The sequence below is a fragment of the Spartinivicinus poritis genome (assembly GCF_028858535.1).
In the GTDB taxonomy this organism is placed as follows: domain Bacteria; phylum Pseudomonadota; class Gammaproteobacteria; order Pseudomonadales; family Zooshikellaceae; genus Spartinivicinus; species Spartinivicinus poritis.
The window spans coordinates 1-57,671 of sequence record NZ_JAPMOU010000014.1 but is presented as its reverse complement, the minus strand read 5'-3'; the positions used below and the strand labels follow the sequence as shown (position 1 = coordinate 57,671).

51 protein-coding genes and 1 other RNA gene (1 of these 52 running past the window's edge) are annotated in these 57,671 nt (G+C 41.0%); 12 read left to right on the top strand and 40 right to left on the bottom strand.

The window, feature by feature from the left end; genetic code table 11:
• The 19 genes from ORQ98_RS12520 to rsmI form a co-directional block, all read right to left on the bottom strand.
• A protein-coding gene (locus ORQ98_RS12520; protein ID WP_274689148.1) for a M23 family metallopeptidase crosses the window boundary here: on the bottom strand, positions 1-357 show its 5' portion. Its footprint begins 576 nt before the window's first position; only the first 357 of its 933 coding nucleotides appear in the window; the start codon lies at positions 355-357; the stop codon falls past the left edge of the window.
• Between the two features lie 748 nt (positions 358-1,105).
• Positions 1,106-2,020 carry a UDP-3-O-acyl-N-acetylglucosamine deacetylase gene (gene lpxC / locus ORQ98_RS12515; protein ID WP_274689147.1) on the bottom strand — a complete coding sequence of 305 codons (915 nt, stop codon included), beginning with the start codon at positions 2,018-2,020 and terminating at the stop codon, positions 1,106-1,108.
• A 106-nt stretch (positions 2,021-2,126) separates the two neighbouring features.
• On the bottom strand, positions 2,127-3,290 hold the full coding sequence (gene ftsZ, locus ORQ98_RS12510; protein ID WP_274689146.1) for a cell division protein FtsZ: 1,164 nt from the start codon (positions 3,288-3,290) through the stop codon (positions 2,127-2,129).
• Positions 3,291-3,358: 68 nt separating this feature from the next.
• Complete coding sequence (gene ftsA, locus ORQ98_RS12505) at positions 3,359-4,597, bottom strand: cell division protein FtsA (protein WP_274689145.1); 1,239 nt, start codon at positions 4,595-4,597, stop codon at positions 3,359-3,361.
• A gap of 178 nt (positions 4,598-4,775) precedes the next feature.
• Positions 4,776-5,588 carry a cell division protein FtsQ/DivIB gene (locus tag ORQ98_RS12500; protein ID WP_274689144.1) on the bottom strand — a complete coding sequence of 271 codons (813 nt, stop codon included), beginning with the start codon at positions 5,586-5,588 and terminating at the stop codon, positions 4,776-4,778.
• A gap of 14 nt (positions 5,589-5,602) precedes the next feature.
• Entirely contained in the window at positions 5,603-6,514 is a 912-nt protein-coding gene (locus tag ORQ98_RS12495; protein WP_274689143.1) for a D-alanine--D-alanine ligase, read from the bottom strand.
• Positions 6,511-7,974 carry a UDP-N-acetylmuramate--L-alanine ligase gene (gene murC / locus ORQ98_RS12490; RefSeq protein WP_274689142.1) on the bottom strand — a complete coding sequence of 488 codons (1,464 nt, stop codon included), beginning with the start codon at positions 7,972-7,974 and terminating at the stop codon, positions 6,511-6,513. Before murC ends, ORQ98_RS12495 begins: the two co-directional genes overlap by 4 nt.
• Positions 7,967-9,055 (bottom strand): undecaprenyldiphospho-muramoylpentapeptide beta-N-acetylglucosaminyltransferase, encoded by a 1,089-nt coding sequence (gene murG, locus ORQ98_RS12485; protein WP_274689141.1) that lies wholly within the window; start codon positions 9,053-9,055, stop codon positions 7,967-7,969. Before murG ends, murC begins: the two co-directional genes overlap by 8 nt.
• Positions 9,052-10,215, bottom strand: coding sequence for a putative lipid II flippase FtsW (gene ftsW / locus ORQ98_RS12480; RefSeq protein WP_274689140.1), 1,164 nt, complete (start codon positions 10,213-10,215; stop codon positions 9,052-9,054). Before ftsW ends, murG begins: the two co-directional genes overlap by 4 nt.
• Positions 10,205-11,557: a UDP-N-acetylmuramoyl-L-alanine--D-glutamate ligase gene (gene murD / locus ORQ98_RS12475; protein ID WP_274689139.1), complete on the bottom strand. Its 1,353-nt coding sequence runs from the start codon at positions 11,555-11,557 to the stop codon at positions 10,205-10,207. The genes ftsW and murD overlap by 11 nt, the downstream gene beginning before the upstream one ends.
• A 48-nt stretch (positions 11,558-11,605) precedes the next feature.
• On the bottom strand, positions 11,606-12,685 hold the full coding sequence (gene mraY, locus ORQ98_RS12470; protein WP_274689138.1) for a phospho-N-acetylmuramoyl-pentapeptide-transferase: 1,080 nt from the start codon (positions 12,683-12,685) through the stop codon (positions 11,606-11,608).
• Positions 12,685-14,070: a UDP-N-acetylmuramoyl-tripeptide--D-alanyl-D-alanine ligase gene (locus ORQ98_RS12465; protein ID WP_274689137.1), complete on the bottom strand. Its 1,386-nt coding sequence runs from the start codon at positions 14,068-14,070 to the stop codon at positions 12,685-12,687. The genes mraY and ORQ98_RS12465 overlap by 1 nt, the downstream gene beginning before the upstream one ends.
• Complete coding sequence (locus tag ORQ98_RS12460) at positions 14,063-15,610, bottom strand: UDP-N-acetylmuramoyl-L-alanyl-D-glutamate--2,6-diaminopimelate ligase (RefSeq protein WP_274689136.1); 1,548 nt, start codon at positions 15,608-15,610, stop codon at positions 14,063-14,065. The genes ORQ98_RS12465 and ORQ98_RS12460 overlap by 8 nt, the downstream gene beginning before the upstream one ends.
• Positions 15,607-17,316: a peptidoglycan D,D-transpeptidase FtsI family protein gene (locus ORQ98_RS12455; RefSeq protein WP_274689135.1), complete on the bottom strand. Its 1,710-nt coding sequence runs from the start codon at positions 17,314-17,316 to the stop codon at positions 15,607-15,609. Before ORQ98_RS12455 ends, ORQ98_RS12460 begins: the two co-directional genes overlap by 4 nt.
• The gene (ftsL, locus tag ORQ98_RS12450) at positions 17,313-17,594 is read right to left on the bottom strand and encodes a cell division protein FtsL (RefSeq protein WP_274689134.1); all 282 of its coding nucleotides are present in this window, start codon (positions 17,592-17,594) and stop codon (positions 17,313-17,315) included. The genes ORQ98_RS12455 and ftsL overlap by 4 nt, the downstream gene beginning before the upstream one ends.
• Positions 17,595-17,627: 33 nt before the next feature.
• Positions 17,628-18,563: a 16S rRNA (cytosine(1402)-N(4))-methyltransferase RsmH gene (gene rsmH / locus ORQ98_RS12445; RefSeq protein WP_274689133.1), complete on the bottom strand. Its 936-nt coding sequence runs from the start codon at positions 18,561-18,563 to the stop codon at positions 17,628-17,630.
• 2 nt (positions 18,564-18,565) lie between these two features.
• A complete protein-coding gene (mraZ, locus tag ORQ98_RS12440) occupies positions 18,566-19,021 on the bottom strand; it encodes a division/cell wall cluster transcriptional repressor MraZ (protein WP_274689132.1) in 456 nt (151 codons plus the stop codon).
• Between the two features lie 349 nt (positions 19,022-19,370).
• Positions 19,371-19,765, bottom strand: an RNA gene (gene rnpB / locus ORQ98_RS12435) — RNase P RNA component class A.
• Between the two features lie 11 nt (positions 19,766-19,776).
• A complete protein-coding gene (gene rsmI / locus ORQ98_RS12430) occupies positions 19,777-20,649 on the bottom strand; it encodes a 16S rRNA (cytidine(1402)-2'-O)-methyltransferase (protein ID WP_274689131.1) in 873 nt (290 codons plus the stop codon).
• A 205-nt stretch (positions 20,650-20,854) separates the two neighbouring features.
• Here rsmI and ORQ98_RS12425 point away from each other — a divergent pair, with 205 nt between their 5' ends.
• The 4 genes from ORQ98_RS12425 to ORQ98_RS12410 all read left to right on the top strand — a co-directional run bounded on the left by ORQ98_RS12425 (position 20,855) and on the right by ORQ98_RS12410 (position 24,444).
• Positions 20,855-22,747, top strand: a complete 1,893-nt coding sequence (locus ORQ98_RS12425; protein ID WP_274689130.1) for a penicillin-binding protein activator — start codon at positions 20,855-20,857, stop codon at positions 22,745-22,747.
• A complete protein-coding gene (locus ORQ98_RS12420) occupies positions 22,728-23,105 on the top strand; it encodes a YraN family protein (protein ID WP_274689129.1) in 378 nt (125 codons plus the stop codon). The genes ORQ98_RS12425 and ORQ98_RS12420 overlap by 20 nt, the downstream gene beginning before the upstream one ends.
• A 170-nt stretch (positions 23,106-23,275) precedes the next feature.
• Positions 23,276-23,869 carry a phosphoheptose isomerase gene (locus tag ORQ98_RS12415; protein ID WP_274689128.1) on the top strand — a complete coding sequence of 198 codons (594 nt, stop codon included), beginning with the start codon at positions 23,276-23,278 and terminating at the stop codon, positions 23,867-23,869.
• Positions 23,866-24,444: a BON domain-containing protein gene (locus ORQ98_RS12410; RefSeq protein WP_274689127.1), complete on the top strand. Its 579-nt coding sequence runs from the start codon at positions 23,866-23,868 to the stop codon at positions 24,442-24,444. The genes ORQ98_RS12415 and ORQ98_RS12410 overlap by 4 nt, the downstream gene beginning before the upstream one ends.
• A gap of 224 nt (positions 24,445-24,668) precedes the next feature.
• On the opposite strand, the gene ORQ98_RS12405 is transcribed toward ORQ98_RS12410, so the two are convergent.
• The 7 genes from ORQ98_RS12405 to rplM all read right to left on the bottom strand — a co-directional run bounded on the left by ORQ98_RS12405 (position 24,669) and on the right by rplM (position 29,728).
• The gene (locus ORQ98_RS12405; RefSeq protein ID WP_342455199.1) at positions 24,669-25,082 is read right to left on the bottom strand and encodes a ClpXP protease specificity-enhancing factor; all 414 of its coding nucleotides are present in this window, start codon (positions 25,080-25,082) and stop codon (positions 24,669-24,671) included.
• 126 nt (positions 25,083-25,208) lie between these two features.
• Complete coding sequence (locus ORQ98_RS12400) at positions 25,209-25,841, bottom strand: glutathione S-transferase N-terminal domain-containing protein (protein WP_274689126.1); 633 nt, start codon at positions 25,839-25,841, stop codon at positions 25,209-25,211.
• A gap of 109 nt (positions 25,842-25,950) precedes the next feature.
• The gene (locus ORQ98_RS12395; RefSeq protein ID WP_274689125.1) at positions 25,951-26,721 is read right to left on the bottom strand and encodes a cytochrome c1; all 771 of its coding nucleotides are present in this window, start codon (positions 26,719-26,721) and stop codon (positions 25,951-25,953) included.
• The gene (locus tag ORQ98_RS12390) at positions 26,721-27,932 is read right to left on the bottom strand and encodes a cytochrome b (protein WP_425347685.1); all 1,212 of its coding nucleotides are present in this window, start codon (positions 27,930-27,932) and stop codon (positions 26,721-26,723) included. The genes ORQ98_RS12395 and ORQ98_RS12390 overlap by 1 nt, the downstream gene beginning before the upstream one ends.
• Positions 27,932-28,528: a ubiquinol-cytochrome c reductase iron-sulfur subunit gene (gene petA / locus ORQ98_RS12385; RefSeq protein ID WP_274689124.1), complete on the bottom strand. Its 597-nt coding sequence runs from the start codon at positions 28,526-28,528 to the stop codon at positions 27,932-27,934. The genes ORQ98_RS12390 and petA overlap by 1 nt, the downstream gene beginning before the upstream one ends.
• A 363-nt stretch (positions 28,529-28,891) precedes the next feature.
• Positions 28,892-29,284: a 30S ribosomal protein S9 gene (gene rpsI, locus ORQ98_RS12380; RefSeq protein ID WP_274689123.1), complete on the bottom strand. Its 393-nt coding sequence runs from the start codon at positions 29,282-29,284 to the stop codon at positions 28,892-28,894.
• Positions 29,285-29,299: 15 nt separating this feature from the next.
• Positions 29,300-29,728 (bottom strand): 50S ribosomal protein L13, encoded by a 429-nt coding sequence (gene rplM, locus ORQ98_RS12375; protein ID WP_274689122.1) that lies wholly within the window; start codon positions 29,726-29,728, stop codon positions 29,300-29,302.
• A 315-nt stretch (positions 29,729-30,043) separates the two neighbouring features.
• Here rplM and ORQ98_RS12370 point away from each other — a divergent pair, with 315 nt between their 5' ends.
• Entirely contained in the window at positions 30,044-31,081 is a 1,038-nt protein-coding gene (locus tag ORQ98_RS12370) for an NADP(H)-dependent aldo-keto reductase (RefSeq protein ID WP_274689121.1), read from the top strand.
• A gap of 177 nt (positions 31,082-31,258) precedes the next feature.
• On the opposite strand, the gene zapE is transcribed toward ORQ98_RS12370, so the two are convergent.
• Positions 31,259-32,365, bottom strand: coding sequence for a cell division protein ZapE (gene zapE, locus ORQ98_RS12365; protein WP_274689120.1), 1,107 nt, complete (start codon positions 32,363-32,365; stop codon positions 31,259-31,261).
• A 448-nt stretch (positions 32,366-32,813) separates the two neighbouring features.
• On the opposite strand from zapE, the gene ORQ98_RS12360 reads away from it, so the two are divergent.
• Positions 32,814-33,275 carry a Z-ring associated ZapG family protein gene (locus ORQ98_RS12360; protein ID WP_274689119.1) on the top strand — a complete coding sequence of 154 codons (462 nt, stop codon included), beginning with the start codon at positions 32,814-32,816 and terminating at the stop codon, positions 33,273-33,275.
• 64 nt (positions 33,276-33,339) lie between these two features.
• Here the strand turns inward: ORQ98_RS12360 and trxB are convergent, their stop codons facing one another.
• Positions 33,340-34,299, bottom strand: a complete 960-nt coding sequence (gene trxB / locus ORQ98_RS12355; protein ID WP_274689118.1) for a thioredoxin-disulfide reductase — start codon at positions 34,297-34,299, stop codon at positions 33,340-33,342.
• 178 nt (positions 34,300-34,477) lie between these two features.
• On the opposite strand from trxB, the gene cysZ reads away from it, so the two are divergent.
• Complete coding sequence (gene cysZ / locus ORQ98_RS12350) at positions 34,478-35,200, top strand: sulfate transporter CysZ (RefSeq protein WP_274689117.1); 723 nt, start codon at positions 34,478-34,480, stop codon at positions 35,198-35,200.
• Between the two features lie 109 nt (positions 35,201-35,309).
• On the opposite strand, the gene ORQ98_RS12345 is transcribed toward cysZ, so the two are convergent.
• The 5 genes from ORQ98_RS12345 to ORQ98_RS12325 form a co-directional block, all read right to left on the bottom strand.
• Positions 35,310-35,486, bottom strand: a complete 177-nt coding sequence (locus ORQ98_RS12345; protein ID WP_274689116.1) for a hypothetical protein — start codon at positions 35,484-35,486, stop codon at positions 35,310-35,312.
• 106 nt (positions 35,487-35,592) lie between these two features.
• Positions 35,593-35,754 (bottom strand): hypothetical protein, encoded by a 162-nt coding sequence (locus ORQ98_RS12340; protein WP_274689115.1) that lies wholly within the window; start codon positions 35,752-35,754, stop codon positions 35,593-35,595.
• 298 nt (positions 35,755-36,052) lie between these two features.
• Positions 36,053-36,664 (bottom strand): Yip1 family protein, encoded by a 612-nt coding sequence (locus ORQ98_RS12335; RefSeq protein ID WP_274689114.1) that lies wholly within the window; start codon positions 36,662-36,664, stop codon positions 36,053-36,055.
• 483 nt (positions 36,665-37,147) lie between these two features.
• The gene (locus ORQ98_RS12330; protein ID WP_274689113.1) at positions 37,148-39,646 is read right to left on the bottom strand and encodes an ABC transporter permease; all 2,499 of its coding nucleotides are present in this window, start codon (positions 39,644-39,646) and stop codon (positions 37,148-37,150) included.
• Positions 39,639-40,352: an ABC transporter ATP-binding protein gene (locus ORQ98_RS12325; RefSeq protein ID WP_274689112.1), complete on the bottom strand. Its 714-nt coding sequence runs from the start codon at positions 40,350-40,352 to the stop codon at positions 39,639-39,641. Before ORQ98_RS12325 ends, ORQ98_RS12330 begins: the two co-directional genes overlap by 8 nt.
• On the opposite strand from ORQ98_RS12325, the gene ORQ98_RS12320 reads away from it, so the two are divergent.
• Positions 40,351-40,989 carry an arylesterase gene (locus ORQ98_RS12320; RefSeq protein ID WP_274689111.1) on the top strand — a complete coding sequence of 213 codons (639 nt, stop codon included), beginning with the start codon at positions 40,351-40,353 and terminating at the stop codon, positions 40,987-40,989. The two genes, ORQ98_RS12325 and ORQ98_RS12320, sit on opposite strands and share 2 nt — an antisense overlap.
• Positions 40,990-41,027: 38 nt before the next feature.
• On the opposite strand, the gene ORQ98_RS12315 is transcribed toward ORQ98_RS12320, so the two are convergent.
• From ORQ98_RS12315 to ORQ98_RS12290, 6 genes are all read right to left on the bottom strand, one after another.
• Positions 41,028-42,170, bottom strand: a complete 1,143-nt coding sequence (locus tag ORQ98_RS12315; RefSeq protein ID WP_274689110.1) for a PAS domain-containing sensor histidine kinase — start codon at positions 42,168-42,170, stop codon at positions 41,028-41,030.
• Positions 42,171-42,297: 127 nt separating this feature from the next.
• Positions 42,298-44,268 carry a hypothetical protein gene (locus tag ORQ98_RS12310; protein WP_274689109.1) on the bottom strand — a complete coding sequence of 657 codons (1,971 nt, stop codon included), beginning with the start codon at positions 44,266-44,268 and terminating at the stop codon, positions 42,298-42,300.
• 183 nt (positions 44,269-44,451) lie between these two features.
• Positions 44,452-44,901, bottom strand: a complete 450-nt coding sequence (locus tag ORQ98_RS12305) for a response regulator (protein WP_274689108.1) — start codon at positions 44,899-44,901, stop codon at positions 44,452-44,454.
• Positions 44,864-46,090 (bottom strand): sensor histidine kinase, encoded by a 1,227-nt coding sequence (locus ORQ98_RS12300; RefSeq protein WP_274689107.1) that lies wholly within the window; start codon positions 46,088-46,090, stop codon positions 44,864-44,866. Before ORQ98_RS12300 ends, ORQ98_RS12305 begins: the two co-directional genes overlap by 38 nt.
• 57 nt (positions 46,091-46,147) lie before the next feature.
• Complete coding sequence (locus ORQ98_RS12295; RefSeq protein WP_274689106.1) at positions 46,148-46,966, bottom strand: CheR family methyltransferase; 819 nt, start codon at positions 46,964-46,966, stop codon at positions 46,148-46,150.
• A gap of 142 nt (positions 46,967-47,108) precedes the next feature.
• Positions 47,109-50,978, bottom strand: a complete 3,870-nt coding sequence (locus tag ORQ98_RS12290) for a response regulator (protein WP_274689105.1) — start codon at positions 50,976-50,978, stop codon at positions 47,109-47,111.
• Between the two features lie 343 nt (positions 50,979-51,321).
• Here ORQ98_RS12290 and ORQ98_RS12285 point away from each other — a divergent pair, with 343 nt between their 5' ends.
• From ORQ98_RS12285 to ORQ98_RS12270, 4 genes are all read left to right on the top strand, one after another.
• Positions 51,322-52,944, top strand: a complete 1,623-nt coding sequence (locus ORQ98_RS12285; RefSeq protein WP_274689104.1) for a sensor histidine kinase — start codon at positions 51,322-51,324, stop codon at positions 52,942-52,944.
• Positions 52,945-52,953: 9 nt separating this feature from the next.
• Entirely contained in the window at positions 52,954-53,361 is a 408-nt protein-coding gene (locus ORQ98_RS12280) for a response regulator (RefSeq protein WP_274689103.1), read from the top strand.
• A 481-nt stretch (positions 53,362-53,842) separates the two neighbouring features.
• A complete protein-coding gene (locus ORQ98_RS12275; RefSeq protein WP_274689102.1) occupies positions 53,843-54,541 on the top strand; it encodes a sensor histidine kinase in 699 nt (232 codons plus the stop codon).
• Between the two features lie 23 nt (positions 54,542-54,564).
• Entirely contained in the window at positions 54,565-56,364 is a 1,800-nt protein-coding gene (locus tag ORQ98_RS12270) for a two-component system response regulator (RefSeq protein WP_274689101.1), read from the top strand.
• Between the two features lie 154 nt (positions 56,365-56,518).
• Here ORQ98_RS12270 and ORQ98_RS12265 read toward each other — a convergent pair whose 3' ends face one another.
• Positions 56,519-56,980 carry an FKBP-type peptidyl-prolyl cis-trans isomerase gene (locus ORQ98_RS12265; protein ID WP_274689100.1) on the bottom strand — a complete coding sequence of 154 codons (462 nt, stop codon included), beginning with the start codon at positions 56,978-56,980 and terminating at the stop codon, positions 56,519-56,521.
• Between the last annotated feature and the right edge of the window lie 691 nt (positions 56,981-57,671).

Sequence of the window (57,671 nt, the reverse complement as noted above, 5' to 3'; positions counted from 1 at the left end):
AAACTCACCATTATCTAAGTCAGCTATTTGGGTAAGACGCTCGCCCAAAGCATCTAGCCTAACTAGTCGACTTTGTAACTGAGACACTCGTAATGCTAACGCATCCAGCTCAGCGGTCGCCTGATCCTTAAGTGCACTAAGCTCACGTCGCTGACTGGCTATTTCTCCTTGCCAATGTTGAGTAGTTTGATTATTAAGGGATTGAGCTGAAAGAGGGGTCAGGTAGGTATAGGTGCCCCAAATAGAGAGGCTGATAAGAGCAACAAGTAGAGTAAGTACAAGAAATGTAAGCCCAAAAGGGCCAATATGAAATGTTCGCGATCTATCTAGCTTTCGTCGGACAATAATAATATTCATTCACTTGCACTTTTAATTCACGGGGATTGCGTACCTCTAGAAAAAGCCACCCTTGGACAATAATTCACTTAAGACATATAGACTACTTAAGTTCATACTGCCTGACTACAAGACAAGTACATCAATAAGTTGAGCGTCGCTACTAGCTTTCAAGTAATCATAGCTATTTAAAGCAGTGTCAACTGTTTATCACTTGCAGTCACTAACCCCCAAGTTACATCTGTATGTACATTAACCGTATTGCAAGTCTAATAGTTTTGGCTTTATTCACCTTAAATAGAACATAGCCTTGCACACGAACTGGCAATTATTTGCCGCTTTACTCACTCATGGTTATTTTAATTTTAACCACTAGTAATTTATCTTTTTAGCATTATTAAGTTTTAGGTAAGCTTTAAGCTGCTCCTAACACCACCTGTATACTTAAACTATGCTAAAAGCATGTTTTTTAACCTAGGTTTTCGTGAGCCTACGTAGCAAAATATTCACACGCTTACAATACAATAAGTATTTACCCTTATACAGCTTTTATAATACAATAATCCTGCCTACCTTAGCCAACAACATACAAATAGATTAGTACCTCCAATATATAAATTTATACAAAAGCAAGTGCTAATTTATATCAGTACAGTACATATCTACCTGTGTTGTCTACTACATATCAATGGGCTATCACCTGTTTAAAGCCTTCAGATACATTTTTTAATGCGTGAAAGCATAACCCACATGATTTATCTAATAAGATTTATACTGCAGCTACTGGCCGCATGTATGAGATAGGAGCTTCAGCAGGATCTTCAAACGTGACTACTTCCCATGCATCTTCTTGCGCCATCAAGGCACGTAATACCTTATTATTTAAAGCATGCCCAGATTTAACCGCACGATACTCACCAATTAAGCTATTACCTAGTAAGTACAAGTCACCAATGGCATCAAGCATTTTATGTCTGACAAACTCGTCATCATAACGTAAGCCATCTTCATTCAGTATTCGGTAGTCATCAACAACTATCGCATTGTCAACACTACCACCAAGAGCTAAGTTTTTAGATCGGAGATATTCAATATCTCGCATAAAACCAAAAGTTCTTGCGCGACTGACTTCTTTTACGAAAGAGGTGCTGGAAAAATCAACAGAAGCTGTTTGGATATTGCCTTTAAAGACAGGGTGATCGAAATCAATAGTAAAGGTCACTTTAAAGCCATCAAATGGTAAGAAGGTTGCTACTTTATCACCTTCTTTATAGGTAACCTCTTTTTTAATTCGAATAAACTTCTTTGCTGCGTTTTGCTCTTCAATCCCTGCGGATTGAATTAAGAAAACAAAAGGCCCTGCACTGCCATCCATGATAGGTACTTCATGGGAGCTTACTTCTACATAGGCATTGTCAATGCCGAGGCCTGCCATTGCTGAAAGCAAGTGCTCAACAGTGTCTACCCTAATGCCATCATTATTCATTAGTGATGTACACAAAGTAGTGTCACCAACAAAACTTGCTTTTGCGGGTATTTCTACAACCGGATCTAAGTCTGTCCGACAAAAAACGATTCCCGTATCTACAGGAGCTGGCTTCAATGTCAAGTAGACTTTTTCTCCCGAATGTAGACCTACTCCCGTAGCACGGATAATGTTTTTTAAAGTTCTTTGTCTAATCATATATGTACGCCGTCTTGATCAAATCCTGCCAGAAGGCAAACAATTGACCGGCGATTGTATCAAAAGCTGCACATTACACAAATGGTAAGTGAACTTTTTTAATACCCTAGTCAGCTTGCCTTCTTAAAAATGCAGGTATATCCAAGTAATCCATATTGTCTGTATTACGAGTCCGTTCCGGCTGGACAACTTGGTTGCCTGTTCCGGCGGCAGCTTGTTTTCTCATGACTGTAGGGCGATCTAATTTATTGTAGTCTAAAGTACCATCGCTTTTGGTATTATCGACTACTTTAACAGGTGCATCAGCTGCATCATTCGCCCCTAACCCTGTTGCTACCACGGTGACTCGTAACTCATCAGACATATCAGGGTCAATTACGGTGCCAACCACTACGGTAGCATTTTCTGAAGCAAACTGCTCTACAGTATTACCCACTTCTGAGAACTCGCCCAAAGAAAGATCTAATCCTGCTGTAATATTAACCAATATTCCACGAGCGCCGTGTAAGTTTACATCCTCTAAAAGTGGACTACGAATCGCAACTTCAGCTGCTTCTACTGCTCGATTAGAACCTGTCGCAGAACCTGTTCCCATCATTGCCATGCCCATTTCAGACATTACTGTGCGCACGTCTGCAAAGTCGACGTTAATCATTCCCGGACGAATAATTAGATCAGCAATACCTTGCACTGCACCAAGCAATACATCATTTGCCGCACTAAATGCTGATAATAAACTGGCATCTTTTCCTAATACAGGTAACAATTTTTCATTAGGAATTGTGATTAAAGAATCAACATTTTCTGCTAATTCTTTAATCCCTTCATCAGCCACAATCATCCGCTTACGCCCTTCAAAAGGGAAGGGTCTAGTGACTACAGCAACGGTTAAAATACCCATTTCTTTAGCAACTTGCGCAACAACTGGAGCTGCACCAGTACCTGTGCCACCACCCATACCGGCAGTGATAAATACCATATCAGCGCCATTTAACACTTCAGCAATTCGATCGCGATCTTCAAGTGCCGCTTCACGGCCAACGTCAGGATTAGCACCTGCACCTAACCCTTTAGTCACACCAGTGCCTAATTGCAAAACGGTTTTTGCCGCCAAATTTTTTAACGCTTGAGCATCTGTGTTTGCACAGATAAAATCAACGCCATCGACGTGCTTATTTAACATGTGGTTGACAGCATTGCCACCTCCGCCGCCCACACCGACAACTTTAATGACCGCGTTTTGCGGCACATTATCAACCAACTCAAACATAATAACCCTCTCCTTTCTCTCAACTATCTACTACTTAATTTAATTTGTATTAGTTATCGTTACTCCTGTTAAAAGTTTCCTTGAAACCAATGTTTCATCCGGCTAAAGATATTAACTTTAGCGGCAGATCTTACAGGCATGGCAACACTGCCTTCTTTTTGATGTTGTAACCCATAATGTAACAACCCGACACCTGTCGAGAAAATTGGGTTTTTTACCACATCAGAAAGTCCTTTAATATCCGTAGGCATGCCTAACCTAACGGGCATATGAAAAATTTCTTCAGCCAACTCCACAACACCTTCCATTTTTGCGGTGCCACCAGTCAGAACGATGCCTGCAGGAATCAGCTCTTCAAAACCACTACGCCTGAGCGCCCCTTGTACCAGGGTAAATAATTCTTCGTAACGAGGCTCAACTACCTCTGCTAGTGCTTGCCGTGATAAATCCCGTGGTGGGCGGTCACCTACACTAGGTACTTTTATTAATTCTTCCGCCCTTGCCAACTGAGTCAATGCACAAGCGTATTTAATTTTAATTTCTTCAGCGTGCTGCGTAGGCGTGCGAAGCGCCATTGCAATATCATTGGTTACCTGATCACCAGCAATAGGAATTACTTCAGTATGCCGAATCGAACCACTAGTAAATACAGCAATATCCGTAGTGCCTCCACCAATATCAACCAGACAAACCCCTAGCTCTTTTTCATCTTCAGTTAACACTGAGTAACTAGATGCTAACTGTTCCAAAATAATATCTTCTACTTCTAAGTTGCAGCGCTTAACACATTTTTCAATATTTTGTGCCGCATTCACTGCACAGGTAACCAGATGAACCTTTGCTTCCAATCGGACCCCTGACATACCCAGTGGCTCTTTAACACCCTCCTGGGTATCCACTACATATTCTTGAGGCAAAATATGTAGAATTTTCTGATCCGCAGGAATAGCTACCGCCTGGGCTGCATCAATCACCCGATCGACATCAGCTGGGGAGACTTCTCGATCTCGAATGGCCACAATACCATGGGAATTCAAACTATTAATGTGGCTACCGGCAATACCAGCATATACCGAGTGAATCTGACAGCCAGCCATTAATTCAGCTTCTTCTATCGCTCTCTGAATTGACTGAACAGTAGACTCGATATTTACAACAACGCCTTTTTTCAACCCACGTGATGGATGAGCACCAATGCCGACCACTTTTAACGTACCATCATCAGCCACTTCGCCCACTATAGCGACTACTTTAGATGTACCAATGTCTAGACCGACTATCATTTTTCCGTCTTGAGACGTTGCCATTCGAAAACCTTCCTACCCATTACACTTCAAGTGAAGTAATACCTTTGCGCTTTCTTATCTATACGCGATTGGTATATAAAATTTACACCCCATACTTGTTTATACCCTTGCAACTCTTTTCCTTGCAGCAGCACTCCAGAATTGCTGCTTTTCAAATCACTGGCTGCCTGTAATAGCATTAGCTTTTTAACTCACTAGCATTCCACGTCACTGCTACGCCGCTGCTATAACGTACATCAACTGATTTAATTAGCTCCTTTTTTCCTACTAGCTGCGCTTTGTAGACTTTAACAAACCGCTGTATTTTCTTAACCACATCGTCCCTGCCAACCAGCACACGAAAATGATCCGTTACAAATACCAGAGCCCCTCTTGAGCTGACATTTAGCTGCTTAATTGACATCCCTAATGGGCGAATAAGTTGCGCTATTTTATGATATTGAGCCATAACCTGCTGTTCTGTTCCGACAGGCCCTGTTAACTTTGGTAAGCTTTTTAACCCTGTCAACTTTTCAGGCTTAAACCGGCTTCCTTTGTTACTTAACAGTTCATCATCATTCCAGCGTGCAACTGCTATATGTTCAACTATTTTTACCTGAATTTGGTCTGGCCACACTCGTCGTAAAGCCACAGACTCAACCCAGGGTATTTTCACTAAATCTGTTTGCAAGCCAGTTAAGTCAATATTAAAAAAACGACTGCTTAGGTAAGGCACTACTAGCTGCTGCACACTTGCTTTTTTTAATGCAACAAACTGACCTTCAACCTGTACTCGCTTTACTGGCTGGTTAAAATAGTCAGTCAGTTTTGGCCAGCACCAGACGCTTACACCAACAAAACAAGCCACTAAAGATAATTTTAGAAAGCTCCCAAGCAACCTGCCCCATTTTATTGACTTTTTTTGTGTTTGCTTTTTTTTACTTGCTCCTCGACGTTTGACTTGTTTACGATTTATACCGTTATTGTCGCGTAACCGCACAGGGTACATCATTATTGCCTATGAATCTATTGCGCTGTGGCCAGGATTTCTAACACTAATTTCGAAAAACTATAGCCTTCCTCTTTAGCAGCCATTGGCACCAAACTATGATCAGTCATACCTGGTACAGTGTTTACTTCTAAAACCCAAAAATCACCTGCTTGATCTTGCATAACATCTACACGTCCCCACCCATCACACCCTAAACTTTCAAAAGCCTCTAACGCCAGTTTTTTCAGCTCATGTTGTTTTCTAGATGATAAATTACAGGGGCAAATATATTGTGTATCGTTAGCAATATATTTGGCTTCGTAGTCATAAAATGTTCGATCAGTTTTTAATTCAATTGGTGACAGTGCCTGCTCATTTAAAATGGCAACCGTAAATTCTGCACCTGTTATCCAGGGCTCTGCTAAAACATCATCATCAAACTGTAGCGCAGTAGTTAAAGCAGCTGAAAATTCTTCAGCCGTATTCACTTTAGTAATTCCAATACTAGAGCCTTCTTTAGCAGGCTTTAGAACACAAGGAAATGCAACTTTAGGTGACAACTCCGTTGTTTGCTGGCTTTTTTGAAACAGCTGAAATACTGGTGTTGGCAAACCTAAACCTTGCCAAAGTAGTTTCGACCGGTATTTATCCATAGCTAATGCTGAAGCCATTACACCACTACCTGTATAGGGAATCTCCATAAATTCCAGCAGTGCTTGTAAAGTGCCATCCTCGCCACCTCGGCCATGTAAAGCAATAAAAGCAATATCAATGGGCTTTGCATCCTGCAACTGTTGAATAATATTTTTCCCCACATCAATCAATGAAGCGTTAACCCCTTCCTTGATTAATGCTTGATAAATTTCCTGGCCACTTTTCAGTGAAACTTCACGCTCCGCAGACAAACCACCATAAAGTACTGCTACATGTCCAAACTGATTACTCATGCATCACCTTTTTGATCTTTGACAAAGCAGCAGTTAATTTCTGCTAAATAGCTTGCAAGCCCACCGATATCACCTGCTCCCTGAGTGATTAATAAATCTCCATCTTGAATAACATCCCTCAGCACACTGGTAATATCTGCGTCTCGCTTTACATAAATAGGCTCCAGTTTGCCTCGTTGACGAATACTGCGACATAAGCTTGGCCCATCCGCCCCTTTTATAGGCTTTTCACCCGCTGGATAGACTTCCATTAACAGTAAAACATCGACTTCTGATAGCACATCAACAAAGTCTTCATAAAGATCACGGGTTCGACTATAGCGGTGTGGTTGATAAATCATCACCAATCTTTTATCAGGCCAGCCTTGTCGAATTGCATTAATTGTTGCTTCAACCTCTCGTGGGTGATGACCATAATCATCTACCAACATTGCCTGACCGACACCTGTTTCAAACTCACCATAAACCTGGAAGCGACGCCCCACTCCCTGAAAGTTCACCAATGCAGTAATAATGTCTTGATTCGCTATACCTTCATCTTTAGCTATAGCAATTGTTGCCAAAGCATTTAAAACATTATGATTGCCAGGCATATTAAGGGTAATTTCAAATGGTGTTTCTTCACCAGCACAATGAACAGAGAAAGTGGTCTGTGTTGCTTGCTGCTGAATATTATCAGCCCAGTAATCAGCATCTTCCGTCAGGCCATAGGTGACAATAGGTCGCTTAACCTGGGGTAAAATTTCTCTTACCACAGGGTCATCAACACATAACACAGCTAACCCATAAAACGGCAAGTGATGTAGAAAATCAATAAAGGTTTGTTTGAGCTTTTCAAAATCCCCTTCATAGGTTGCCATATGATCAGCATCAATATTGGTAACCACTGTAATCATAGGCTGCAAATGTAAAAAAGATGCATCGCTTTCATCTGCTTCAGCCACCAAGTAACGACTGCCCCCTAATTTAGCATTTGTGCCTGCAGAGTTTAATTTTCCACCAATAATAAAAGTAGGATCAAAACCACCCTGAGCCAACACAGAGGCCATCAAACTGGTAGTGGTGGTTTTACCATGGGTACCTGCTATAGCAATGCCATGTCGATAGCGCATTAGCTCTGCCAACATTTCTGCCCTAGGCACAACAGGAATACGCTGCTTTTGAGCTGCTAACACTTCCGGATTGTCATCTGCTACCGCTGTAGAAACCACTACTACACTCGCATTTTCTACATGTTCAGAACGATGGCCGATACAAATTATTACGCCCAAAGAGGCTAACCGGTCAGTGACTGCCGATGCTTTTATGTCAGAACCACTGATCTCATACCCCTGATTTAATAGCACTTCAGCAATGCCACACATCCCTGCGCCACCAATTCCAACAAAGTGAATTCGGCGCACTCGACGCATTTCCGGCACTTCAAAAGTAGTCGATAACTGTTGTGTATGGTTAGCCATAACTTATCTCCAAGCAGTGCTGAACAACTTTGTCGGTAGCTGCAGGTTCAGCAAGCTGGTGGGCATTAGTTGCCATTGCAACAAGTTTTTCAGGGGATTTTGAAAAATCAATTAACATATCTACCAGTTTTTCAGCCGTTAGCATTGACTGTGGTATTAATAGCGCTGCTTCATTGCGTACTAAAAATTCAGCATTTTTCGTCTGGTGGTCATCAACTGCAAATGGGTAAGGCACTAATAACGCGGGTACTCCTGCACTGGCTAATTCAGAAATGGTGAGTGCCCCAGCTCTACATAAAACAATATCCGCCCACTGATAAGCCGCTGCCATATCAGCAATAAAAGGTTCAACCTTAATATTAGGAAAATCCTCAGCCTGATAAGCGGTTTTAACTTCAGTAAAGTGCTGTTTACCTGTCTGATGCCACAGCTCAAGAGAAACCCCTTGTTTAATACAGCTTTTTACCACAGTAGGCATAATATCATTGATCGCTTTAGCTCCTAGGCTTCCTCCAACCACTAATAATTTAAGTGGCGGCCGTGATTGCTTAGAAGTATCAACATTAACAATTTCTGAGCGAACGGGGTTTCCGGTACAAAATACTTTTTGCTGGCTTTGGAAAGTACCTGGAAATGCTTCCAACACCCGGTTTGCCACCTTAGCCAACAACTGATTAGTTAAGCCAGGAATGGCATTCTGTTCATGAATCACTAACGGTATGCCCAACAGTTTTGCTGCGACGCCACCAGGCCCCGTAACAAAACCACCCATTCCTAAAACACAAACGGGCTTTAACTGTTTAAATAATTTTCTTGCCTGCCAAATAGAGCGTATTAAACGTATTGGTGCCTTAATCAATCCCATTACACCTTTACCACGAACGCCTTTTATAGGAATCAAGCTGATTGGTAAATCGTATTTAGGGATCAACTCCGCTTCCATACTATTTTCGGTACCTAGCCAATGGACTTGATAGCCTCTATCTCTAAATAAGTTGGCTGTTGCTAAAGCAGGGAAAATATGTCCACCTGTACCGCCAGCCATCACAACAACTGTACCCTTATTTTGCAGTTGACTCATTTACTGGCCCTCCCTTTTTTACGCTTTTTAGGAGAGGGTTTACTCGCAACAAGCCTAGATTCATAGCCAATACGAAATAAAACGGCTAACGCAAGACAGTTAACAATTAAGCTACTGCCACCATAACTTAAAAAAGGTAATGTTAGCCCTTTAGTGGGCAACAGCCCTGTATTTACACCAATATTAATCAATGACTGCATACCAAATAATAAGCCAATGCCATAAGCTAAATACCCAGAAAAAGTCAGGCCACGTTGTTGTGCTTGCAAACCAATAAACAGTGAACGTAGGGTTAGACCGATCAATAAACTAATAACAAGTAAAGCGCCTACCAACCCCGTTTCTTCAGCCAATACTGCAAACACGAAGTCAGTATGAGCTTCCGGTAAATAAAACGATTTTTGGATACTGTTTCCTAATCCAACGCCAAACCATTCGCCACGGCCAAATGCAATTAATGCCTGCGTAAGTTGATAACCACTATCAAACTGATGACTCCATGGATCAATATAAGTGGTTAGCCTAGCCATCCGATAAGGTTGTGATACCGCTATTGCTGCTGCCGCACCCGCACAAACCAAAATTAAAATAGAAAATCGCCACAACTTAACCCCAGCCATAAATAACATGCCAATAGCTGTACTCATCAATACAACTACTGCACCAAAATCAGGCTCAAGTAGCAGTAAAAAGGTAGCGATAGATAACAACCCCATAGGTTTAATAAGCCCTAACCAGGTGTTTTGCACTGCTTCTTGTTGCCTGACAGAGTAGCCTGCCAAATAAACAATAAAAAATAATTTAGCGAGCTCAGAGGCTTGTAAGTTAAAAAGCCCTAAACTAATCCAGCGCACACTACCGTTAATTTCACGGCCAATCAGCAGCACGGCAATTAACAGTCCCATTGCCGCAAAAAGTAAAGCAGGACCAAACCTAAGCCAGCTATTCATCGGCACCATAAATATGCAGCTGGCCAACAATAAACTGATTAATAAATAAGTCAATTGTCGGTAAAAATGAAACAGCGGGTCTTTATATTGAGATGCAGCCACTTCAATTGATGCAGATGTCACCATGACCAAGCCCAGCGCTAACAGCATAACTGCAATTAACAGCAGTGCTAGATCAACAGGTGAGTTATTCAGCGATTTACTGAGCATCAACCAACCTCATGACTTCTTTTTTAAAAACCTCTCCACGCTGTTCAAAGTTTAAAAACATATCAAAGCTGGCACACGCCGGTGCTAATAACACTAAATCACCAGGCTCAGCATAATGAAACGCTTGCCTGACAGCTTCAACCAGATCAGTAACCGGTTCTTGAAAAGCAGCTCCTGCTACTTCAGCAGCTAAGCGTTCACCATCTTCACCGTAGGTCAATAAGCATTTCACGTACTTTGCAATGGCAGGTTTCAACTCACTAAAATCAGCACCTTTGCCATCCCCCCCAGCCAATAAAATAATTTTTCCTGTTAGCTGCTCACCTAACCCCTCTATTGAAGCTTTCGCAGCACCTACATTGGTCGCTTTAGTATCATTAATAAAAGTGATCTGATTATATTCAGTAACCCACTCACACCGATGAGGTAAACCTTTAAACTGTTGTATAGCTTCCAACATAGCAGCTTTTGGCCAGTGTAATTGCTGACCAATTGCCAGCGCAGCCAGTACATTCGCTTGGTTATGACTACCTTTAATTAATAACTGCTGGCTATTCAGCCACTCTTCTAGTCCATACGACAGTTGTATAGTATTGTTTGACTGGCGACAGCCAAAATGTTTCAAGTCCGGCTCATTCAGCCCAAACGACACTTGAGGTACACTACTTGGAACCAGGGGTTGAGTTAAAGCATCTTGGCGATTAAACACCACACTTTGTGTACCTCGATAAATTCGCTGTTTCGCTTGATGGTAAGCAGTTAAGTCAGCATAGCGATCCATATGGTCTGGGCTGATATTTAAAATACAAGCCACCGCTGGCCGTAATGAATAAGTGGTTTCTAACTGAAAACTCGACAGTTCAAGTACATATAAATCTGCTTTTTCAGTTAATAACTCCAGTACCGGCCGCCCAATATTACCGCCAACCGCTACTTTAATACCCACTGCCTGCGCTATTTCACCAACTAAAGTAGTGACTGTACTTTTACCATTAGAGCCAGTAATTGCTATGACAGGCGTGTTATCTATGGCACGAGCAAACAGTTCAATATCACCTATTGCAGGCACCCCTGAAGCTATCGCTTCAGCAATCGCCGGTTCAGCCAGCGCAATGCCCGGGCTAACAATTAGCTCTGAAGCTTGTTTTAACAGATTACTATCAAATACACCCAATTTGATGGGCAATTCTGGAAAATCCTGTTGCAATTGTGGCAGGTAAGGCGGCGACTGTCGTGAGTCGACCACCATTACTCGATGACCTTGCTCAGCTAGAAAACGGGCACAAGAATAGCCGGTTTTACCTAAACCAATCACTATTCTTAGCTGGTCCGATGTAATCATTTTAGTGTCCAATTACTTCCTCACCCGTTTTCAAACTATTTATTCACATTAACGTACTTTTAAGGTGGCCAAACCAACTAAAACCAGCATTAAGGTAATTATCCAAAATCGAACAATTACCCGTGGTTCTGGCCAGCCTTTCAATTCAAAATGATGGTGCAAAGGGGCCATGCGGAAAATGCGACGTCCTGTTAATTTGTAAGAACCAACCTGCAAAATCACAGAGACGGTTTCCATTACAAATACTCCCCCCATGATAAACAGAACAATTTCCTGCCGTACAATTACCGCAATGACCCCCAGCGCCGCCCCCAAGGAGAGTGCACCTACATCTCCCATGAAAACCTGTGCTGGATAAGTGTTAAACCATAAAAACCCAAGTCCTGCGCCCACCATAGCTGCACAAATGACAACTAATTCACCACTGCCTTTGATATAGGGAATATGCAAATATTCAGCAAATCCCACATGGCCTGTTAAATAGGCAAATATACCTAAAGCACCTGCAACCATTACCGTTGGCATAATGGCTAAGCCATCCAAACCATCAGTTAAATTAACTGCATTACTACTACCCACAATGACAAAATAAGTCAGTACAATAAAAAATAAGCCTAAATTAATGGCGACTTCTTTGAATACCGGCACAATCAGCTGTAACTGATCTGGAGTGGAGGTTTGATATAAAAAAACGGCCGCCCCTAACCCTGCAACCGACTGCCAAAAATACTTCCAGCGAGCAGGTAATCCTCGGGAGTTTTTTTCGATAACTTTTCGATAGTCATCAACCCAACCAACAGCCCCAAAAATAAAAGTGACAGCTAACACTACCCATACATAGTGATTGGATAAATCCGCCCATAATAAGGTGCTAATTCCAATCGCCACGATAATCAGCGCGCCCCCCATCGTGGGTGTGCCCGCTTTACTTAAATGGGATTGCGGGCCATCATCACGAACCGCCTGACCAATTTGGCGGCTGGTTAACTGCCTAATAATCTTTGGTCCAAGCCATAACGACATTCCTAACGCAGTTAACACACCAAAAATAGCGCGTAAGGTTAAATACTGAAAAACACTAAAACTGCTTTCATAACTTGCTAACAGCTCAGCTAGCCACAACAACATTAGCTATTACCCCCTGTCGTTCGACAAGCAGCAACCACTGTTTCCATTTTGGCACTACGAGAACCTTTAATTAAAACCACTAACGACTCACTTAATTGCTTATCTAAAAACTCAACCAACTCGGCTTTATTCGTAAAGTGTTGTGCACCTTCACCAAACCCAATGACACATTGCTCCGTGTGTAGCCCTACTGCATATAGGCCATCCAGACCTTGCTGCCTGGCAAACTGGCCTACCTCAAAGTGCAGCTCACCTGCTTTTTCGCCCAACTCCGCCATATCACCTAACACCAGAACCCTTTTACCTGGATATTGGGCTAATAGTTGAATAGCCGCTTTTACTGAGCCAGGGTTTGCATTATAGGTATCATCAATCAGCCGACTCCCCTTTTTGCCTGATAGCTGAACACCCCGCCCTGCAACAGCTTGCATTTCCCCTAGGCCTACAGCAATTGACTGAGGACTACAACCTGCTGCAAAGGCAGCAGTCGCTGCTGCCAGTGCATTTGCGATATTATGCCGTCCCGGCAAGGGAAGCGTTACGCTAAAACAGTGATCCAGTAGATGTATTTTGAACCGAAAGCCCTGATCAATAAGCTCAACGTGAGTTGCATATACATTGGCTTCAGTATTTGTAACACTGAAACTTAATAATTGTTGATTGGCTGATAGCAGTGTTTTCCAATAATCAAAAAATTGGTCATCTGCATTAAATACAGCTATACCGTTATCCACTAACCCTTGGGTAATTTCACCTTTAGCTTGCGCGGTCTTTTCTAACGAGCCAAATCCTTCTAAATGAGCTGCCATAACATTATTAATCAGGCATATCGTAGGCTGGCTTAAGCGACTGGTATAAGCAATTTCTCCTACAGCATTGGCGCCAAGCTCAATAACCGCATACTGATGTTCTGCTGTTAATCGACTTAATGTTAGCGGAGCGCCTAAATCATTATTTAAATTACCAGCAGTGAATAACGTAGGGCCTTGCTGTTTAAAAATAGCCGCAAGCATTTCTTTAACCGTGGTTTTACCGCTACTCCCCGTTAATGCCACTAAAGGCCCCGAGAAATCTTCACGATTAATTTGACCAATCAGTCCTAACGCTATTCGGCTATCCTCAACAACAAGCTGAGAAATAAGTTTGCCCCCTGTTTTTTCAGCACCTATGGGTTTTTCGACAACTGCTGCAACGGCTCCCTGTTGTTTAGCAGTTGCAATATAATCATGGCCATCAAAGTTTGGGCCTTGTAAAGCAATGAATAATTCACCTGGCTGAATAGTGCGAGTATCAATACTTAAACCAGAGAAAGCTTGGTCATCACCTAGTAACTGGCTACCAGGTAGTAGATGATTAATAATACTGAGTTGATTACGCTTAATCATGGCTACTCCAATTTAATAGTGCTTGTGTAGCCTGCTCAAAGTCGCTAAAAGGTAATCGTTTACCCATTATTTCTTGGTAATTTTCATGGCCTTTTCCAGCAATAACCACAATATCCTCAGACTGAGCTGACTGAATCGCTTGTTGAATGGCTTCACTTCTATCTTCAATAATATCAACAGCTAATTCAGGAGATGTAGGCAGCCCCTGACGAATATCATCTATAATATCTCCAGGTTTTTCGGTGCGGGGATTATCCGATGTAATCACTAAGTGATCAGCATACTCATAAGCAGCCTGCGCCATTTCAGGGCGTTTTCCTTTATCTCGATCCCCACCACAACCAAATACACAAATAATTTTTTGATTGCTATGTAAGCGAACTGCTTTAAGTAATTGAACCAATGCATCTGACGTATGGGCATAGTCCACTACTATGGTTGGCTTGCCTGTTTTCTGTTTTTTTTCATTGATGCTTTCAGCACTTTTTATGGTTTGCAGCCTGCCTGTCACAGGTTTAAGTGTTTCAGCTGCATCAAGCAAACGATTAAACTCAATACCATTAGCAGCTAAACCAGTAATGACTGCCAACACATTAGCTAAATTAAAATGCCCCAATAAGGGAATATATATTTCCCCCTTGCCCCAAGGGCTTTCAATGACTGCCGCAATACCATCATTTAAATAACGAATTTGACTGGCAACCACATCTGCACGGGTATTTTGCAAGCTATATTGCCAGCGTTGGCAAGCAGGATGACAAGCAGCCAGCATTTGTTGTGCATAAGGATCATCCTGATTAATCACTGCATGCTGCAAAGCAATATTGGTAAATAATTGTGCTTTTGCTGCTGCATAATCTTCCATTGTCTGGTGATAGTCCAAATGGTCTCGAGTTAAATTAGTAAAAATAGCGACATCAAAAGCAATACTTTCAACTCGCCCCTGCGCTAAACCATGGGACGAAACTTCCATTGCTAAATATGGCACTTGCTGGTTAACTAACTGATAAATAAATTGATGTAACTGCAATGCATCAGGTGTAGTGTTTACTAATGGAATTAACGAGTCTGTGGTGCCATACCCTAGTGTTCCCACCACACCACAATTGATGTTTAATTTATTCAACAGTTGACGAGCAAACTGGCTACAAGATGTTTTACCATTGGTACCAGTAATACCCAGGATATTGATTTGGTTAGTCACATAACCAAAATATTCATTAAGTAGTTTTCCCAGTTGTTTATTCAGCTGTGGCACTTCAATAACAGCTTGCTGCCCCAATGCCTGTTGACCTGACTGTTCCGCTAAAACAGCAACGGCTCCCTGACCAAAGGCATCTGCAATAAAACGGCGTCCATCCACTTGATAGCCTTGCATGGCAATAAATAAGTCACCAGGTTTCACTTGTCGGCTGTCGATGGCAATACCTGAAAGAATAGGATCAAACCCGGTTTGGGCTTGCCCAATAGCAGCCAGCAAACGAGAAAGCGGCATCATTGGCAACTTCAGCACTGATTGATCATCCTGCTTTGTTGTCATGTGTTGTTACTCCTGTCACGACCACGGTTGGCCAAACGTGCCGAATTATCCGGTGATACCCCTAATAACTGTAAGGAACCAGCCACCACTTTTGAAAAAACAGGGGCTGCCACCTCACCACCGTAATACTTTTTATTTTTAGGGTTATCTATCATCACCACAGCAGCTAGCCTTGGATTTCCTGCTGGCGCTAAACCACTAAACACCGAATGGTGTTTTTTCTCTGAATACCCTCCTGCTTCAGCAATGCGCGCCGTTCCGGTTTTACCTGCCACCTGGTAGGCCTCAATTGCCCCTTGGGTGCCTGTCCCTCCTTTTTTCACAACACTTGTCAGCATTTTCACAACGTCATGCGCTACATTGCTGGGAATTACCTGTGATGCTTCCGGTTGGTCATCCAGCCTTAATAAGGTAGTGGGTACTTTTTTTCCTCTATTTGCTAATACGCCATAAGCCTGGGTTAGCTGCACAGCAGTCACTGCCATACCATAGCCGTAGGATAAGGTCGCTTCCTCAGTTGCCCGCCATTTACTGCGTAAAGGCAGCATTCCAGTGCTCTCTCCCGGAAAGCCCGTTCCCGTGTCGATACCAAAGCCCATTCGATGTAACAGTGAAGCCACTGTAGGTGCCGTCACTTGTTGAATAATTTTGGTCATGCCGATATTGCTGGACTTTTTCAATATCGTAGTAATATCAATCACACCATAGTTGCGGTGGTCTTTGATCGTCTTACGCCCAACCATCATATAGCCGGGGCTGGTATCTATCAGAGAGGACGACGTAAACTCACCTGCTTCTAGCGCAGCAGCGATAGTAAAAGGTTTAAGCGTTGAGCCCGGTTCAAAAATATCGGTCATGGCCCGATTACGAATTGACCCAGCCCGAACCCGGCGACGATTGTTGGGGTTGTATACTGGCTGATTGACCATTGCCAATATCTCCCCTGTTTTCACATCCAGTATCACCAGAGTTCCGCCTGAAGCATTATTTCGCTTGACTGCTTTTGCTAACTCTCGATAGGCTAGGTTTTGTACTCTTAGGTCAATACTTAAATACAGCTCTTTGCCCGGCTGAGCACTTTTAACTAACTCAGCACTTCTAACTAGCCGTCCTTTTCTATCTTTATACAAACGAACCTGTCCTGGCTTACCTGTTAGCCAGTGGTCGTAGGCTAACTCAATACCTTCCTGGCCTTTACCATCAATATTGGTAAACCCCACAATATGGGCAGCTACTCTGCCTGCTGGGTAGTAACGTTTAAATTCATCAATACCATAAATACCCCTAATTTTTTCAGCTAAAAGTCGCTGAGCCAGCTTAGGACGCATGTGTCGTTTAAGGTAAATAAACTCTTTAGAGCCGTTATCATTTACTTTCTTGGCAAGGTAGCTTGAGCTGAAGCCCAAGTGTTTGGCGATAACAGGCCATTTAGTCTTTACTTGGCTCAGCTCTTTGGGGTTTCCCCAAATGGTAACGACAGGTGTGCTGACAGCCAGCGGCTCCCCATTACGGTCAAAAATAATGCCTCGGGTTGCAGCCACTTCTGAGTGACGCACCACTCGTTTCGCCCCTTCATTTTGCAGGAAATGACGGTCAATCACCTGTAAGTCAACAATACGCCAACCCACTAGTGCAGCGGCCACTATCAGCACAGTTACAATAAATCGAAAGCGCCAGACTGGCACCTGAGTGTTTAACTGGCTCATGGTTTAACGATCACCATTTCCTCGCTTGATGGAATATGCATGGCAAGCTTGCCTGTGGCAATTTTGTCCAGCCGACTAGGGGTAGTGAGAGTACTATGCTGTAATAACAGCTGCCCCCACTTCACTTGTGCTTCAGACTGCAGTGTCAGCTCCGCCTGCAGCAAGTTAAACTGTTGTCGATTTAAGTGAGAGACATACACCACTGCCAGCGCTGATATCACTACCAACAGAAATAACAGGGTTAATCCGACTACTGGCTTTGAAACAGTTAACTGCATGAAAGACTCACTCCAATATTTACCCGCTCAAAGTTACTTAAGTTTCTCTGCCACCCGCATAATGGAACTACGGGAGCGCACATTACCATCCACCTCTTGCTCGCTTGGCTTAATTGCTTTGCCTATTGCCTTTAGTCGCTGGTTTAGCTGATCCGCAGTCACTGGTAACCCTGCTGGTAACTCGTCACCTTTTACATGCTTTTTAATGAAGCGTTTGACAATACGGTCTTCCAACGAATGAAAGCTAATCACCACCAGTCGACCACCTGGCCTCAGCACGTCCAACGCAGCATCCAAGGCGATTTCAAGATCACCCAGCTCATTATTGATATAAATCCTAATCGCCTGAAATGCCCGTGTTGCTGGGTGCTTATGCTTTTCCCAGGCAGGGTTAGCCTCCGCAATAATTTTTGCCAGCTGAGTGGTTGTCGTGATCCGTTCCTGCTGACGCGCTGTAATAATGGCCTTTGCCATCCTGCGAGAAAACCGCTCCTCACCATAAGTCCAGAGCACATCAGCAATGGCTTTCTCTTCTGCTGTTGCAATCCAGTCTGCTGCTGACATTCCTGCCACTGGATTCATCCGCATATCCAGTGGCCCTTCTTGCAAGAAGCTAAAGCCTCGCTCTGGGTTATCCAACTGAGGTGATGATACGCCTAAATCAAGTAACACCCCCGAAACAGCAGGCGGGCTATGCCATTCACTGACAAACTTAGCAAGCTCGGCAAAAGAACCATGCCCAATCTGAAAGCGCTTATCTTCATTGGCTATTTGCTCAGCTACCGCAATGGCGTCTGGGTCTTTATCAATGCCTAATAAACGCCCTTCACTAGATAGTTGGCTAAGAATTTGCCGGCTATGCCCACCCCGGCCAAAAGTACCATCGATATAATTTCCCGCTGGATCTACCACTAAGGCTTCAACTGCCTCATCCAGCAATACGGTCTGATGCTGATACATCGCTGTCATCGCTATAAGGAGAGTGATTCAAGCTCCACTGGTAGGCTGTCACCACCACTGGCCTCTGCCAGGTACTGGTCACGCCGCTCAGTCCACTGCTGCTCACTCCAAAGTTCAAACTTCTTACCCTGGCCTAATAAAATGGTTTTCTTTTCCAAACCGGCGTAATCCCGTAATAAAGGGGGAATCAGCACTCGGCCACTACCATCTATTTCCAGGTCGGTTGCATGTCCGATAAGCAAGCGTTGAATTCGCCTGGCCACCGGGTTAAAGCTGGGAAGCGCTTCAATTTTGGCTTGAATGCTTTCCCACTCATCAATGGGGTAAATCAATAAACAGGGTTCTTCAGTGTCAATAGTGGCCACCAACTGGCCATCACACCGACTTAATAGCTTGTCTCGGTGCTTAGTTGGTATAGCCAGACGCCCTTTGGCATCCATATTGATCGAGCTGACACCACGAAACAAATTGAGAAACCCTCAAATCGGAGCCTGACACCAGACTCCACCAATAACCCAATATTCTCCACAAAAACCCACTTTCTTCCACTTTGAGACACTATAGGAACGCTCTTGTTCTTCGTCAAGCAGTCACTCGCGTTCCCCTAACCAAAAAAACCATAAAAATCAAATAAATAGCTAAATGAGTAAACCCTACGCGAGACTATAAGTGAATAAATCACCATAAGTAACAAAGGCTTAGCGGGTGAAATGGTGAGAGTATCTGAACAGTGAGATTATTTAGCTCTAACAACACATTAGCTTTGTGAATAAATGCATATAAGAAAAGGGGTTATATATGAGGGTATTGAATGAATTGGAGAGTTGGCCTGTAAGCCGGGTTCTGTCGAAGGCAACCATTCATCTGGGATGTATATCACTATACACCTCAAGCAACCTACCCGAATTCAGTGCGGGCCGCACTTAAGAATTCCTATTTGGTCTTGCTCCAAGCGGGGTTTACCATGCCATGTCGTGTTACCACGCATGCGGTGCGCTCTTACCACACCCTTTCACCCTTACCGGCAACTTACTTTTACAAGCTCATTGCTTAGGCGGTCTACTCTCTGCTGCACTTTCCGTAGGCTCACACCCCCCAGGCGTTACCTGGCGCTTTGCCCTATGGAGCCCGGACTTTCCTCCCTTCAAACTCATAAGAAAGCGCTTACACACTTCCTTATATTGTTGAACAGCGGTTGCCCAGCCAACTCTCGGCGCTAAATCTACCCCTGTTTCCGGGCTAGTGCAAGCTCATAGAGCTGTTTCTTTTTATAGCCAGTAATTTTTGCCGCCAATTGGCTGGCTTGCTTAACGGATAATTCAGCTAGCAAAATATCCAGTACTTTTATGACATCTTCAGGCAGCTCTTCAGACTTAGCTTTGGCACCACCTTCAATTAATACGACAAATTCACCTCGTTGCTGGTTTGGGTCAGCCTTTAACCACGCCAAAAGCTCTGTGCAATTGCCCTTTTTAATAGTTTCGAAGGTCTTGGTGATCTCTCGGGCAATCGTTATTTGTCGATGGTGGTCAATCAGCGTCACCAGGTCTTCAACACAAGCGACAATCCGATGACAGGACTCATAACAAACCACTGTTGCCGGATACTTTAGCAACTCTTCCAATCGTTGCTGCCTAGCTTGTTGTTTATAAGGTAAAAAGCCTTCAAACCAAAATCGGTCCGATGGCAAGCCTGCTGCACTCAATGCTGCAATCATTGCACTGACACCAGGTACCGGCACAACTTTAATTGACTGATCTTGCGCTGCTTTCACTAATTGATAACCAGGGTCTGACACCAGCGGTGTCCCTGCATCAGAAATCAACGCCACCTGCTGCCCCTGCTGTAATTTATCAATAAGCTGCTGGGTACGTGCATACTCATTATGATCATGGTAGGAAACCAGTGGTGTACGAATAACAAAGTGCTTCAGTAGCTGCCCACTGTGGCGAGTATCCTCAGCAGCAATCAAGTCAACTGACTGTAATACTTTAACAGCTCTAGGGGTCATATCCTCCATATTACCAATAGGCGTCGCTACGACGTATAAGACTCCCTGGCGTTCAGCACGTTGTTCAACAGATTCACTGCTCATTAGAAATAAAAACTCCGCTCCTGCTTACAAACGTGGGTAAGCATTAAAGTTTTACCAAATATAAGACACTACACTAGGCTAAGGTTAACTATTATGAAGGATTTTTTGATAAGCTGTTATATCTGGCCAAGATATTTCAGCTATTTTTTATTTATAAGTTTTAAGCCCTCGACTTTATCAACGCTTGTTGGAAGTAAACTCAGGTATGAAGCAAACAGCCCGTAATCTTATCAGTTTCGCTCTTGCCTCCACCCTTATTGTAGGATGTGGCGGCATCAAACAAGTTCGCACTCATGGTGGTGGAGTTGCCCCATTACCGGCACAAAACCTGGCTGAAGTCCAGCGGTTACTTGCCGAAGCTGAAGCAGCCCCATCTCCGCAAAAAGAGGCATTAAAAATTTCTGCAGCTAATTTACTTCTGCAAACCAATACGACAGATAGTTCTCAGGAAGCAGCAAGCATTGTTAACGGTTTAAACCCTCAAGGGTTACCACTTAACTCCCAGGCAGAATATGCGTTAGTTAAAGCACAACTAGCGCTGTCCAATAATAATACTGGCAAAGCCTTTGAGTGGGTGGATAGTCCTAATGTCATTAATGCCACCAACCCCAAACTTACCAAACAGTCATATCAGGTTCGTGCTCAAGCATACGAACGCAATAAAGAGTATCGCGCCGCATTAGATGAATGGCTATTAGCGCTTCCGCTATTAAACTCAGATGAAAAACATATTGCCCATAAAGCAATATGGAGAAACCTTCTCAACCTGGACCCTAACACCCTGAGTCACTTGGCTAGCCAAACAGGCGACCAAGAAACCCAGGGCTGGGTCAGTCTGGCAGCTATTGTTAAAAAGCCAGAAGATATTGATCAGCAGATTCAAGCATTTCAGCAGTGGCAGCAACAGTGGCCTAATCACCCAGCAAATCAACAAATTCCTGAAGCCATGCGTACCCTAGAACAAATTGCGGCACACCGGCCAAACAAGATTGCTTTGCTGTTACCCATGACAGGTTCATTAGGCTACGCAGGCAAAGCGATTCGCGATGGCTTTTTAGCTGCTTATTATCATGCCTTACAAAATGGCCATGTAGTACCAGAAATTAAGGTGATTAATACTAGCAAGCATTCGTCAATTGATCAGGCCGTTTCCGAGGCAACCGCCCAAGGAGCTGAGATGATTGTCGGCCCGCTGAAGAAATCACGGGTTAAGCAACTACAACAACTGTCACCAACCATTCCCACCTTAACGTTAAACTATGGTGATCGAGAAGCTAGCGCCCCTGCAAACTTCTACCAGTTTGGTTTAGCGGCAGAAGATGAAGCCAAGCAAGCTGCACAACAAGCCTGGCACGATGGCTTTCGCGCCCCTGTAATTCTTGCTCCCAAGTCAAGCTGGGGGAATCGTGTGGTGACAGCATTTGCTAACGAGTGGCAATCCTTAGGAGGCACTATTCGTGGCGAAGGACGATTTGGTGGCAGTAGTGACTACAATGGCGTCATTGGTTCTTTGCTTAGTCCTCGTGCCAGCACGTTGAGAGCCCATGAAGTGGAACAAGTGATTGGCAAGCAAATTCGCCACAACCCTAACCGTCGTGGCGATGTCGATATGGTGTTTTTAGCTGCAAACGCCAAGCAAGGCCGACAAGTGAAGCCTACCCTTGCTTATCATTATGGCGGTGATCTACCTGTTTACGCCACTGGCACTATTTTTACTGGAAACCCCAACCCCGCAAAAGACAGTGATTTAGATGGGATTATGTTCCCTTCTATGCCCTGGTTAAGCGACCACTTTGATGACCCATTAAAGTCAAAAATTATTGATACTTGGGATCGCTCAAATACTCTTTATGGGCCTTTATTTGCCCTGGGGATTGACGCCTATCGACTCTACCCTAGACTGCCTCAGCTAAAAACAGCTGAAGGTACTCGCTTATTTGGCGCATCTGGGTCACTGACATTAAACCCTTATCAACAAGTAGAGCGAACTCAACCTTGGTTTTTCTTCAAAGGCGGTAAGCCTCAACCAATGCCTGTTAACGCCTATCAACAAGAAAACAACCCTTCTGCTGTACATTATGGCTTCGGGCAAGAGTAAGCCCACTGAAACGGGCCTGCGCTATCAACACATAGCGCAGCGCCATCTAGAAGCCCAAGGGTTAAAAACCATTCAATGCAACTTCCGCTGTAAGGTCGGAGAACTTGATTTAATCATGAAAGACGGCAGCAGTGTGGTATTTGTCGAGGTTCGTTTTCGCAAGAATCAGGCCTATGGCTCTCCTGCTAGTACAGTTACCCCACATAAGCAGCATAAAATCATTAAAGCAGCCCAGTATTATTTAATGATGAAAAAGCTAAACGTACCTTGCCGATTTGACGTGGTTTCAATAACGCAAGATAGCCAGCAACAACCCCATATCGACTGGATTCCTAATGCATTTTTAGCTGATAGTTAATCCAGCATTGAAGTCCACAAGCTAACTTTACGCATGTGCCACTAGTGAATTCAGTTAAGAGAATTGATATTATAACAAGTTCCGTTGTCTATACCTTCTGCTGCACCCGTAATTAAGCCAATAATCACATCAAAGAAAAGCTGATCTGAATTATTGCAAGAGACCCTCTGATGGAAATAATTGATCACATTACCAATCATTTTTCGGAGAATATTGATGTCACTATTAAGTGCGCAGAATCACTCCCACCACTCATTGCCCACGCCAGTGAGCTGTTAGTTAACACCTTACTTCACGATGGTAAAATTATTGCCTGCGGCAATGGTGGCTCAGCAGCAGAAGCACAATATTTTGTTGCTAATTTACTTAATCGCTTTGAGCGAGAAAGACCCTCTTTACCAGCTCTCGCCCTAACAGCTGACACCGTCACGTTGACTGCTGTTGCCAGTGACTACAGTTATAATGAGGTATTCTCGAAACAGGTCAGAGCACTTGGCCAGCCAGGTGATATTTTACTCGCCCTATCTGCCAATGGTTACTCAGCAAATGTTGTACAGGCAATTCAAGCCGCCCATGACCGAGAAATGATAGTTATTGCTTTAACTGGAAAAGAAGGAGGCGATATGGCAGCCTTACTCCATGGTGATGACTTTGAAATTCGTATTCCATCACAATCGACAGCAAGAGTTCACGAACTACACCGCTTTGTTATTCACTGTTTATGCGACTTAATTGATGAGCATTTATTTGGAGGAAGCTTATGAGAGCAAGCCATGTTATCTGTTTAATCAGCCTCCTGGTCTTCATAAATGGCTGTACTCCAATATTAACAGCCACCCATGAAGGTCCAATCACTCAAAACCAAGGTAAACGTACTCTAGGCAGTATTGTTGATGATGAAACAATCGAAACCCTAGCCCAAGTCAACCTGGAAAAAGTAAACCCTGAATTTAAAAACAACCATGTTGTAGTTACCAGCTTTAATGGTGTCGTTTTATTAACTGGACAAGTAGCAAATGAAGCTCTGAAAAATCAAGCAGGACAAGAAGTCAGAAAGCTGCAAAAAGTAAAACAAGTATACAACGAGTTAGAGGTATCCAGCCCCATTTCCTATCTTGCACGTAGTAATGACAGCTGGCTCACCTCAAAAATCAAAACCAAAATGCTAGCGAATGAAAAAGTCCCGGCTTCAAGAGTTAAAGTGGTCACCGAAAATGGCGTAGTATTTTTAATGGGGCTAGTCACTCAGCAAGAAGCGAATGAAGCGGTGAATGTAGTACGTACATCTTACGGCGTACAAAAAATCGTCAAGGTTTTTGAGTATATTGATCAAGGGTAATTGCGCAATTTCCCTCTTTGTAGATAGACTGCGATAAAAGACCTCCCCCCTTTAATAAAGGGGGGTTAGGGGGGATTTAAAAGGGCTAGAGTTGTTGAGAGATCTCTGTTTTATGTATGTAAAAATCCCCCTCAATCCCCCTTTTCCAAAGGGGGAAGCTGAGTTGCGCCAAACTAAAAGAGGAAGCAGCTATAACGAAAGCCTCAGAGAGAATAGTAATCCAGCTATTTAACAACCTTCAAGCTGGGTCGTCCTGATGGTTTTCCTGGCTTAGCTGTTGGCTCTGGTGAAGTAGGAGCTGGATCAGGTGTTGGCTCTGGAGCCTCTTCAGAATCAAATACCATCCCTTGACCATTTTCTCTGGCATAAATAGCCATTACTGCATAAGTGGGTACATGTAAGTGCCTGGCAATTCCACCAAATCGGCCATTAAAGTCAATGGCATCATTACCAATAAGCAAATCACGCACTGCCGTTGGAGAAATATTAAGAACAATTTGGCCATCTTTAACATATTCCTGAGGCACTTCAACTGTCTCCACCTCAGCATTCACTAAGATGTAAGGTGTACAGTTGTTATCAACAATCCATTCATACAGTGCTCTAATAATATAAGGTCGACTACTACTCATCGACATAAGATAGTTCTCCGAACAATGGCCAGCTAAAACAAATAATACCTAAAAAGTAAAACTTAGGGATGCTCTTTAGATATAAAAAGAGGCACCAAAGTGCCTCTAACTCAATACTAAGTGCCAAATACCTTAGAGGCTTCGCATTTCTTTTTCTGCTTCAGACAGACTTTCCTTGAATGCCTCTCTGGCAAACAACCGTTCCGCGTACTTTAGTAACGGTTCTGCCTGCTTTGGTAGTTCAATACCCAACACCTGTAGCCGCCATAAAATAGGTGCGACACTACAGTCCACCAAAGTAAACTCTTCACTCATAAAGAAAGGTTTTTCAGTAAAAATAGCTGCAGTACTGGTTAAACTTTCCTTTAGCTCTTTACGTGCACGATTTGCAGCCGTTTCCTTGGTTTTTGGATTTTGGATCAGGTCTACTAAAGCACACCAGTCTTTTTGAATTCGATAAACATAGAGTCGACTTTGCGCACGGGCCACTGGGTATACTGGCAATAATGGCGGGTGCGGAAAGCGTTCATCTAAATATTCCATCATGACATTGGGTTCATAAAGCACCAAATCACGATCAAGCAAAGTCGGCAAGCTGTTATAAGGATTTAGGTCAGCCAGCTCTGCCGGTTTATTGTCTGGATCAACATCCTGAATATCAACAGCTACTCCCTTTTCTGCCAGAACAATTCTTACTCGATGGCAATAGTGATCTAAAGGGTCAGAAAAAAAAGTCATTGAGGAACGTTTGGCAACCACGCCCATTTTCACCCCCGCGTAGAGATCAATTCAAACGAAATGCACGCTTTTAAATATTTAAGAACATAATATTTAATAGCGCGCACCCCACACAAAATACTTATTGTTTTACAGTCTAATGAACGTCTTTCCAAAATTCACGTTTCAATAGATAAGCAAAGACAAAAAACACAGCAAGAAATAGCAACACATAAGTGCCAATCCGCTCTCTATCAAGGCGGGCAGGCTCACCAGCATAGGCTAAGAAACTAACCAAGTTTCTCACTGTTTGGTCATACTCTTCAGGTGTTTGCTCATGCTTTATGTCAGATTTAAGGGTTAACTCACATAAAGGCTTGCCTGTTTGAGTATCTACTTCGTGAGACTGCTGGCCATAGCAGCTGTCATGCTGTAGACCTTGCAGCTCAAGTAATACATGAGGCATTGCCACATCTGGAAACACCTTGTTGTTGACTCCCCATGGACGAGACTTATCCTCATAGAAAGTTCTTAAGTAGGCGTATAGCCAGTTAGGCCCTCTAACCCTAGCGACCAAAGTAAGGTCTGGTGGTGCTGCACCAAACCATTTCTTAGCCTCTTCAGGTCGCATGGCATTTTCCATTAGATTACCGATTTTAACGTCATTAAATACCACATTTTCCATCATCAACTCATGGGGAATACCCAGGTCATCAGCCACTCGCTCATAACGCTGATACTTTGTGCTATGACACCCCATACAATAATTCATGTAGGTACTTAAGCCCTGTTGTAGCGCGGCCTTGTCCGTTAAATCGACTTTAAACCCATTCTTCTGTGCATAGCCATCCACATCGAAGCCTGAGCCTCCAGCTGCCCAGCTAGCAACTGGCAATAACATTAAAAAAGCTACTAATAGTTTTTTCATTACCCTGTCACCCTTTCTGGAACTGGTTTAGTACTTTCCGCCCGGGTATACCAAGGCATCAGAATAAAGAACAAGAAGTAAACCACAGTCCATATTTGCGACCAAAGGGTTCGAAGATCTGTGGCAGGTTTTGCCCCCAGATAACCCAAGCAAACAAAGCTAACAGCAAACAAGCCAAGAGCAATTTTACTAAGTATGCCTTTGTAACGAATTGACTTCACTGGGCTACGATCCAGCCAAGGCAATACAAATAACACCGCAATTGCCGCTCCCATTGCAATGACTCCACCCAGCTTATCAGGTACTGCCCGCAAGATGGCATAGAATGGTGTAAAGTACCAGACAGGTGCAATATGTTCAGGTGTTTTCAAACTATTGGCTGGCTCAAAGTTTGGTGGCTCAAGGAAAAAGCCGCCCATTTCTGGGAAAAAGAATACGACAATACAGAAAACAAACAAAAACACGACCACACCGACAATATCTTTAACGGTGTAATATGGGTGGAAAGGAATACCATCTAATGGAATACCATTGGCGTCTTTCTTTTTCTTAATTTCAATACCATCAGGGTTATTAGATCCTACTTCATGCAGTGCAATAATATGCAGTACCACCAGCCCCAGAATCACAATTGGCAAGGCAATAACATGCAAGGCAAAGAAACGGTTAAGCGTAATGCCTGAAATTAAGAAATCACCACGAATCCACTGTTGTAAATCAGCACCAATAACAGGAATGGCACCAAACAGTGAGATGATTACCTGAGCCCCCCAATAAGACATTTGCCCCCAAGGCAGCAAATACCCCATAAAAGCTTCAGCCATTAGGCACAGATAAATGGTCATCCCAAATATCCAAACCAACTCTCGTGGTGCCTTATAAGAGCCGTACAACAACCCTCTGAACATATGCAGGTAAACCACCACAAAAAATGCTGATGCGCCAGTAGAGTGTAAATAGCGAAGCAACCAGCCATACTCCACATCACGCATAATATACTCAACAGAAGCAAACGCCTGCTCTGATGAAGGCACATAACTCATCGTTAACCAGATACCCGTCAGGATCTGATTAACCAATACTAATAAAGCGAGTGAGCCGAAAAAGTACCAAAAGTTAAAGTTCTTAGGTGCATAGTATTTACTAAGATGCTCTTCCCACATTTTGGTCGCAGGAAAACGCGCATCCACCCATTCCATGAAACCTTTCATTATGCGTTCTCCTCATCAACACCGATAATTAAGGTATTATCATCGATAAATGAATAAGGCGGCACTTCTAGGTTAATGGGTGCCGGTACACTCTTGAACACTCTTCCCGCCAAGTCAAACTTAGAGCCATGACAAGGGCAGTGGTAACCACCTTTCCACTCTTGGTCAAACTCCATTGGTTTTACTTCTGGAAAAAACTTTGGTGAACAACCCAGGTGGGTACAAAGACCAACCAAAACTAAAATTTCTGGCTTAATAGAACGGAACTCATTTTTTGCATAGCTTGGCTGCTGAGACTCTTCTGCGGATTCTGGATCTGCCACTCGGCTATTTAATTGTTTTATATTTTCCAAAATCTCAGGGGTGCGTCGCACCACAAACACAGGTTTGCCTCGCCACTCAGCGATAATTTGTTGGCCTGACTCAATTTTAGCCAGGTTTACTTTTACCGGAGCGCCAGCTGCCTTAGCTTTTGCACTAGGGTTCCAGGAAGCAATAAATGGAACTGCAGCGCCTACTGCACCAGCAGCACCAACCACCGAGGTTGCTGCTACCAAAAAGCGTCGCCGGCCTTTATTTACGCCGTCATTTGTCATTAAACTTATCTCCCCATCAGAGCGAATTCGATGACCGTCTGAACAAACAGGTAACACGCGGACAACTAGTCAGGTTTTGCAACAGACTCAAAATGTGCGAATGGTAAAAAAATTATCAGCCGCTAGCAAGTTAGGCAACAACTGACAACAAGGCTTAGCGACCTGATTATCCTCAAAAATGCTGCAATATTATATCCAATTTAGTTATGCAGGATAATCAATTTATTTATACCCAACACATTGGGTATAAAGGCCTGCTGAATTTTGCTCAAATATTATACTTATAGACAAGCATCAAAAGGCCTTAAAAAAAAGCCTGGGATATTTCCCAGGCTTTTTGACCACAAAAGCGATAAGCAATAATTAACGCTTTGAGTACTGTGGACGCTTACGCGCTTTGCGCAGACCCACTTTCTTACGCTCAACTTCACGTGCATCACGAGTCACATAACCCGCTTTACGTAAAGGTGAACGAAAATCTTCGTTGTACTCAATCAAAGCACGAGTAATACCGTGACGAATCGCTCCAGCTTGGCCAGAACCACCCCCACCTTTAACTGTTACTTTGATGTCGAAGTTTTCCAACATCTCAACAACTTCAAGTGGCTGACGAACAACCATCCGAGCAGTTTTACGACCGAAGTATTCATCCAATGGACGACCATTAACTTCGATAGCACCGCCTCCAGTTTTCAAGAAAACACGAGCAGTCGAAGATTTGCGACGACCAGTTCCGTAGTATTGAGCCGTAGACATATTCAGACCTTCCCGTTAAATTTCCAGAACTAGAGGTTGTTGAGCTGCATGCTTGTGCTCGGCACCAGCATAAACTTTCAGCTTGCTGTACATAGCCCGGCCCAACGGACCTTTTGGCAACATACCTTTAACAGCTTTCTCAATGATACGCTCTGGCGCATGATCAATCAGCTTTTCAAAGTTCATAGTACGCAAACCACCAGGATAACCTGTATGACGATGATACAGCTTGTCCTTCGCCTTATTACCAGTGACATGCACTTTTTCAGCGTTTACGACCACAATGTAATCACCTGTGTCCACATGAGGTGTGTACTCAGGCTTGTGCTTACCACGTAGCCGCAGCGCAATTTCAGTTGCTAGACGACCCAGAGTTTTCCCTGAAGCGTCTACTACGTACCAGTCACGCTTTACAGTTTCTGGTTTTGCAGTATAAGTTTTCATATTACTTTATGCCTCGTAAGTCGATTCAATATCGACAAAATGTTACAAACTGAGCTTTTGGCAATCCTAAAACCACCAAAAGGGTTTCAGTGTTGCACACGGGCATCTCAATTCGCGGGAAACGAAGCCGGCGATTATAGCGCTAAGCGCTTGGATAAAAAAGCCCCTAATAACACTTTATAAACCTCAAGGGTAGTTTATTTTTCGGCCAACATCATTATAACAAAATCACTACCGTTATATTTTTCAGTTACATTGTTAAATAAGCTATTTGATAAAGTGTGTTATTTAATTTAGAAACTTTAGGAAAACCACATGCAATACCACCCATTAGGTAACAGTAGTCTTAAGGTGAGTGAACTTTGCTTAGGCACCATGACCTGGGGAGAACAAAATAATCAACAAGAAGCGTTTGAGCAATTAGACTGTGCAATGGACCAGGGCATTAACTTTATTGATACGGCAGAGCTTTACCCTGTCCCTCCTAAAGCAGAAACCTATACTAAAACAGAAAGCATAATTGGTGAGTGGATAAAACAGCGCGCCAACCGGGATCAGTTTATCCTAGCAACTAAAGTCACAGGCCCTGGTGACTGGGTAAGCTATATGCGTCAAGGGCCAAGGTTGGATAGAAGCAATATTATTGCAGCAGCTGACGCTTCACTTGCTCGCTTAAATACCGACTACATCGACTTGTATCAAGTTCACTGGCCAGAACGACAAACTAACTTCTTTGGCCAGCTCAGTTACCCTTACCCTATCGAAGAACAAACTGTTGCTATTGAAGAAACCCTTGCAGCTCTTAGTGAGTTAGTCAAAAGTGGCAAAGTCCGGTATATCGGTATCTCTAACGAAACGCCCTGGGGCGCCATGCAATATTTGCAGTTAGCTCAGCAGCATAGCATGGCCCGCGTGGTATCCATCCAGAACCCTTACAACCTGCTAAACCGAACCTTTGAAATTGGCCTGGCAGAATTTACTCATCGAGAACAGCTTGGCTTGCTCGCCTACTCTCCCATGGCATTTGGTGCGTTAAGTGGCAAATATTTACATGGCGCGAAGCCCGCTAATGCTCGCTTAACGCTATTTAGCCGGTTTGCTCGTTATTCCAACCCACAGGCGGTTAAAGCAACAGAGCAATATGTAGCCATTGCCAAGCGACATCATTTAGATCCAGCTCAAATGGCCTTAGCTTTTGTTAGCAGCCGCCCTTTTGTTACCAGTAATATTATTGGTGCTACCAGTATGGAACAGCTAAAAGCCAATATTGATAGTATTAATTTAGAGCTTTCGGAAGAAGTACTAGAAGAAATAGAGGCGGTTCATACTGAGCAACCGAATCCCGCGCCTTAATTTTGAAGAGATAGCAAACTGCTCCCCCCCTTTGATAAAGGGGGGCTAGGGGGGATTTAAAGTTGCCAAAGTTTTTGAGCTATCTTCGTCTTATTTGTATGTAAAAATCCCCCTCAATCCCCCTTTTTCAAAGGGGGAAGTTATGGATCTCGCCATAACTCTCCACCCCCTTCATTATTAAGCCTTATGCGCTCGTCCCAAATATTCATGAGACTGCATTTCCAACATCCTACTGGTTGTTCTTTCATAAACAAAGGCTAATTGAGTACCTTGATAAATATTCGGAATTGCCACTTCAGCCGACATAATCACTTTGACGTTACGGTCGTAAAACTCATCAATTAAATTAACAAACCGGCGCGCCTGATCATCATTGCTAGCAGTCAGTTGCGGTATATCACTAAGCAAAACCGTGTGAAATATCTTAGCCAGCTCAATGTAGTCATTCTGGCTTCGCGGCCCATCACACAACTCGTTAAAACTAAACCAGACAACATCATCGCAACACTTCAATGCAGTGATGGTTCGCCCTTCAATAACCAGCGGCTCATTTTCAGTAGTATGCGCTTTATCTGGCACCAGTCGGCTAAAACTGTCTTCCATACTGGCTGTTGCTTGAGCACTTAATGGGTGATGATAAATTTCTGCCTGCTCTAAAACCCTCAGCCGATAATCAATACCACTATCTACATTAACTACTTCAGTATATTTTTCTACCAATTCAATTGCAGGTAAAAAGCGTTGACGCTGCAAGCCATCTTTATACAACTCATTGGGTACAATATTTGACGTTGCTACTAAAGTAACCCCGTTAGCAAACAGTTGCTCAAACAACCCACCTAAAATCATCGCATCGGTTATATCCGACACAAAAAACTCATCAAAGCAAATAACGCTAGCCTCATCACTAAGCCGCTTTGCCACGATAGTTAACGGGTTTTTTTCACCTTTCAGGGTTTTTAATTCCTGATGTACCCGCTGCATAAACCGGTGAAAATGTGTACGCATTTTATTTTCGAATGGCAGACTGTCAAAAAAAGTATCTACTAGATAAGTCTTTCCTCGACCAACCCCCCCCCAGAAATACAAACCCTGGCAGGGTTCAACTGGCTTTTTTTGACCAAACCATTTTAACCAGCCTGTCACTGGCTTAGATTGCTCTTGCTGAGCAATAATCAGATCTTCATAAAGCCGCTGCAAATGTTTTACTGCCTTTTCCTGCTCGGCATCGTAACTGAAGTCTTCTCGAAGCAAGTCTTGTTGATAGCGCTCCCAAGGTGTCATAACAACTGAACCTAACCCATTAACTGTTGCGTTGATTTTGTGAGCGCCACTTTAACTACCTTGAAAACATTGTGCAATTCGTTATAAGCCGCAATAAACTTGTCCTCAAGTGCTAAATTTTCTGACATAACCAGCTAAACTAGGGGTATCAGCCAACAATGCCATAAGAATAGAGCTGACTGACCTTAGGTGCTTGATTGTACTTCTAAAAATCACATACAAAGGGTATACATCAAATCAAAAAATAGCTAATTTAGGGGCATAAGCTAAAACAATGGTGCTTTAGCTTCAGGCTGCTTAGAGCAAAACGAGTTATACGACAAAATAACAATAGTACTCGCAGGTATCGGTAATATGCCGACCACTCTTGGCAAGTAAGTTGCTGGTAATAACCAATAAAATTCAGCAACCCTATAGATAGGAACGACAAACATTAGAGGCATTAGTTGTGGAAACAGCAAATCTCATTTGGTTTATCTTAGGAGTGATGGTGGGTGCCTCACTGCTGTATATGTTTAACCTCATGACAAGCAACAATAGTAAAAGCAATAAGCTGGAAAACCAGCTACAGCAAACACAAAATGAGCTAAATAGCTATCACGAAAGTGTTAATGAGCACTTTAACCAAACTCGTGAGCTTGTCAACAAGCTCACTGAAACCTACAAAGACCTTAATCAACATATCGCAAACTCTGCTGCTACATTATGTGATATAGAAACGCAGCAAGGTGCAAATGATGCTCTACTGGCTACAGATGCCTTGGTTTCAGGTAAAAAGCCAGAAGCTGATGAGCGCCATGATGCAATTGAACCACCTAAAGATTACGCTCCCAAAAAGCACCCAACAGAAAAAGGTACACTGTCAGAAGACTTTGGGGTAATAAGGCGAGAAAACCCTTCTTTATCATAAGCATAAAAAAGCAGCCAAATGGCTGCTTTTTTTATAGCTATTTTTAAGTAACTTTCAGTCAAGCTTATTGCTTTTCTAAGCTGTCCAAAAACTTTTCAGCATCCAGTGCAGCCATACAGCCTGTTCCCGCAGATGTAATCGCCTGACGATAGACATGATCCATTACATCCCCCGCTGCATACACACCAGGAATACTAGCTTGAGTTGCATTGCCCTCTAAACCACTTTGCACTTTGATATAACCATTATGCATATCCAATTGCCCGTCAAACAGACTGGTGTTGGGCGTATGGCCGATAGCAATAAATACCCCGGCTACAGGAATGTCAGTCAGCTCATCAGTATGCTTGTTACGCACTCGAATACCTGTTACACCAGCGTCATCCCCCAGCACCTCATCAAGAGTGCTATCAAGTACCAGCTCAATATTGCCACTTTTGACTTTATCCATCAGTTTATCCTGAAGGATTTTCTCCGCACGAAACTCATCACGACGATGCACCAAGGTGACTTTTTTGGCAATATTGGCTAGATAAAGAGCTTCTTCAACTGCAGTATTTCCCCCTCCAATCACAGCCACATCTTGCTTTTTGTAAAAGAACCCATCACAAGTAGCACAAGCAGATACCCCTTTTCCTTTGAATGCTTCTTCACTGTCAAGCCCTAGGTATCTGGCACTAGCGCCAGTGGCAATAATCAGTGCATCACAAGTATATTCGCCACTATCACCCTTCAAACGAAATGGGTGTTGTTGCAAGTCAGCAGACTGAATATGATCAAACACAACTTCAGTATTAAAGCGCTCAGCATGCTGCCGCATCCGCTCCATCAATGCAGGTCCTTGTAACCCTTCAACATCACCCGGCCAGTTATCCACATCCGTTGTTGTTGTCAGCTGGCCACCCATCTGAATACCTGTCACTAGCACAGGATTTAAGTTGGCCCGCGCAGCGTATACAGCAGCTGTATAGCCAGCAGGACCAGACCCTAAAATCAACAACTGGGCATGTTTAACTTCTGACATTGATAGCTCTCCTTTAAAATCGTATTTGAGCCCTGCACTAGCAGGCTAATTGCACCATATTATGACGCTTCTTTTGCTTGGATGCACCACTAGCATCTGGACTTGAGATTAAATATTATCAATGGTGGTTATAGTAAAAATCTATTTGGTTACACTCACAATTTAAGGGCTCTTTTATATGCTAGGTACCCAACAGTTTTTTCAAGGACTACAGCTCATCAGTCAGCCAGGGCTCAGAAAGTTTGTCGTTTTCCCCCTGCTACTTAATATTTGTGTGTTTACAGCTGCCCTTATTTTATTATTTAGCCAATTTGGCGCCTTGATAGGCTGGTTAATTGGCGACCTGCCCAGTTGGCTAAGCTGGTTAGAATACTTATTATGGCCTTTTTTTGCGATTACCGCCCTTTTGTTGGTATTTTTTACCTTTAGCATCATCGGCAATATCATCGCCTCCCCTTTCCATGGTTTTCTGGCTGAAGCCGTCGAAAAGAAAATCACCAATAATCAAAACGAAGAAGATTTTAGCTGGCAACAACTGGCTGTCGTTGTACCCAAAGCAATCGGTCGAGAACTACGTAAACTGCTGTATTATTTGCCCTGGTTAGCTATTCTTTTGCTTATCACCATAACCCCTGTACTGAATATTATCGCCCCATTTGCCTGGTTTGCCTACAGCACCTGGATGCTTTCAGTGCAATACGTTGATTATGCCGCCGATAATAATGGGGTTGGATTTAAAGAAATGATTGAACAGTTAAAGCAAAGTCGCACCAATGCCCTGACCTTTGGTGGCACTGTTTATTTATTAATGTTTATTCCATTTGTTAACTTTTTAGTCATACCTGCCGCAGTGGCTGGTGGTACAGTCATGTGGGTAGAGTTAAACAGGAAAAAAATATAAATAATAACTTACATAAACAGTACCTAGAAAAAGCCCGGCTATAGCCGGGTTATAAATCTAACTAGCGCATAATTCGCATATCAAAAGCCATTCTATTTGTTTGACAGTTTTAGCAATGAATACGCGTTTTACCCTCCTTAATGATAATCATGCTAGTTCCTTTGCAGCCTTGTTCATCTTTACCTCTAAATACATACCATTTGCTATAAATTTCAGGTAAGTATTTTTGCTTTTTTTCATTAAATGTACTCCACTCTATACGCACTATAATATCATCAGAATTCATTATATATTCAGCCGTGCTTTCATCTCATACTGAAATATCAGGTTTATAGTGACAATTAGCTTCATCACTTTCTCTAAAAAATAACGATAATAATAGTCATATTGTTTTATTTCTTTAGCAGGTAATATTTTTTATTATAATCATCTACAACTGCTTTTAACTCCTCCCTTGTTTCTGGTGGGCTAACAATTACAATTTTTTTCAACTTTGCCAATTGAGAGGTAGGACTACCTTCAAAAATCGTATTACCAAGGATATCTTTGGGCATCTCCACTCATTGTTTATGGCTTCTGCGCAAGCTAACGGGGTCTTGAACAAGTCAGCTTGCGTGTAAGATAGGTTACCTTTGCAAGCAAGCCAACACAGTAAAAGAGCCCGTCAGGCAGCGCCTTTCAGGCCCATCTAGTAAACCCACACTCAGTTTCGACAGGCCATCAGCACGCCTTCAAACCAACGCCTTGATTGCGAATTTACCAGAAGATCAGAGACAACAAACAATTATTAGAAGAGCCTTTTATACAACAGCACTGTGAGAAAGCTTTTAAGCAAAACAAAATGTACAACAGTTATACACTCACATCAAATCCCGGCCCAAATCCCATTCCCCAAAAGAGTGCAGTGATCACTTTCATTGTCACTAGCAATACCAAGCCAACACACACGACAGATGTAGCAAATAGAAAGCCTTGCTCTTCAGGGATTGTCATCATTCTAGGTAAACCCACATAAAGCAAATAAACGGTATAAGCGACGCCAATAATCGAGCCAATTAAATACAAAGCAGTATTAGGATAAAGCGCTAAAAGGCCAACAAAATAGATAGGCGTTGCTGTATAGGCGGCAAACACAATACATTTGGTATAGCTTGGCTTGGTTCCATAGGTTTTTGCCATCCAATGGATAAACAGCCCCATAAATACAATCCCAGCTAAAATTGCCATATAGCCTGCTACAGACATCAACAAAGCACTTTGGTGATCGATAATGACTTTATCCAAAGTACCAATCGACCAACCTACAGTAGTAGCGCCATAATAAGAGCTTACTGCCGGGATAGCCGCTAAAATAAAGACATGCAGTAAGTAATATTTTTTATTAGCCAGTGTCTCTTTTCTAATAAGATCATATTCTTCTTTAGGGTGAGCAAATAAACCCCAAACATGATTAAACAAGATCATAACTGTCTCCTGATCAAAGTCCTTTTCAACTTTTCATATAAGGGCACCTCTAAAAGCCGTATTTTTTATGAGAGCAAGGCAGCAACGCACGGAAGGCCGCAGTGTATAAGAAATACATGAGGACCTGAGTACGGAGCTAACGCAGCTATCGTGAAAAAGTGCACTTTTAGAGATGCCCTTAAGACAGACGTTAAATTGTAACAATTATAATGAGTATAGCCTTCCTTAGCTCAAATAGTTCGTCATCAATAGTATAAGTATACCCAATATGAATGGTTTTTAGGTGCGACCATCAAGTGACGAAACCCCATGAGCCTATAAATAATAGGTGATTGGGGTGACAGTTAAATGCTCCATGCATTAACTGCATTCACACCATCCTTGGTGATTAGGAATGAAGACTGTTAAATGCTCCTGCATAAACTGCATTCCCACCTTCCATGGTGGTCATAACAAAACCTAGAAATCATTCGTGAAGGGTATTTAACTCTCCCTTAATACCACCATTGGACTTTCAGTTATCACTCGGCGACTTGACCATAGTCCAATACTGGCAATAATGCTACTGCCCAATAAAGGTAAGCTAAGCCAGAGCCAGCCATTGGTTTGGTAACTCAAGTCAAAGGTGATGTTATATAGCAGCCGACAAACTAGTTCTGTGCCTAACGCCGCCAACAACCCTGCGACGCCACCTAAAGCGGCAAATTCAATTAACTGGCACTGGCGAATCTGCTGGCGGCTTGCTCCCAAGGCACGCATCACCCCCCCTTCTTGAATACGATCTGCTAGTGTGCCTTTAATTGCTGCATATAATACTGCTAATCCAGCAATTAAAATAAATAACAAAACATATTCAATCGCAGAAGTGACCTGAGTCAAAATCAATCGTACTTGATTCAACATAGCGGCCACGTCTAACAAAGTGATAGCAGGAAATTGCTTCACCAAATCAGCCAACAAATACTGCTTGTCTGCAGGTAAATAGAAGCTGGTTAAGTAAGTGGCAGCAAATGGCTCAAGCACCGGTTTGGGAAAAATCATATAAAAATTCGGTTGAAAAGACTCCCAGTTGACGGTGCGGAGGCTGGTTACAGTTGCTTCCAAGTCTTGTCCAGCAATCGTAAACGTCAACTGATCACCCAGTTTTATATTCAACCGGTCAGCCAGTTCCTGTTCAATAGACACCTCCTGACTTGTTGAGTCTGGTTGCCACCATTGCCCCGTCACTAACTCATTTCTGGGAGGCAATTTATGTCGCCAGGTTAAATTCAGCTCTCGATTTAATGCATTATCCGCCTGCTGCTCTTTCGATACCGCCTGTTTAACGGGCTTACTATTTATTTCCGTTAGCCGACCACGAATAATAGGATATAACTGGGTGTTTTCTATCTTATGCTCATTAAACCAGTCAGCGACTTGTTGTTGCTCAGCCAAGGGGATATTAATGGCAAAATAATTAGGGGTTTTGGGTGGTAATTCTTGCTGCCACTGGGTAAGCAAATCTGTTCTGACTACCAAAATAACAGCCATTGCTAACAAAGTTAAACCAAATGCCAGCAACTGTGTTGCTGTGAGTCCAGCCTGTCTTTGCATATGGTTTAAGCTTAATCGGATAGCTAGCGGCCATTGCAATAATTGAATGCGTGAAAATACCATTTTCACTCCCCACTGCAAGCCAAACCAAACCACTAACCCCACGCCAGCTACAGCAATCAATAACCCCAGTGTCATCCACCATTCGCCAGTAAACTGCCAAAGCAGTACAGTTAGTGCAGTAAAAGCCACACCATAAATCAGGTAGGAAGATAAAGGCGGCGGTACTAGCTCCCGCCGAAATACCCGTAATGCACTCACTTGTTGAAGTGAAATAATAGGAGGTAAGGCAAAGCCCAGAATTGCCACCACGCCGGTTAATAAGCCCAAATATGCAGGCCAAAAGCCCGGCAAGGGTAAATCTGCAGGCAACAGCCCTGACATCAAGGCCACAAATGTCCAGTGCAATAGAAAACCAGCCAAGCAACCAATAGCACTCACCACCAATGCTAATATCAACAACTGACCAAGATAGAGTTTGCCAATAAGCGCGCTTTGCCCCCCTAAACAACGCATAATGGCGACTTGGTCGAAATGCCTGGCAGCAAAATGCTTAGCCCCAATAGCCACTGCAACACCTGCCAATAAGACAGCCATTAAAGTCGCTAACCCCAAATAACGTTGTGCTCGATTAATCGCTTTATGTAACGCTGGCCGACCTTCTTTTAAAGTAGTCAGCTTGTCGGTTGGGGTTAATTGAGGCGTTAACCACTGGAGTAGCTGAGTCACTTGAATATCACTTCCTGCCACCAGCCATTTATAACGCACCCGGCTACCAGGTTGGATAATTTCGGCAGCAGCAAGATCTGCTTTATTCATTAATGCCCGGGGCGCCAGGGTATAAAAATCCCCACCACGATCTGACTCATACAACAGTACCTGAGTCACTTTCAACTGAGTTGCCCCCATCTCAATCGTGTCCCCCAGTTGCAGCTTAAGTTGATGGAACAGCCGCCGTTCTAACCAAACTTCTCCAGGCTGTGGTGACTGTTTAACCTTACTCCCTTCTGTGTCCTCCAACTGGGCCCCAGTAGTGAGCCAACCCACTAGTGGATAGGGTGACTCAACCGCCTTAACAGCAGTCAACACCATTTGATCCTGAAAAATCACCACACTGGGAAATTCAATTAGCTCCGTTTGCTTAAGCTGTAACTGCTCTGCTTGTGCTAACCATTCTGTCGGTGCTGTGGCAGATCGCCCAATCAGCAAGTCTCCTCCCAGTAATTCTGCAGATTGGCGATACATGGTTTTTTCCAGCCTATCGACAAAAAAGCCGATTGAGGTGGTTGCTGTCACAGCCACCAATAACGCCAGCATAATGACCCGCAACTCCCCTGAACGCCACTCTCGGCCCAACAATCGTAAGGCCAACTGAGCTAAACTAGCCATGTGCAGCATCTCCTCCCTGTTCATGAGCGATTTGCTCATGCAACTGCCCACCATCCAGGTGCAATTGCCGCTGGCATCGCTCTGCTAGCTGGGTGTCATGGGTCACTAAAATCAAGGTGGTTTGATGTTGCTGGTTCAGCTCAAAAAGCAGCTCAATAATCGTGGCCCCAGTTGCCTGGTCTAAATTACCTGTCGGCTCATCTGCAAATAATACTTTTGGCTCTGCCACAAACGCTCTGGCAATGGCCACTCGCTGTTGTTCTCCACCTGACAACTGCTTCGGGTAGTGATCAAGCCGTGCTTGTAGACCAACTTTTGTCAGCCAGTTAATGGCCGAGTTTTTTGCTTCTTTAACTCCATTCAGCTCTAGCGGTAACATCACGTTTTCCAGAGCTGTTAGTCCTGGTAGTAATTGAAATGACTGAAAAACAAAGCCAACGGTCTGCGCCCTTACTGCTGCCCGCCCATCCTCATCCAAATGGCTGATGGGTTGACCCGCAAGAATCACTTCACCACTGGTCGGCTGATCGAGCCCCGCTAGTATACTTAACAAAGTTGACTTACCTGCCCCTGAAGCGCCTACAATAGCAACACTTTCGCCAGCCTTGATGGCAAGCTGCAAATCTTTCAGAATAGTTAATTGGGTATTACCTGTGGTAACTTTTTTCACTAAATCCACTGCAGAAATCACGACAGGTGTTGGCATGCTATCCTCGCTTATGATTCGTTTACTAAAACCACTCTTCCTACTGATGCTCGTCAGCTTACCCCAATTGGGCCAGGCAAACACCCTCTTAATATTTGGCGACAGTTTAAGTGCAGGGTACGGGCTTAAAGAGCATGAAGGCTGGGCACACTTACTAAAACAACGTATTGCCCAAGACTATCCAACCTACCAAGTTGTTAACGCCAGTATTTCTGGCGAGACCACCACTGGCGGCCTGGCTCGTCTGGAAAAAACATTGGACAAGTTCAAGCCCACAATTGTTCTACTTGAATTAGGAGCAAATGATGGCTTACGAGGACTACCCATACCGCAAATGCAGCGTAACCTGCAAACAATGATTCAACAGATAAAAAAAACAGGCAGTAAAGTGGTATTAATGGAAATGCGCATACCACCTAATTATGGCAAGCGATATACAGAACTATTTCAAAAAAGCTATAGTCAACTTGCAGTACAGGAAGAAATTAAATTAATGCCCTTTTTTCTTAAAGATATAGCGGGACAGCAACAATATTTGCAACAAGACAATTTACACCCAAACGCTAAAGCTCAACCTATTTTGCTAAACACTATTTGGCAATTTATTGATCCATTGCTTAACAAACCATCAACTTAAGCGCACTCTCAATACCAAATCAAAACCTTTATTTATGCTTACTGGCTAAGAGTAAAGTAAAAGGTACTTCCTTTACCTACTTCTGAGGTAAGCCATATATGGCCACCATGATAATCAACGGCTTTCTTACACAAACTCAAGCCTAAGCCACTGCCTTCAACATCTGAATAGTGATGCAAGCGTTGCAGCAACTGAAAAATGCGTTGATGATATTTGGGCTCAATACCCTGGCCATTATCAGCGACTGCAAACTGCCAATTTGTTTCTTGCTTTGTTCCTGTAATAGTAATGCACGGTGACACGTCTTTGTGGCAATATTTAATGGCATTATTAATCAGGTTCTGAAACAATTGTCTTAATATGGCTGGGTTCCCTGTTACTACCCCACAGTTATAAGTAGTAATGGTCGCATTGGTTGACTTTATGTCTTCAGCAAAATCTTTAAGAATATCTTGAATAAGCCGCTCACTATCAACTGTCTCTTTTTTAGAGGCAGTACCTGTAAGCTCTGCATATTCAAGTAAGCCTTGAATCAGCTGCCCCATTCTAACAGCAGTATTATTAACTTTTTCAAAAATCTGCTGACCCTCTTCAGAAATATCATCCCCGATTAATTCTTGTAAAACAGATAACATGCCTGAAATAGTTCTTAAAGGGGCTTTTAAATCATGTGAGGCTGCATGGGCAAAATCACTCAATTCTTTATTTGCATGCATTAACTTTTCTTCTGTTAATTTCAGCTGCGTAATATCAGTATGAGCGCCTAACATTCTAATCGGCTTGCCATGCTGATTCCTTATCGCCATTCCACGACAGCGAATCCATACCGTACTGCCATTTTTATGACGATAACGTACTAATTGGTCATAAGGATAATTAGGATCTGAGCAATGCTTATCCAAGTTAGTAGCCGCAGTTTGCAGATCTCCCTTATCAATAAGGTCTTGCCACTCTGCTGCGAGGTGTTTTTTTTCGGCTGGATCAAAGCCTAAGATTTTCCAGAATTGAGGGCTTATCCATTCATGTTCAGGCTTTTCCAAGTCCCAATACCAGATGCCATCCAGAGCCCCTGCTTGCAAAAACTCAAAAATTGCTGGGTCATTTCTGACAAGCGAGTAAAGTTCTTCCTTAAGATAGTGTTGTTTATTGTTATCTAAACAAGAGTTACTATTATAAGACATCTATTATTCACTAGATCATTATGCAGATATTTAAAGTGTTTTATTTAAAGTAAACAACAAGGCAAGCACGCTTGCTGTTTACTTATAAATAGTTTTTAAATAGCATAACAGTAAAACAATAATATCTCTATGCAATTAACGTATCCGGCTGATTAGAAAACAACTGACTAATAATTTCTATCTCATTCGTTGTATCATAGACTTCATTAAGCATGACATCTTTCAGTACGATTTTTTGCTTAACATCATCATTTGCTGCAGGGCTGATACTTATCTCCGTATCAGTTACATTAAAGTTAAAGTCTAAGTATTGATCCAGTGACTGGGTTGAATCTATTAACAAATCATTAATATTTAATACATCTTCTGCTACATCAAAGCCAACAATAACATCAACTTCTGGTATATTACTAGTCGATTGATCATCTTGACCAAATATAAAGATATCCTGACCACTGCCTGCAATTAAGTAATTATCAACAGCTGTTTCATAGTGATTTTCTTCCAAAACAACGACTCTTAGCGCCTGTTGTGTGACAGAAGTTTGATCAGTTTTTTTCACGATATCAATCGTTAAATCAATATCCACTTTATTTGCGTCAGAATGATTACTAACAAAGTCATTGGCTAGCTTAATAGTCATCGACTGATGATTCCAGTCAGTAATATCAATTTCACTATCACTGACTTCAAGCTGCTGTACACCATCAGATAAAATAGCACCTTGTGGCAATCCTCTCAGCCAAACCTGAACATCGTCTTTATCGGAGGCGTTAGCATACTCAATCGCAAAATCAGGTAAACCAATTTCCTTATTTTCATATCCCGCAACTACACCGCCACCTGTAATTTCTGTTATTTGAAGATCATCTAAAAATGCCCCTCTTCCTTGAACTGAAGGGTCTCCTGTATGACGGATTGTTACTGTTGCAGGCTCACCATCCCCGATCATTGTATACTTAAACAGTTGCCAATTCGTATCTTTGAGATGAGTGCCATCTAACGCAATGGTTTCTATCACTTCATTGTTCCACAACACCTCTATTTCCGTCACACTCTCATTAAAAAACGGTCTGGCGGAATAATAAAAACTGAATTCATAAATACCCCCCTCCTGCGTATTGACGACTCGATTAATCTCAGTAGCACTCGTAACATCAGCAAAATTTGCAAAAGCAGGATATGGTCCGTTTGCTGGCTGCGCACTATTTAACTCAATAAAGTTGGCACCCGAGTGCGCTGAATACCTACCAAAGCCGTATAAATTAGGAATTTCACCTTCTTCATATTCACGCCAAGCTTCTATTTTTTCACCAGACTTAGGAAGCCAACCATCCAAACTATCCACAAAGGTTCCCATAACAGGTTTAAAGCCTTCAATATCAAAGTTGGTAAAAAACATTGATTTACCGACCACACTGCTCAAGCTTATAGTAGGTGCAGTAAATGTAGGCTCTGGCTGCTGCGGTTGTGGCGTAGGCCCTGAACCTGTCGTGGGTTGCTCAGGTTCAACTGAAGGTTCAGGGCTCGGTTCTGAAACCACAGGCCCTGTTGTGTCAGAAGTAGACTGTCCCAGCCCAGGGTTAGGAGTAAGACTTGGCGTAAAACTAAACGGTGGTATGCTTATACTATTATCGCCGTCTATAGCTCCCAGCCCAGTCAGTTCTGGCTCTTTATCTGACAAAACACTAATCAAGTCATAAACTAACCCTTCAGTTTCAAACCCACTGTCAGAAATAGTTTCATGGCCATCACGGTTAACCACAGGAATAACAGAACTTCCTTCATTTCCCTCCCCAGGGCCACTACTGGCAGGAATACCTGCTGCAGTTGCTTCTCCTACAGCAGTCGGGTCTTGTCCTGCGAGTAATGCTTCTTGTAACTTTTCAATATCAAGTTGAGTTGAGTCTAAAATAGCATTATTTTCTGAGCTAGCTGGCAAGCTCCGCTTGGTCTCATAGTTAACATCATTACTAGTTGACTCAGCCTGTTTAATGGTCTGATCTACTGTCTGTAAAGATATCGATTCATTTGAAACTAACAGTTGACTGGTATTGGCTTCCTGATATGTAGGCTTAGCTACAGCTTGCTCTTTCATCGCCTATCTCCTTGGCAATGTTAAAAACGTGTCACTAATGAGGGTAGAAAAACAACTACTGTATGAGGTTATGTTAGCACTTATTACGCTCTACTCTCGGACCAGTAGGTAATAACAAGTAACTCAATCACTTCAATTACTAATTAAGCATCAGGTACTAACTTTCAATATAAAGATAAACTATTATTTTGCTTGGATAGTTTTTGGTAAGCTTGCTGATTCCAACCAATGAGCAATAATCTGGTTTGCAATGGAAATGTAATCACTAATAATAAAAGGCTTAACAATATAGCAACTCGCATTATTGATATAGGACTCTATAATATCCGAATTTGATTCAGATGTAGAAAATACAATAACCGGTATCGACCTAAGCGCTTCATCATTTCTTAAAAACTCTAAAACAGAATTCCCAGACATTTTGGGCATATTTAAGTCTAATAAAATAATGGAAGGTTTTGTTACATCCTTAAACTCACCTTCCTTTTTTAAGTACCTGACGCCTTCAACACCATCATAGGCAACATTAATATTGCAATCTCCATCACAACGCTCAAATGCTATTTTTGCTAATTCAACGTCACATTCATTGTCTTCAATTAGTAATATTTCCAGCACTTTTGACTGACTCATCAACCATATCCTTTAGTTTCTTTGGCATATTAAAGTAAAAAGTTGTACCAATACCTGGTTCGCTTTCAAACCAGATACTTCCCCCATAATAGTTAATAAACTTTTCACATATACTCAAGCCTATTCCTGTTCCAGGATAAACATCTTTTCGATGTATTCGTTGAAATGGAACAAACACCTTATCTTTATAATCAGGGTCAATACCAATCCCATTGTCTGCTACTGAAAATAGCCAAAAACTCTCACAGTTTTCAGCATTTATGCTAATCTCTAGTCTTCTTTTAGGATAAGAAAACTTTAAAGCATTAGTAATCAGGTGTTCAAATATAACTTTAACCAATAGTTTATTAGAGTATATTACAGGCAAACAATTATAACTAATACATGCATCCTTGCTTTTTATCTCAGCATCAATATCTATTAGTAATTGATCTACCAATGTTTGACAGTCAACAAGCTCCACTTCTACTGCTTTTTTCTCAACTCGACAAAAAATAAAGATATCATTAATCATTTTATGCATATTCGCTGCATTGCGCTGAATGACATCTAAAATTTTATTTCCTTGATCATCGAGAACATCCTTATAATCACTAGCCAAAAGGCTTGAAAAAGACATAATTGACCTGACTGGCTCTTGCAAATCATGGGAGCAGATATAAGCAAAAATCTCCAACTCTTTGTTTTTTTTAATCAAACTCTCATTCAATCTTTTTAAAGATTTCTTCTGTTCATAAAGTTCAACATACACTTTTATTTTACTTCTTAAAATATTTGGATTAATCGGCTTAAAAACATAATCCACTGCATTAAGCTCAGCTGCTTGATCAACAAAACAATCGTCTTTACTGATCGCTGTTAAAAATACAATCGGCGTAGAACTGATGCTTTCATACCCCCTCATTAAAGAGGCTACTTCAAAACCATCCATATCAGGCATTTGAACATCTAGCAAAACGACAGCAAACTCATGCCGCAGCATTAAAGAAAGTGCTTTATTTCCACAATCAGCCTCAAGAATATCTGCATTAATAGGCTTTAACACCTTTCTAACTGCAACCAGGTTTTCATGCCTATCATCAACCACTAAAATCTTAGAACGTTCATTATTACGCTCATTCGTTTTATCATCATCACAAAATTTTAATGAAGCTGATAATACACTATTGTTTACCTCATTCCTATCCATCTATCAATTAGCCTTACATATAAGTCACCAGTATTTTCAAATAAAAAATATTTTTATTTAAATTAATCTTTTACGATATATGCTTTGTTTGTGATCTATAACATCAAATTGTCTTTCTATTACAGTACTATGTAAACTCTCACTTTTACCCAGACAAAGAAATCCACCATAGCGAAGGCTGTTAGCTAACAATGTCAATACACTGTTTTTCAACTCATTGTCAAAATAAATTAAAACATTTCTACAACAAATCACATTCATTTCACCAAAAACACTGTCTTTTGCAAGATTATGATATGAAAATGTTATTTTTTTGCTCAAACCACCATCAATCTTACCGAATTTGTAATCGACACTAAAATAATCAAACAAATTAATGTCATTTATCTGTTTACAATTTTCTACTCCTTTCTTTAAGCCTAGTAGAGAATAAACACCTAACCTAGCAGACTCTAATGATTGACTACTAATATCAGTACCATAAATAATAGCTTTATCTAATAAGTTATTTTCTTGTAATAAAATAGCGACCGAATAAGGCTCTTCTCCAGTTGAACAGCCTGGGTGCCATAATTTAAAGTAAGGATATGTGGTGAGTACTGGTACAATATGCTTATAATAGCTGTCAAAAAAATCAGGATCTCGAAAAAATTCAGTAATGCTGATAGTAATAGTTTCTATTAAGTGACAAATAAAACTCTGCTCCCATAACAACCTAGGAATCAGTTCGGATATATGAATAACATTTTGCTTTTTAGTTAAATCACTCAGTCGTCGAATGAGTACATCCTTTGAATAGTGACTAAAATCGTAACCGTAGCATTTTTTTACAGCGTCTAATAAAATATCAAGCTCAATTTTTATTATAGATTTCAAGTTAGCAAACTCTGTTTACTTATTACAATTTATATTTTACAAAATGATTAACGATACTATACCCTTCACGAATGATTTCTAGGCTCATGGGGCCTCGTCACTCGATGGCCGCACCAAAGAACCATTCGTATTGGGTATAGCTTTAGGCAACTGCTTTATTTTTAGACAAAACAACTTTCATTAAAGTTAATAACACATCAATATCAACTGGTTTTGCTAAGTAGTCATTTGCGCCTGCTTGCAAACACTTGTGTCGTTCATCAGGCATTGCCCTCGCAGTTAATGCAATAATGGGTATATCTTTATATATAGGGTTATTTCTAATTTTTTCGATTGTTTCATAACCATCCATCACTGGCATCATAATATCCGTTACTATTAAATCAATACCTACTGTCTTATCTAATTGATCCAATGCCATTTTACCATTATCCGCAATAAGTACTTCCATACCATGTTTTTTAAGCTGCTTTGACATAGCAAAAATATTACGCATGTCATCATCTACTAGTAATACTTTTTTTGATTCAAGTATTTTTTTAGGGTTATGTTGATCTATAAGAATATGATGTTGCTCTTCACTTAAGCTTGATGCAACACTATGCAAAAAAAGCATAACTTCATCCATTAACCGCTCTGGTGAGTGTGCACCTTTAATTATGATCGATCCGGTGTACTCCTCTAGTCTCATACTTTCTTCTTTACTTAACTGTCTTGCTGTATAGACAATAACAGGTGGAACTTGACAACTAGCATCTATATTAATACTTTTATCAGCTATTTCTAACCAATCAAATCCTGTCATATCCGGCAACTGTAAATCAAGAATAATACAGTCAAAGTGTTTTTCTTTGAGCTTATTGAGCCCTGCTTCACCTTCACTCACAGTAGTAACTTCTAACTCTTTAGTCGCCAGTAGTTTGTAGATAGCTGCTTGAGTGTTCTTATCATCTTCTATAACCAATATATTCTTAATTGAATTCTGATTTACATTCGACACTTTCGCTAACATCGACTCCATCTGGTCTATATTAATCGGCTTAGTTAGATAGCCAATCGCCCCTTTTTTTAGCGTATCTTGAATTTTGTCATTACTTGCCGAAAGAATATGCACAGGAATATGTCTGGTTTTCAAATCCGCTTTAAGCTGTTCTAATACTTTAAGTCCGTCAATATCAGGCAGCATTAAGTCAAGAATAACTACAGATGGCATATATTTCTGTACCATTAATAATGCTTCTTTGCCAGTAGTCGCTGTTAATATGTGATATCCCCTGTTACTTATAAACTTGCTCAAATTGCCTGCAAATCGTATGTCATCTTCCACAATTAATATGGTATTCGAAACATTATTTAGTGGCTTGGCTACTGCTTTATCACGACTAGTTGACGGTAATGCATCAACCGTCGCATGTAGCGGTGAAAGTGATGGCTTTGGGTTGTTTTCTTCTACTGTTAAAATAGTTTCTGAGGTAGTTTCATTAGATGTTTGCAATGGTAATAGTAAAGTAAAGGTACTACCTACACCTTTCACACTTTTTACTTTTATCTCACCATCTAATAACTTGGCAAGCTTCAATGATATAGCTAAACCTAACCCTGTGCCTCCATATTTACGATCAATAGAGCCATCCTCTTGCTTGAAAGCTTCAAATATATCTTTGTGTGCTTTTTGGTCAACCCCAATGCCTGTATCAATTACAGCAAAAGCTATCATGTTTGACTTTGAAATACTGACTTTGAGTTTTACACAACCTTTTGATGTAAACTTCAATGCATTAGATAATAAGTTTTTTAATATCTGCTCTAAGCGTTGAACATCAGTAAATAGGATTTCTGGTACATCTTGATCAATTTCAGACTTAAGGGCTATATTTTTTTCTGCTGCTAATGGTAAAAACAGTCTAATTAGTTTTTGCACAATACCCGCAATATTTTCATTATTTTTAATTATACTAATTTTTCTAGCTTCTATTTTTGAAAAATCTAAAACATCATTAATTAAATTTAACAACTCCACTCCACCACTGTAAATCATAGCGGCTTCTTCAACTTGAGATTCTGTCAGGTTTCCATCTTCATTATCTTGAAAGGACTTAGCTAAAATTAACAAACTATTCAGTGGAGTACGTAGTTCATGACTCATATTAGCCAAAAATTCAGATTTATATTGACTAACCTGTTCTACTTCCTCCATTTTTCTCTTAATTTCCTCTGTATTTTTTGCCAGTTGTTCTTTTTGTGTTTCGAGTTTTTTATTCTTTTCTTCTATCGATACATTTGTCGTTTCTAACTCAGCTGTTTTAGCTGTCAGCTCATCTTGAGACTCTTCTAACTCTTTAGTTTTAATAGCTAATTCATCATTAGATACCTTAAGTTCTTCTTGCTGTAGGTTGCTATCTTCTAGCATTCTAGCAATTTCATCACGCGCTTCAGCACTTAGCAGTGTCATACCAATTGTTTCAGCTGTCTGTTCTAACAATAACTCTGCTTTTTTCGACAAAGGTGCTAATGTTGCCAATTCAATTAGTGCAACAATTTTTCTCTCTGCAACTATAGGTGCAATCAATCTATTAGTAGGCCTTGCTTCTCCCAAACCTGAATGAGTAAAAAAATAATTATCGGGCAAGTGGTTATCAATTTTAACTATACCTTCTTCTAATACTGTCGCTAATATAGAGTCACCAGACTCTATATATTTTTTAGCTTTTGAATTACCTTTGATTGCGTAGCCTTCCAATAAAACTAAGCTGTTATTTTCACATAATCGATAAAATGCACCTAATGACGCGCCAATATAAGTAGCAAGGCATTGTAAAGAACTGTATGCTACTTCATTAGGTGTTAGTTTACCTCTTATTTTCGTTGCTAGTTCCAAATGTCCATTACGAAGCCACTCTTGCTCAAGAATTTGCGTTATTAGCTTATTAAAACTGTTTGCAAGCACCCCAATTTCATCTCGCCTATCTAGCGTCAACTTTTTATCAGCATCAGAATAATCAGGGAATTTCTCAGTTATTGCGGTTATTCTTGTCAATGGTTTAGTGATAAGCTTAGAAAATAATATTGCTATGGCAGCGGCAATTATAATAAGCACGACAGAAAACAACATATTTTTTTTCTGTAGCGCATTAACTTCATGTAATAATACATTTTTTTCAGCTGATAGACCAATACCTAGCAGGCGGTTAGAGTCTAAAGAATCAAATGGAAGCGCAATATAAGATAAAATTCTACCATCTACTGTTTCTGCCAACAATTTACGTTTACTGCCTTCTACCACCTGATGACTTTTCGGAAACTCATCTTGTATAGTGACTTTTTGTGTTGTAAAGCCTAATATATGTTTGCGCTGTGGATGCCACAAATACTCACCATAAGTATTCGTCACAAACAACTCTCGCTTATTATTTACTTGCTGGCTTAACTCTGATAGTAATTCAGACATATTTAAGTTAATGATAATCACACCAACAAATTCATCATTTTTATTATAAGTAGGTTGTGCAACTCTTAGCACATGGGTAATAGGCCTCACTATTTGACCAAACTCACGATTTGGTTCTATTTCTGACAAATAGATTTTACCTGCATCTATACTAATTGCTTCATTAAAATAACTTTCACCTGCAATCCCCTGCAGTTTGTTCTCTGAGGTCCTTATAATTATTGGGCCTTTTCTGTCAAGCCGGAGAAGCTCTTTACCCATTGCATCAACATAGCGAACTTTACTGTATACGGGATTTTGCTGCAGTAGTGTTCTAAAATCTTTTGCTAACTCATCAAGGTGATCATGACTAGCACTTTCTAAAACTGAAAGTAAAGTGGGTTTATCATGTAACCGCTGAACACTGTCTTTTAATTCAATAATGGCTTTTTGAATAGGGGCACGAAGTAACCTAGCTTCTTCTTCCAGTTCTTCAATTTCTTCTTTTACTAAAATATTCTGGGTGTTGTAAAAATAAACACGATCAGTTATAAAAGAAGTTAACCCAACTAAAAAAATAGCCATAGCCATAAACTTAGTGCTGATTTTTGGGGAAACGAGCATTGTTATACATCCATATATAACTGTTTAGGCATATATAATTGTTCAGAGTCTGGCACAAATAACCAATAGGTTTAACAAAAGCTTCATATACCACACTCAAACCAAAGTAAAAAACCACTACCTGTAGTATAGTTACCAACAAAAACTATAGCTATTGCTGAGCCTGTTCATATTGTTATCGTTTTTTCCATAGTTAGTCTTAAGGTTCCCTTAATAAACCAGTCAATACGTTAGCTAAAATAATCAGTAGCATAGCTCTATTCTTTAAACAACTGGATTAAGCCACAGAGCTTTATAGAGGAACATGAACAAACAGCTCGTATTAAACACTATCGTTTTCTCAGCAGCTACTCTTAGTTTACTACTTGGGATAGTGGTACTTATAGGTTGGCACACCAAAACGGTAATGCTGATCCAGCTGTTACCAACACTTGTCCCTATGCAATATAATACCGCATTAGGCTTTATACTCTGTGGCATAGCGTTATACTTTGTTTCCAAAAATAGTTTGCTTATGGGAACCATCACTGGTGGAATAGCAGGCATCATTGGGTTCTTGACGCTGATTCAGTATATTTTTGGCACCGATATTGGCTTAGATGAATTATTTATTACTCATTATATTACAGTTGAAACCTCTCACCCGGGACGCATGGCACCCAATACAGCTATTTGCTTTTCTCTTTTTGCAGTTGCTTGCATTTTATACACCTTGAATATTCGAAAAATTCAGTTAAGTGGAGTACTCACTACCATTATATTTAGTTTAGGCTTCACTGCACTGATTGGTTATCTAATTGACATAAAGATAGCCTACAGTTGGGGAAAATATACGCAAATGGCAGTGCATACGGCAGTAGGCTTCATGCTCCTTGGAATAGGATTCACGGCTCTTAGCTGGTTAAGAGAATTTGCCTATAATGACCAAGCAGCAGTAAAAATACCTCCATTAATGACTGGTTATGCAGTCGCATTAGCTATTGCTCTTTTCTTTATCGACTTAAACCTACCATTAGGTGTTGCAGCGGCTGTCATTTACATATTGCTGGTTCTTTACAGTTGGTTTATTCCATCCCACCAAGCTACTTATATACTTGCACTAGTCGCATCAACACTATTGATTTTTGGTTACTTTTTTTCTCAACCAGGTAGCCCAACATGGATAGTGGTTATTAATCGATGCTTAGCCTTCATGGCTATCTGGGTAACCGCGTATTTACTCATAAAGATAAAGCTTAAAGAAGTTGAACTAAAAGCACGTAATCATGAATTGGAGCAATTTGCTTATATTGCATCCCACGATTTACAAGAACCATTACGTACTATCATGAGCTACAGCGAGTTAATCACTACTAGATACAACAAAATTCTCGATGAGACAGGTAAAAAAAGTTTGGATTTCATTGCACAATCCAGCAACCATATGAGTATGCTGATAAAAGGCTTGTTGGACTATTCACGTATCGGTTTTAACAAAAAGCCAAGCTTAGTCAACTGTAATACTTTACTTGAATCCATACAGGATGACCTGCATCCAGTTATTCAAATAGCCAGTGCCACTCTTGAAGTAAGCGAATTACCCACAATAAAAGGCTATCCGGCTGAGTTACAGATGTTATTTGAGAGTCTAATTAGTAATGCGATTAAGTTTCGCAGACATAGTGTTCAGCCTAAAGTAAAAGTATTCGCTTACAAGGAAAACAACTGTTGGAAATTTATCGTTCAAGATAATGGTATTGGTATCGAAGACAACGTAAAAAATAAAATTTTTGTTATCTTTCAACGCCTTCATAAAAGAAATGAATATGAAGGAATAGGTATAGGTTTAGCTTGTTGCAAAAAAGTTGTAGACTTACATAAAGGTCAGATTTGGGTTGATTCAAATCCTGACAAAGGCAGTAGTTTTTCTTTCACAATACCAAACTGAAATAGAAATATGGATAAAATATTACAAAAAATATTACTTATTGATGACAATGAAGCAGATAATTTTTTGCATCATCTAATAATAAAAAAAGCAAATATCACAGAAAACGTTATTGCAATGACCTCTGCCATTGATGCTTTAGACTACCTAAGGTCAACGAATGAGGGGAGCCATCCTCAACCTTGTCTTATTTTTCTTGACATCAATATGCCAAGGATGAATGGTTGGGAGTTTTTAGAAGAATATGAAAAGCTGTCTCCAGATCAAAAAGCAAAAGTAGTGATAGTTATGTTAACAACATCACTTAATCCAGATGACAAAGAGAAAGCTAACACAATAAATGAGGTGACGGGTTTCTATACGAAACCTCTTACTCAATCAGTATTGGACCGGATCATTAAGCAATATTTCCTCTAAAATACCTAATTAATAAAATATTACAAGCATTGTAACACACTTAAAATATAATATATTTACCTTCTTTTTTTATTACTTTAAAACAGGTATCAAGACTGTGATTTTATATAGACAAGCTGTTTTCTTAGCCACAATATTCTATCAGGCATTTAAAATCGGCTAATCTAATCAGATATTCGGGCTGATTAAATAAGCATTTGTTTACGCTCTCCCCCCACTTATTCCCATTTACTTCTTCAACCTTACTCAAATTACAACTACACTACCTAATATGCCTATAGAATAATAATTACTATCGTCTTTCAAAACATATCAATCAACCATGGATGGGCTGTAATGTTTGACAATAATTTTCCATCATGCAATCACAATTTTTTATTATACAATAAAGATAAAGCCACTCACTATATCCATATCACCATCATTCACTTATATTAAACCCGTCCAAACGTGAACCCTACGGAAGGGGTTATATTAAAGCATGAACAGTGACGAATATACCAGAACAATCTATTCAATCGCTCATGACTTAAGTGCTCCATTACGAGGATTAGATGGCTTTTCAACTATTTTGTTAGAGACCTATCAAGACCAGCTTGATGAACAAGGTATTAAATTGCTTTTAATATTAAAAGAAAACGCTGTTAAAGCACAAGCAATGCTTAATAGTATTGTTAGCTATTCTCAAATTACATCAACTACCTATCCGCTTGTGGAAATCAACCTAAATCAGCTAATAGATCAAATATTAACAAAAAATAATTACTTTAATCATCACTATTCAAATCAACCAACACCCAGTTTAAAAATAGCTAATTTACCTACTATTAAAGGATCAGACGAACTGTGGGATAAGCTACTATCAGCTCTCCTTGATAATGCATTTAAGTTTCAGCACAAAGATAAAATACCCACTATTGAAGTGTCAACTACCCAGGAAAAAAATAGCTGGTCATTACTTATTGCCGATAACGGTATTGGCATTAAAGAACAAAATTATGACATTGTTACACGTATGTTTTCTCGATTACACAGTGAAAAGGAATACCCAGGTGATGGCATGGGTTTGGCCTATTGTCAGCAAATTATCAACCTATATGATGGTTCTATTACGTTTGATCAATCAGCGCTTGGTGGATTACTTGTAACTTGCACCTTTCCTAACCGATTTTTAGCCTAACAACCTAATAAGTAGAGGGGGCTATGAAAGAGTTTATCGTAAATTGTTATGAACCAAATAGTAAAATACTAATGGTTGAGGATAATCCAAGCGATGCTTTGTTATTCAAAACGATGATTGAGAGGGCTTCTAACAATTATATATCAATTGATACTGTCGATACATATGCTGAAACCCTTGAGAAACTCGATAATAACCATTACACGGCAATTCTATTGGATTTACATTTACCTGATATCGATAGTTTCGAAAGCCCTATCAAAGCGATTGAACAACTTTCACCCGAATTACCCGTGGTTATACTCACAGGCTCAGCAGATCACTCTTTACCATTAAAACTGATTCGCCTCGGTGTTCAGGATTATCTCTGTAAAAATGAAGTGACCCCATCTATTCTGATGCGATCATTAAGGTATGCCAAAGAACGCAAAGAAATTCAATTAGAACTAAAAAAAGCGTTAAAAAATCAGGCAAATCAAAATGAGCTGTTAAAATCGATTGTTAGAAAAGACTCTTTAACAAACTTACCAAACCGTATATATTTCTTTGATTTCTGTAAACGTGCGCTTAACTTAGCAAAACGCCAAAATACAGTCATGGCAGTTTTATATTTTGATATCAATGGTTTTAAATGTATTAACGACACTTATGGACATAGTGCTGGTGACCAGATTTTGAAAGAGCTTGGGATTAGAGTAACCAAAGCACTTAGAAAAGAGGATATGTTATTCAGGCTTAGCGGCGATGAGTTTGCCATTATTGCCGAACACTTACATGCTGAAGTACAAGCTTATCCTATCGCCAAACGAGTCAATGAAGCGATTTCTGCTCTCCCTATTAAAATTGGTCAATATAATATTGATGTTAGCATTAGTATTGGTATTGCTGTTTACCCTGACAGTCAAACGGTTCAAGAGCTGGTTAAACATGCCGATATTGCTATGTATGAAGCCAAACACAACAGTGATCATTTTGCTTGTTTTTACAGTAAAAGGCTTGATAACTTAAATAATAGAAATATAAAAATTGCTAACTTACTTCCATCAGGTCTGCGAAGAAAAGAATTTTCAGTTGTATACCAGCCAATCATCAATTGTTTAACAGGTGATTGCTCTGGTGTTGAAGCATTAATTCGGTGGAATAACAACGAGTTAGGGGATATTCCACCAGAAGAGTTTATTAACATTGCTGAAAACTCAATTTATGGCAGTACACTGTGTTGCTATGTTATACGAGAGGCGTCTAAACTTATTAAACAACTGAATGGTAAATACCTACCCTTTATTAGTGTTGCCATTAATGTCGCTGCCCGCCAGTTTACAAACCCAACGTTTTTTAATAATCTTATTAATACGATAAAAGAAGTCAACTTGCCTCCAGAAATGCTATGTATTGAAATTACTGAACGTCAGGTTATTCAGAACCTTAAAGTATGTGAGGTAACATTAACCAAGCTTAAAAAGTATGGTATCCAAATTGCGCTAGATGACTATGGCACTGGTTTTTCATCTATTACCCACTTAAAGAACTTACCGTTTGATAAAATCAAAATCGATAGAAGCTTAATTAGCAATTTACATAAAGACGCCAAAAATTTTGCCTTAACCGACGCTATTATCTCTATGGCAAGACATTTAGATTTAACCGTTGTCGCAGAAGGAGTAGAACACCAAGAAGAGCTTGAAACACTAATAAAAATCGGCTGTGATGAAGTTCAAGGCTTTTTCTTGAGCAAGCCTATTACAGCACATAACTTAAAAGAAACTTTTGCCGATATTGGTACTGAAAAAAAACAAAATAAAGAACAAGTAAATGGTTTTTAGCTTTTTGAAAGAAGCTTATACTTCGCCCTACATTTGTCTAAAAATAATTCAAGACAAGCAGACACTAGACATAAAAAAGGCTTCTATTGTCATGCACAAGAAGCCTTTTATTTATTTTTACATTATAAGTAGCTGGTATTTGCGACTCACTTAATTAGTGAGCATGACCATGCTCTAGCTCTTCTTCTGTAGCATCGCGCACATCAACCACTTTACCTTCAAAATGTAAGGTTACACCTGCTAAGGGGTGATTGGCATCAACCGATGCTTCATCATTCTCTATCGCAGTAATAACCACTGGAATATCACCTTGTTCTGTTTGAGCGGTAAAACGCATCCCTACTTCTAACTTTTCTGGCTCTGGAAACGTGGCCAATGGCACTTGCTGTACCAGTTGCTCCATCCGCTCTCCATAAGCATCTTCTGGCTTAACCGTTACCTGAAAGCCATCACCTGCTACCTTGCCTACTAATTCTTGCTCTAAGCCAGGAATAATGTTGCCAAACCCGTGAAGGTAAGCAAGAGGCTGGCCTTCTGCAGACTGGTCAATTACTGTGCCATCATCATCCTTTAACGTATATTCAATGCTCACTACACACTTGTCACCAATCAACATAGTTATTCCTCAGTTATTCATAAGATTCACTGGTCATGCATTGTCAGCTGTCTTAATTGACATTCTTTCTTATACCAAACACTCATATATCAAACGTTCTTACACTTGGCCTTATAAAAAATGTCTAATAAACACCGGACTACCGCAAACCCCAGGGTTTTACAGCAGGTCGAGGGATTTTATGAAGACAAAAGGAAGTCAAGGATAGGGACCAGTGAGTTACTTATGACACCATAAAAGCCTTTCCGCTCAATAGCTAGTCTAACAGATATTAGATAATTCTCAATTTCAGGCTTGTATTGGGCAATAATCAAACAATTACTACAGGTATCCAATGAATTAAATTTACCCGACCAGTTGCTTTTTGTTTATACAGCACTATTGTGTGCATAGTTTGTTTCAGCCACTCTTCTATAGGAGTCTAATTTTCACATCGTGATAAAAATATAGCGGATTAAAATAATATAAAATTATTTGTATATTAGCTAAATTTAGCTGCCCTACTTACACAGAATTAAAGATCAATCATTTCAAAATACTCAATCAATAATCACGCCTTTATTAAATTTATTTAACACTTGATAAATTTCATTTAAGTAAGTTGAACGGCCTCATATAGCTAAAAATCTATAATCTGGCATAATACTACACATGACATATTCTCTCGACTTCAGACAGCACGTTTTTAAGT

Excerpts from the sequence above, each read along its gene's own strand:
- ORQ98_RS12400 (WP_274689126.1), bottom strand. The coding sequence starts at position 25,841 with ATGGGCGTGGTTGCCAAACGTTCCTCAATGACTTTTTTTTCTGACCCT.
- rsmH (WP_274689133.1), bottom strand. The coding sequence starts at position 18,563 with ATGACAGCGATGTATCAGCATCAGACCGTATTGCTGGATGAGGCAGTT.
- ORQ98_RS12265 (WP_274689100.1), bottom strand. The coding sequence starts at position 56,980 with ATGTTGATTGGTGACAAGTGTGTAGTGAGCATTGAATATACGTTAAAG.
- trxB (WP_274689118.1), bottom strand. The coding sequence starts at position 34,299 with ATGTCAGAAGTTAAACATGCCCAGTTGTTGATTTTAGGGTCTGGTCCT.
- ORQ98_RS12325 (WP_274689112.1), bottom strand. The coding sequence starts at position 40,352 with ATGCCAACACCTGTCGTGATTTCTGCAGTGGATTTAGTGAAAAAAGTT.
- zapE (WP_274689120.1), bottom strand. The coding sequence starts at position 32,365 with ATGACACCTTGGGAGCGCTATCAACAAGACTTGCTTCGAGAAGACTTC.
- ftsW (WP_274689140.1), bottom strand. The coding sequence starts at position 10,215 with ATGCTCAGTAAATCGCTGAATAACTCACCTGTTGATCTAGCACTGCTG.
- ORQ98_RS12455 (WP_274689135.1), bottom strand. The coding sequence starts at position 17,316 with ATGAGCCAGTTAAACACTCAGGTGCCAGTCTGGCGCTTTCGATTTATT.
- ORQ98_RS12320 (WP_274689111.1), top strand. The coding sequence starts at position 40,351 with ATGCTATCCTCGCTTATGATTCGTTTACTAAAACCACTCTTCCTACTG.
- rplM (WP_274689122.1), bottom strand. The coding sequence starts at position 29,728 with ATGAAAACTTATACTGCAAAACCAGAAACTGTAAAGCGTGACTGGTAC.
- rpsI (WP_274689123.1), bottom strand. The coding sequence starts at position 29,284 with ATGTCTACGGCTCAATACTACGGAACTGGTCGTCGCAAATCTTCGACT.
- ftsA (WP_274689145.1), bottom strand. The coding sequence starts at position 4,597 with ATGGCAACGTCTCAAGACGGAAAAATGATAGTCGGTCTAGACATTGGT.
- ORQ98_RS12270 (WP_274689101.1), top strand. The coding sequence starts at position 54,565 with ATGAAAGAGTTTATCGTAAATTGTTATGAACCAAATAGTAAAATACTA.
- ORQ98_RS12405 (WP_342455199.1), bottom strand. The coding sequence starts at position 25,082 with ATGTCGATGAGTAGTAGTCGACCTTATATTATTAGAGCACTGTATGAA.
- petA (WP_274689124.1), bottom strand. The coding sequence starts at position 28,528 with ATGACAAATGACGGCGTAAATAAAGGCCGGCGACGCTTTTTGGTAGCA.
- ORQ98_RS12500 (WP_274689144.1), bottom strand. The coding sequence starts at position 5,588 with ATGATGTACCCTGTGCGGTTACGCGACAATAACGGTATAAATCGTAAA.
- ftsZ (WP_274689146.1), bottom strand. The coding sequence starts at position 3,290 with ATGTTTGAGTTGGTTGATAATGTGCCGCAAAACGCGGTCATTAAAGTT.
- ORQ98_RS12305 (WP_274689108.1), bottom strand. The coding sequence starts at position 44,901 with ATGAGTCAGTCAAAAGTGCTGGAAATATTACTAATTGAAGACAATGAA.
- ORQ98_RS12280 (WP_274689103.1), top strand. The coding sequence starts at position 52,954 with ATGGATAAAATATTACAAAAAATATTACTTATTGATGACAATGAAGCA.
- ORQ98_RS12415 (WP_274689128.1), top strand. The coding sequence starts at position 23,276 with ATGGAAATAATTGATCACATTACCAATCATTTTTCGGAGAATATTGAT.
- ORQ98_RS12410 (WP_274689127.1), top strand. The coding sequence starts at position 23,866 with ATGAGAGCAAGCCATGTTATCTGTTTAATCAGCCTCCTGGTCTTCATA.
- murC (WP_274689142.1), bottom strand. The coding sequence starts at position 7,974 with ATGGCTAACCATACACAACAGTTATCGACTACTTTTGAAGTGCCGGAA.
- ORQ98_RS12340 (WP_274689115.1), bottom strand. The coding sequence starts at position 35,754 with ATGCCCAAAGATATCCTTGGTAATACGATTTTTGAAGGTAGTCCTACC.
- ORQ98_RS12300 (WP_274689107.1), bottom strand. The coding sequence starts at position 46,090 with ATGGATAGGAATGAGGTAAACAATAGTGTATTATCAGCTTCATTAAAA.
- ORQ98_RS12315 (WP_274689110.1), bottom strand. The coding sequence starts at position 42,170 with ATGTCTTATAATAGTAACTCTTGTTTAGATAACAATAAACAACACTAT.
- ORQ98_RS12290 (WP_274689105.1), bottom strand. The coding sequence starts at position 50,978 with ATGGCTATTTTTTTAGTTGGGTTAACTTCTTTTATAACTGATCGTGTT.
- ORQ98_RS12370 (WP_274689121.1), top strand. The coding sequence starts at position 30,044 with ATGCAATACCACCCATTAGGTAACAGTAGTCTTAAGGTGAGTGAACTT.
- ORQ98_RS12275 (WP_274689102.1), top strand. The coding sequence starts at position 53,843 with ATGAACAGTGACGAATATACCAGAACAATCTATTCAATCGCTCATGAC.
- ORQ98_RS12420 (WP_274689129.1), top strand. The coding sequence starts at position 22,728 with ATGGCTTCGGGCAAGAGTAAGCCCACTGAAACGGGCCTGCGCTATCAA.
- ORQ98_RS12310 (WP_274689109.1), bottom strand. The coding sequence starts at position 44,268 with ATGAAAGAGCAAGCTGTAGCTAAGCCTACATATCAGGAAGCCAATACC.
- rsmI (WP_274689131.1), bottom strand. The coding sequence starts at position 20,649 with ATGAGCAGTGAATCTGTTGAACAACGTGCTGAACGCCAGGGAGTCTTA.
- ORQ98_RS12495 (WP_274689143.1), bottom strand. The coding sequence starts at position 6,514 with ATGAGTAATCAGTTTGGACATGTAGCAGTACTTTATGGTGGTTTGTCT.
- ORQ98_RS12460 (WP_274689136.1), bottom strand. The coding sequence starts at position 15,610 with ATGACAACAAAGCAGGATGATCAATCAGTGCTGAAGTTGCCAATGATG.
- ORQ98_RS12330 (WP_274689113.1), bottom strand. The coding sequence starts at position 39,646 with ATGGCTAGTTTAGCTCAGTTGGCCTTACGATTGTTGGGCCGAGAGTGG.
- ORQ98_RS12395 (WP_274689125.1), bottom strand. The coding sequence starts at position 26,721 with ATGAAAAAACTATTAGTAGCTTTTTTAATGTTATTGCCAGTTGCTAGC.
- ftsL (WP_274689134.1), bottom strand. The coding sequence starts at position 17,594 with ATGCAGTTAACTGTTTCAAAGCCAGTAGTCGGATTAACCCTGTTATTT.
- lpxC (WP_274689147.1), bottom strand. The coding sequence starts at position 2,020 with ATGATTAGACAAAGAACTTTAAAAAACATTATCCGTGCTACGGGAGTA.
- mraY (WP_274689138.1), bottom strand. The coding sequence starts at position 12,685 with ATGTTGTTGTGGCTAGCTGAGCTGTTAGCAAGTTATGAAAGCAGTTTT.
- murG (WP_274689141.1), bottom strand. The coding sequence starts at position 9,055 with ATGAGTCAACTGCAAAATAAGGGTACAGTTGTTGTGATGGCTGGCGGT.
- ORQ98_RS12425 (WP_274689130.1), top strand. The coding sequence starts at position 20,855 with ATGAAGCAAACAGCCCGTAATCTTATCAGTTTCGCTCTTGCCTCCACC.
- murD (WP_274689139.1), bottom strand. The coding sequence starts at position 11,557 with ATGATTACATCGGACCAGCTAAGAATAGTGATTGGTTTAGGTAAAACC.
- ORQ98_RS12390 (WP_425347685.1), bottom strand. The coding sequence starts at position 27,932 with ATGAAAGGTTTCATGGAATGGGTGGATGCGCGTTTTCCTGCGACCAAA.
- ORQ98_RS12335 (WP_274689114.1), bottom strand. The coding sequence starts at position 36,664 with ATGATCTTGTTTAATCATGTTTGGGGTTTATTTGCTCACCCTAAAGAA.
- cysZ (WP_274689117.1), top strand. The coding sequence starts at position 34,478 with ATGCTAGGTACCCAACAGTTTTTTCAAGGACTACAGCTCATCAGTCAG.
- ORQ98_RS12465 (WP_274689137.1), bottom strand. The coding sequence starts at position 14,070 with ATGATTAAGCGTAATCAACTCAGTATTATTAATCATCTACTACCTGGT.
- ORQ98_RS12285 (WP_274689104.1), top strand. The coding sequence starts at position 51,322 with ATGAACAAACAGCTCGTATTAAACACTATCGTTTTCTCAGCAGCTACT.
- ORQ98_RS12345 (WP_274689116.1), bottom strand. The coding sequence starts at position 35,486 with ATGAATTCTGATGATATTATAGTGCGTATAGAGTGGAGTACATTTAAT.